Below are 57,671 nucleotides of genomic sequence, written 5' to 3'. Positions count from 1 at the left end.
TAGGGAGTGTAGCCACACTCCCGGCAAAATCCCTGACCCGGCGCACCTGCCGGGCCGGGGATTTTCTCTTTGGGGAAGCCCCAAACCCCTTGTATCCAGCAAATTTACAATTCATCTATTCCAAGATACACCATGTCATAGTATAATAAAGCCAACGATAATATCCATTTGAGGTGATAAGTGTGAAAATATTAGTTAGTGCTTGTATTATGGGAGTGGATTGTAAATACAATGGAAAAAATAACAAAAATCTGGCAGCTATCAACTACTTAAAAGATAAAGAAATTATTTGCATTTGTCCAGAGCAATTAGCAGGTATGACTACTCCCAGACCTTGTACAGAGATTGTGAATGGTGTAGTAACAGACGAAAATGGAAATGATGTCGATTTGGAATATAAACGAGCAGTATCAATGGCATTATCCAAAATTCAACATGAAGATATTGAGTTAGCTATACTACAATCCAGAAGTCCTACCTGCGGAGTAAATCAAATATATGATGGTAGCTTTACCGGAAAGTTGATTTCTGGAATGGGATTGTTTGCAAAGGCATTAAAAGAACGAGGCATCAAAGTTATTGATGTTGAAGAAGTAGAAAGCTTTAATTTGTTAGACTGTCCCCAGCTTCAATCAATCTAACCCAAACTTTCAAAATTGAATATCAGCCACTTATTATCGGCCCACCCAGCAGGAAATCTTTCAAAGGTTTCCTGCTTTTCTTATGCTATTTTTCAGAAAGGATGTGAACCCCAAATGTCTTACAGTTCCTACGACCACGACGATTTAGAACCGGCCAGCACTATGCGGATCGAGCGCCGGATTTACTTTGAAAGCGGCAAGGCCGATCTTTCCGAAATGGTAAAGCTGCCCCTTGCGGAGCTTCTTTCCCTGCGGGCGGAAAGCGCCGCCGCAGAACAGGAAGTGTTTGACCGCCTGAAAGAACAGGCCACCGCATGGGAGGAACAGGCCGGAAGAACCCTGTTTCTGGACAAAGCTCTTGAATATGCCCGGACGCTTCCCGTCACCCACACCGCAAACCAGTGGGAGGCCCCGGACGAATACCGCCATATCCGCAGCAACATGGTTTACCAGATGGATTACTCCATTTCCGAGAACACCCGGTATGACAGCGCCGCCCCAAAATCCGTTCCCTACTCGTGGACGCTCCGCTGGAGCCTACGCACTAACGCGCCGGGCAGCTACCGGCAGGCCAAGATCGCCGGACAGGATCGGAAAGTCTTTTCCAGCCGGGAAGAACTGGACAAGTACCTGAATGGCCGGATTAAAGCCCATGAACATTACTTTACCGAAATTTCCCCGGCCATCCCCAAGGAATACGCCGACTATTTCAAGGTCAACGGCTGCCTGCTCCCCGGCTACACCATTGAGGGAGAGGAACCGGCAAAAGCCGCAGAGCTTCCCGCGCAGGAAGAAACCGCGCAGCCGCAGCAGACCGCAGCCACCCCGGAAAGGAGGGAACCCGTGAACGAAGTATTTTCTATTTTTCTTGATAACCGCGCCGAGGCGCAGACCGGCGGGCCGCATGGCTACTGGCTTTCCCTGCCGACTTCCGCTGAACAGGTACAGGAAGCCCTAAAGGAAATTCACATCACCGCCGACAACCAGCAGGACTTGTTCATTGGCGGCTTTTCCGCCCCGGAGGAAAAACCGCTGGAACTGCCGGAGGATTTAATCAAGGCCGCCAGCGTGGACGAACTGAACTTCCTTGCCGTCCAGCTTCAAAGGCTGGACGCCGTGGAGCTTGCGGAGCTGAACGCCGCCATGCAGTCCCCGGCGAAAATGCAGACCATCGGGCAGCTTTTGGACTACGCTGAAAACACCGATTGTTTTGTCTTAATCAACGCCAAGGACAACCGCAGTCTGGGGGAATATTACCTGAATGATTCCGGGCTGTTTGTTGTTCCCGACCCGTGGAAACCGGCCATTGACACCGACCGGCTGGGAAGTTTTATCGCCAACGAGGAACAGGGAACCTTTACCGATTACGGCTATATCCTGCGAACCAGCGACGAATGGCAGCGTGTCCATGAGGGCCAGCCAGTGCCGGGACAATACCGGGTGATGGCCTATCCTGCGCCGGAAATTCTGCGGGATGAAAGCAAGGTGCAGCCGGAGGCGGCAGCCCCCGCAAAGGCCCCGCAGCCTGTCACCCCCATTCTCTTAAACGGCCAGAACAGCGCCGAGCGCATGAAAGAGATCACCGACCGGCTGGAAACCGGCATACAGGAGCTTTTCGAGAGTGAACGCTACAAAGCCTATCTCACCACCATGTCCAAGTTCCACAGTTACAGCTTCAACAACACCCTCCTGATCGCCATGCAGGGCGGACAGCTTGTGGCGGGCTACAACAAGTGGCGGGACGATTTTCACCGCAATGTGAGGAAAGGCGAAAAGGCCATCAAGATACTGGCCCCAGCCCCGTTCAAGGCAAAAAAGGAAGTGCAAAAACTGGACGCACAGGGCAGGCCGGTGATGGGAAAGGACGGAAAGCCTGTTACCGAAGTAAAGGAAATACAGGTTCCGGCCTTTAAGATCGTTTCCGTCTTTGATGTGAGCCAGACCGAGGGGGAACCGCTGCCCTCTATCGGCGTGGAAGAACTGACCGGCAGCGTGGAACGCTACGGGGAATTTTTCAAGGCGCTGGAACAGACCTCCCCGGTTCCCATTGGTTTTGAGGACATTCCGGGCGGTTCCCACGGCTACTACCACCTGACGGAAAAGCGGATCGCCATTCAGGAGGGCATGAGCGAATTACAGACCCTAAAGACGGCTATCCACGAGATTGCCCATTCCAAGCTCCACGCCATCGACCCGGAAGCCCCGGCCATAGAGCAGGCCGACCGCCCCGACAGCCGCACCCGCGAGGTGCAGGCCGAAAGCGTGGCCTATGCCGTCTGCCAGCACTACGGGCTGGACACCTCCGACTATTCCTTTGGCTATGTGGCCGGTTGGAGTTCCGGCAAGGACTTGAAAGAGCTGAAAGCCTCCCTTGAAACCATCCGGGCCACCGCCCATGAACTGATTACCACCATTGACGGCCACCTTGCCCAGCTTCAGAAAGAACGGCAGGCCCAGCAGGAACAGCCGCAGGCCGCGCCGCTGGAACAGGCCGCCGAGCAGCCAGACCCGGACAGCGTATTTTCCAAGCTGCCCCCGGAGCAACAGCAGGAAATGACCGACAGCGTAAAAGCCATGCTGCAAACCCTCATTGAAGCGGATTTGAAATCTACCGGCGAAGTGTCGCAGGGAACCAAGGAGGCGGCGCAGGCGCAGGGCTTTACCATTGCCGGGGATGGAACGCTGGAACAGGCAGAAGCCCCGCAGGAGGCCGCCTACCGTCTAAAAAACGGCGATTACCTGTATATCCAGACATCGGGAACCGGCTATGATTACACGCTGTACGGCCCCGACTACAAGGAACTGGACGGAGGCCAGCTTGACAATCCCGGCCTGTCCCTTGCGGAAGCCGGAAAAGAAATCCTTGCCATCCATGAGCTACCGGCTGGGGCAATGGAACCCCTGACCGGCGACAGGATGGATGATTTTCTGGAAGCAACCGAACAGGCCAACGCCATTCCCCAGCCGCAGGCATGGAATGGGATCGACGGCCTTTTGAATGGAAAGCCGTTCATGCCGGAGGCGTCCCCGGCTGACCGGGCCGCCGCCCTGATCGAGCTGGCAGAGAAAAACGCCCCGCGTCTGGGCAGCGAGGAACGGCAGTTGATCGTGGCCTATGCCGAGGCCGTGGGCGATAACGACAAGGTGATCGGGCTTATCAACCGCCTGTGTGAACAGGGCTATGAGCTGCAAAAGGGCCAGATGGATTCCTTTGTGAAAAGCGAGATCGAAAGTGAGATTGCCGTCGCCAACGCCCAGCGGCAGATCGCACAGAATCCGGCAGCGGAGCCGGTTGTCACGATCCTTTGGAGTGAAAGCCCCCATCTGAAAGACGGCCAGCAAATGCCGCTGCATGAGGCCGAGGCCGTTTTCAAGGAGCTGGACAGCGCCAGACGCCACGAACGAGAGCAGCCGGGCTATACGGGCCATTGGTACGACAAGACCAAGTTCCGCATTGATTTTACCATGCAGGGCCAGCCGGACAGCTACGAGGGACGGCAGGACTTTGGCGACGGGAACGGTTCCCTGATCCAGCATATCCGGGGCTATCACGAATACTACGCGCAGGATGAAAGTTGGAAAAACCATGTGCTGCACCATGAGGGGCCGGAGGCATGGGAGGCGGACAAGGCCCAGCGGGATATGCTGCTGCATGAGTTTGTCCCGTATATGGAGCTGCACTGCAATCTGGCAGCTATGGAGCAGGAGGCCCGGCGTCCCCTGCGATCCGGGGAAACCCTGACGCCGGAACAGACCGCTTATTTCAACGCGGTTTTGGACTATGTAAAGGAGTGCCGCCCGCTTCTCAATCAGGGACAGTACCACTTGCCGGAGCCGCCGCAGCTTGCCGATTTCGACCAGAGCTTGCAGGACTACAAAAAACAGATCGAGGCAGAGCTGGAACAGGAGGCCGCCGCTGCTGGGCTGACGGTGGAGGAATATGTTGCCTCTGATTATGAAGCACCAGCGCAGCCCAACTTTTCCATCTACCAAGTGCCACCCGGCCCGGAGGGGCGCGACTTCCGCTACCGTTCCTATGAGGACTTGCAGGCGGACGGGCTTTCGGTGGACAGGAAAAATTACCAGCTTGTCTACACCGCACCGCTGGACAAGGACACCACACTGGACGAGATTTACCGCCGCTTCAACATAGAACATCCCGCCGATTACAAGGGACATTCCCTCTCTACGGGGGATATTGTGCTGTTCCAGCAGGATGGGAAACAGACCGCCTATTATGTGGACGAGGGGGCCGACTACCGGCAGGTGCCGGAGTTCTTCGCCCAGCCGGAAAAACAGCTCACGCCGGACGAGTGCATGACCGGCGAACAAATCCAGACGCCAAGGGGCCGTTTCTATCTGACCGACAGGAGCCGGGAACAGATGGAGGCCGCCGGGTATGGATTCCACCACCAGTCGGAGGACGGCAGGTATCTGATTATGGCAAACGGCACAAGGGCCTTTGCCATCCCCGCCCAGCCAGAAAGCCATATCAAGACGGCGGAAATGTCCACCGAGCAGAATTACAACATGATCGACGGCATGATGAACAACGCCCCGTCTATGGGGGAACTGGAAGCAAGGGCAAAAGCCGGGGAACAGATTTCCCTTTTGGATGTGGCCGAGGCAGCCAAGGCGGAGGCCAAAAAGCCCAAGCAGACCCGAAAGACGACGCAGAAACAAAAGAAACCGTCCATCCGGGCGCAGCTTGCCGCCGCCAAGGAGGAACAGAAAAAGAAGCCCCCGGCGCGGGAAAAATCAAAAGAAATGGAGGTATGAGGAATGTATTTCACCGTGGAAGAAGAAAACCTGTTCTGTCTGTACCACAATGCCGACCGCCGCAGGACGGCGGCAAATCTCCGGGCAGCACTGCCGGACATGGACAAGGAAATGGCGGTGCTTGCCTGCCAGACCGCCGATAAGCTGGACACCATGAGCGACGCCGACTTTGCGGCGCAGCGGTTCCACTTCACAGACGAATAAGTAAAACGCCGGACGCGGAGGTGTCAAAGCCTCTGCGTCCGGCATTTTTATATGGTCTTAAATGCTGAAATCATATCGCGAATATTTTGAAATCTTTTGGTTTTATCTGGGTTCAATCCTTTCTCAACAAAAGCTCGTAAATTCTGATTCGTAATTTTTTCTGTATTGGTTTTACCTGTCATTACAAAATAAATAACTCTGGTGAGCGCATAAGTTTCGTGAACTATGCCATAAGTGTTAAACCCCTCGACAACCAGTGCAGGATCATTAAAATAGCCCTTGAACTCCGTATTAACCGTTGTTAGCGTACTATCAGGAATTTTTACAAGTCCAAAATCCGAAAGTTTCACTACAAGGGTATCATCGTACTCTTTTATCAAAATATTTTTAGGACTTATATCACGATGTAGATGTCCTTTTGAATGAAGATAATCAAAGGCGCGCAATATTTGTTGGGCGATTCCTTTTCGTTGTATAATTGTTAAGGTGGAGTTATGAGCAGCGATATATCCGTCCAGCGTATAATCCATATATTCCATAATATACTCATTTTTATCTGGGTTGTAGCAGTAAACTTCAAGTATGTATGGAGAAGATAGACCATTCATTACATCAAATTCTCTTTTGAACCGGGCGACTTCTTTATCTGTAAGTTCCTTTTTTGCACGCTTCAAAATAAAAGGCCGATTATAAAAAGTGTCCTTATACTTATAAACATTAGCGTAAGAACCACTTCCGATTAGTTTCAGATCAAATGTAAAATCTTGTTGCTTATGTGAAATGGTTATGCTACTAAGAGGTAGAAAAATAGGAAGCGTATAATATAATTCGACCTTTGCCATATTGGGTGGCAATGAACTTCCACCGCTTGAACTAAGAAAATCTCGACAGCGTGTGAGTAAATCTAAATAGTATGGGTCTATTTGAAAGGCTAAAGGAGTTTCCTTTAGTGAACTTACTAAGCCGAATATCATTTCAATTCTCTTAATTAAATCTCTACTCGGTTCTGCCCAAAAGTGCGCTTCATGTTCCCCGGTTGGTAGTCTTTCGTTCATTGTTCTAAAAAGCCCAACCAGATCATGATGTAGGGTCATAAGAATTTCCCGCAGTTTTTGATTTCTAAAGGATTTATATAAATCGGAGTATTCCGCATTTATTTGACTACATGATAATAACTCTCTGTACTGTGATTCAATATAGTTTTCAATATTCATATAAGTTCCACCGTTTCCCGCTTTATTTTACTGTATTATATCATGCTATTATGTAATCGGCAATTATCCAAAACGCCGGGCGCGGAGGTGTCAAAGCCTCTGCGTCCGGCGCTTCTTTTTTTGTCCATTTTCCCGCATTTAGACCCCCGTTTTGAGGGGAACAGGATAACTTTATCCACCTGCCTGCCGACCATGCGGAAAAACCCTTGATTTCCGTGGACTTTTACCGCCCTAAATGCGTAGACAGGAGGTATCTTTTCCGCTGGCGTTCCGCCTCTTTCTTCCGGCGCACCTGCACCGCGCAATCCGGGCAGTATTTAGCCCGGTTGGAGTTGGGCGTAAACGCCGCCCCGCAGACGGCGCAGCGTTTGATCTCGTCCCGGCTTTTGGTGATCTCGGCACACAGGGCCGCGTCCAGCGGCAGGACGGCCACCTTGAACCACCGGCACAGCAGCGAATAGGAAATACTCTGCACACAGACACATTCCTCCCCATCGTCCAGCAGGAGGCAGTTTCCGTTACAGTAGTTGCAGCACTCATGGGTGAGCCTGCGGGCCTTGCGGTATTGGGGGTAACTCATTCTCGGTATGTTCATCGTTCCTGCGTATGCTCCTTTCCCGGCGCTGTCCGCAAAATGCTGTCTACATTCTGTTTGACAATGCCGTATTCTTTCAATTTCTGTTTCGCTTCGCTGTACTGTGCGGACAGCCGTTCCCGTTCTGCGTCCAGCTTTTTATACTCGGTTTTGAGGGCGTACAGGTTGGGGAGCTTTGTGACCCCGGCCTCTTTGAGCGCCTTTGCCGCCGCCTCATACAAAATCAGTTGGCTTTCATGCTGCCGCCGGAACGCGGCCTTGTCTTTGGCATTTCGCAGTTCCAGCGCCACAGGCCGGAGCTGCTTGTAGGCGGAGAGGTTTTTTATCAGCAGCGCCATATCCCCAAGGCGGCGTTCTGCGTCTTTCAAGGCGGAGGCTGCCGCGTCGTTTGCCGCGCCGATCTCGGCCAGCCTGCTTTCCAAGCCCTCGTAGCTGTTGATCTGGTGTTCTGTGATGAAGTTTAAGGAATTGGCGGCCTGCTTCAAGTTGTGCAGCTTCGCCCACCGCGCATATCCCGCCGACTGCTGGGCTTTGATACTGTCCTCCAAGGCGATCCGCAGGGAGATTTCCCCGGCGCTTCTTCTGCGCGGCCCCCGGTCGATGGCAATGCCCTTGATCCGCTGGGTGATCCGTTCATCGGTGTAATCCTCCCCCAAGGTCTTGCAGCGGGTGAAGCGTTCCTGTCCGGGACGGAGGCCGTCTGCCAGCGCGCGGAATGAAATAAACTTGCCCTGTTTGACTTCATAGCCCTGCGCCTCCATGAGCCGCAAAAAGCCGTCAAAGTCTTTGGCCTGCGGAATGGCCGCGTCGATGGCAATTTTCAGTTTTGCTTTCCAGCTCTTGCCCTTTTTCTGTGCGTCCCACTCGGCGTAGGTCTTGCCCTTGTCCTTGCCGGGCTTTACCACAGACAGGCCATGTTCCTTGCACAGCCGGTCACTGGTGCGCCGGATAAAGGCGTAGCTCTGGCGGTTGGAAATGTACTTGCGCTGGTTCGCCATATCCACGGCGCAGAAAATGATGTGGTTATGCAGATGGCCCTTGTCGATGTGGGTGGTAATCACATAGGGGTATTTGCCTTGCAGCACTTCATCGGCAAGCTGCCGCCCGATCTCATGGGCCTGCTCCGCCGTGGTTTCCCCCGGTTCAAAGGCTTGTATCAGGTGGTGGGCCAGATTGTTGCCCTTTTGGTACGCCTGATCCAACAGCATTTGAAATTCAATATCCGCCGTTTCATAGGAACAGCCATAGGAAGAAACGAACAGCTTTTCATCGGTCTTGTCCGGGTTCTCGATGTAGTCCAGCGCCTTTTTCAGCGTTGCCTTGATAGGATGGATCTTTGTAACTGCCATATCTGTGCCAGCGCCCCCTTGATGTCCTCCAAGTCCTGCGCGTACACAGTCCCGGTACTGTTGATACGCCTTGCAATCTGGTTGATGTTGACGCCGATCTTTTGCAGCTCTGCGGTCTGCGCCCGGACAGGGCCGGTGTCGATATGGACGATATAGCCGTCAATCAGCATTTTCCGGGCGTAGGCAGAAAAGTTCTTTGTGCCAAGCTGGGCCATCTTCTGCTGGATCAGCGCCCGTTCCTCCGGCGTCACCGGGACGCGCAACACAAACTTCCGTTTTCGGTTTGCCACTTTCTCACCTCCATTCATTCAGGGGTTTGGGGATTTCCCCAAGATACAAACGGGAAGCCGTTTGCCGGGAGTGTGGCTACACTCCCTATGCTTGCTGTCTTTGTTCTTCTTCCCCTAAAAAGCGTTCTGTCCCCAAGGAAATACCCGCAAAATCCCGGTTTTTCCGAAAACCGCACAAAAAAAGAGAGGGCGCAGCTTGCGTCCTCCCAAAAACAAAACAGAGGGTTGTCATGCACCCTCCGTTTCGTCATTCTTCTGTTGAATTTGAATGGCCCCGTCAATCGCGCCCTCGATGATCGGCAGAAATTCTTCCGGGCAGAGTTTCAGCTTGTGGCTGACCCGCTGCCGCTGTGCGCTTTCCTCCCGCATGATCTCCGGGTTAAAATACTGTTCCACGGGAAGCCCGCAGATTTTGATAAGCTGTATGATAACCGGCAGGCTGGGAATCGTGCCGTCATTTTCGATGTTGGCAAGATAGCGCCAGTCGATATTGACCTGTTCCGCCAGCGTCTTACGCGATAACTGCTTGACTTTCCGAGCCTCTTTTACATCCGCGCCGAAAGTTTCAAAGCCGGGACAATCTTTGATATTTGCCATATAGCACCACCCATTTACATTGTATATTTCATATTTTCTCAATGGAATGTTACTATATGCAGGAAGATTAAACTTTATAATTCATATTTTCTGCCTTGTACGGAAAAGCAGGCTATCCTATAATAAAGAAAAAGCACTTTTTTGAAAAAATCCGTCCGCTGTAACATTTCGCGGACATTTGCCTGTTATACTATCTGCAAAAAGCAAAGGAAGTGAGAATATGAAGCAGATTTTAATTGTCGAGGACGACAGTTTTTTGAATAAGATGTTGGCCTATAACCTGACCGCAGACGGCTACGGCGTGACTTCTGCCCTAAACGCCAGAACCGCAGCCGACGCCATCCGCCAGCGGGAATTTGATTTAGTGCTGCTGGACATTAACCTGCCGGACGGGAACGGTTTTGAGCTGTGCAAACTGATAAAGCCCCAGCACCCGGACACCATTGTAATCTTCCTGACCGCCAACGATCAGGAGAGCGACCAGATACGGGGCTATGAGGTGGGCGCGGTGGACTACATCACAAAGCCCTTTGTGATCGGGGCCTTGCAGCGGAAAATCAAAGCCATGTTCGCCATGCTGGAACACCACAAACCGGCCAAGGACATTTACGACGATGGGCGGCTGTTTCTGGACTTCTCGGAGCAGACAGCTTCCTTAAACGGCAAGCCCCTGACCCTATCCCCGATGGAGTACAAAATGCTGAACCTGTTCCACAAAAATCCCCGGCAAGTGTTGACCCGTGGGCAGCTTTTGGAAAAGCTGTGGGATATAGACGAGAGGTTTGTGGACGAACACACCCTGACAACCTCCATCAGCCGGATTCGCAGCAAGATCGAAGCCGACGGCGGCGCGCCCTACATCAAGACCGTTTACGGCATGGGCTATCAATGGACGGGAGGCGAGGCAAAATGAAGTTTCAAAATCTCTCGGTAAAGCGGCTGTTTGGCCGGGTGGCACTGGGGCTTGCCCTCTCCATGTCCGGGATCACCATAGCCCTTTTTCTTGTGACAAAACAGATTGCGGTGCTGCTGACGGGCGGGGCGCTGCTGCTGTGCGCCCTTGTGGGAATTTTTGTACTGACGCAGGCGTTTGGAAAGCGGCTGTCGCAGTTTACCGCTGACCTGTGCCAGACTTTAGACCACATGATCGCAGGGAATGAAGCGCCACAACGCCCAGAGGACAGCGAAACCCAGCTTGCCAGAATCGGACACCGGCTGGCAAGGCTTTACCAGATCATGCAGGAGAACCGCCGCCGGGTGGACGAGGAATGGCAGGAGTTACAGACCCTTGTATCGGATATTTCCCATCAGGTAAAGACGCCGGTAAGCAATCTAAAAATGGCGACGGACACCCTGCTGGAAAAGCCCATGACCGAGGCGGAGCGCACCGACTTTATCCGGGGAATCCGCAGCCAGACGGATAAACTGGACTTTCTCTTTCAGGCCCTTGTGAAAACTTCCCGGCTGGAAACGGGCGTGATCCAGTTGGACAAGAAACCGGGCCGCCTTTTTGATACTGTGGCGCAGGCCATGAGTGGGATCGTGTATGCAGCGGAGAAAAAGGAAATCGCCGTGTCTGTGGACTGCCCGGAGGATTTGACCGTTTCCCATGACAGCAAGTGGACATCCGAAGCCCTCTTTAACCTGCTGGACAATGCGGTAAAGTACACCCCGGCAGGCGGGAAAATCGCTGTGTCGGTGGTACTGTGGGAAATGTATGTGGAGATCAAAGTGACCGACACCGGCAAGGGCATTTCCGAAAGCAATCAAGCCGCTATCTTCCGGCGCTTCTATCGTGAGGAAGAAGTACACGAACAGCAGGGCGTGGGCATTGGCCTGTATCTGGCCCGCGAGATCGTAACGCGACAGGGCGGCTATATCAAGGTGATTTCGGAGCCGGGCAAGGGTTCGGAATTTTCCATTATGCTGCCTACAAAATAGAACGCGGCGGACGGCCATTTCCGGCTGCCCGCCGTAAATTTTTTTGAAATGTCCGAGCGCTGTAACATTTCACTCCGATTTTCAATGAAATTTTTTGGCCGCTGTAACATTTCGCGGACATTTGGGTTTTACAATAGCCTTATCAAATATGGAGGTGATACAACTATGACATGGCCTTTTGAGAACGATACAAGTGCCATTACAAAAAAGTTGGCAAAACGAAACTTAAAAGCAGATAAAAGTAGAAACATCCTCATTATCATTACGATTGCCTTAGCTACCTGCTTGATAATGACAACGACCTTGTATTTTTTTGCTTCGCAGCGAAAATCATTAAATGATGCGGCTGGGCGTTATCAAGCAATTATCAATGAAGTCGATAATGATACCATTACGAAATTAGTAAATGACGATAGGGTTCAAGTGGGTGTAAGTCATTTATTGGGTTTAGTATCTTATGGGGACTACAAATTAACCGTTCGTTCAATGGATGAAACACTAATGAAATTAGCAAAATATCCTGATTTAGAGGGAGAATTGCCCAAATCTACAAATGAAATTGCTATCACAAAGGCGTTTCTTGATAGAGCTGGATTGTCCAAATCCATAGGCGATACTATATCGTTAAATCTGGGAGATGGAGAAAAAGATTATACCTTATGTGGTATTTTGCCTGTCGAAAATTCAAATTATTCCGTATTCGTGTCGCAGTCCTATATTGAAAACAAGATCAGCGAACCGGCATACTCCGCTTATATCCGTTTGAATGAATCTGATGGTTGGTCTAAGGCTGCTATACAAGCTGAATTATCAACATTGTGCAGAGAATTGGAAATACAGCCGGAGCAAATGCAGTTTTCAACATATTATTTTTCTCTCATTGAACAGAGAAGCAGTCAATATATCACTGTAATAGCATTTATCAGTCTTATTATCGCTTTGGCTTGTACCCTTGTTATTTACAGTCTGTTCTATGTGTCCATAGCCAGAAAAACAAAAGAATATGGAAAACTGCGGACAATAGGGGCAACTGGAAAACAGATGAAAAGAATCGTTTTTAGAGAGGGATTTCATCTTTCCAGAATTGGTATTCCGATTGGAATATTAGCCGGTGCAATAGTGGGATATGTCCTTGTCCCGCAAGGCTGGAACACTTTAATGGTATTTGTAATTGCCGCTGTCACAGCTCTGTTTGTGTATCTATGTGTTATGATTGCTGTAATTAAGCCAGCCCAAATTGCTGCTCATGTTACGCCTATTGAAGCAGTCCGTTATATGGCGGGCAATAATAATGTAATGTCCAACAGTACAAAAGTGTTACATCGTTCTCTATCCGCGAAAAATTTAGCGTTCCTTAATTTTGCGAGGAACAGAAAGAAAACCGCTTTAACGATCCTGTCGTTAGGGGTATGTGGAATTTTGCTGATGGCAAGCTCTGCATATTTTAATTCCATTGATCCCTTAGCGATGGCGCGTAGGAGTTTTCCTTACGGAGAAATTCGCCTTGAATTAGGCGATTACGGGCCGCAGGCACATAACAGCGAACAATATTCAGAACTCCAAAAATCGAATCTGCTTACAGAAGATTTTAGAGAATCCATTTTGGACATAGATGGTGTGGAAGAAATAAAAGAATACCAAGGCACCGTTTTGAATGTTCGTATGCCAACGGGAGATATTGAACCGATTGTTTCAGACGCATATACGCCAAGCTCTCAAAAATTGCTTGAACAATATTTGATTGATGGTACAGCGGATTTGCAGGAACTACTTAATAATAATGGTATTATTATTGAAAATGGCCCACAGTGGAAAGAAACTTTTGGGTGGGATGCCGCGATTGGGGACGAACTTCTGATTGAAGTTAGCGGACAAACATTGGAAGTAAAAGTAATGGGAATTGTGGACGCTAATATCCCGTATGGCGGATATGATACGCTATTTATTCCTTTAGAAATGCTGTCAAAGATCGTTCCTATTGAAAACCTCAATTATCAATTTATTGTAGATACAGACGATAGTAAATGGGCAGCCGCAAAAGATGAAATCCAAAAGATAATTCCACCGACTTCCAGCCTCTATGTTAGTACCTTGAATGATTGGGTAGAGGCATACAACGAAAAACTATTGAACTACCGTATGCCAGTCTACATTTTTGTCATGTTTATCGGGGTTTTTGGCATTATCAATCTGCTAAACACACTGATAACAAACATCTTGACCCGGAAGCGAGAACTGGGTGTTTTGCAAGCGGTTGGTTTGAGCAGTAAACAGCTTTCAAAAATGTTATTGATAGAGGGACTGTTCTATACATTAGGGGTGCTGCTTCTTTCTATATCATGCGGAACCCTTATCGGGTATCTTCTCTGCACCGTCTTTAGTGCAATGAGTATTTTTGGAAAAGTAAGCTATCATTTTCCGACAGTTGAAATGTTCAGTTATTTTATACTGATGCTTGCCGTCCAAATGCTTTTCTCGTATTTGGCAATTCGGCAGATAAAAAAACAATCTCTGGTAGATCAAATACGGGAATTGTCATAAGAATTTTTGAAATGTCCGAGCATTGTAACATTTCACCCCGATTTTCAATAAAATTTTTTGGCCACTGTAACATTTCGCGGACATTTGGGTTTTACAATGACCTTATCAACAAAAGTGAGGAGGCGACGCAATGGAACTGACCCCGACCTTGATTTTGAATCTGGCGCTGCTGATCGTCCCGCCCGTTGCCCTTGTGCTGGTGTTCCGGCAATGGCTGGCCCGGCACATCCGCTGGACGGTTGCCTTGACTGCTCTCTGTGATGTTCCCCTGTTTTGGGATGAGCTGTTCTACTATGAGAGCTTCGGCCTGTTCGCTGTGCTGATTCTGGTGCAGTTGGCAGCCACCGGCGCAGCAGCGTTCCACATTTACAACAAACAAAGAAAGGATTGAATTTTATGAGCATTTTACAGACTATCGACCTGAAAAAGTATTACGGTACAGAGCCGAACATCACCCGCGCCCTTGACGGCGTGAACTTCTCCGTGGAGGACGGCGAGTTTGTGGCTGTTGTGGGAACCTCCGGCAGCGGCAAGTCCACCCTGCTTCATATGATGGGCGGGCTGGACACTCCTACTTCCGGCAATGTGATTGTCCGGGACAAAGAGCTGTCGAAAATGAACGACGAACAGCTCACCATCTTCCGCCGCCGCAACATCGGCTTTATCTTCCAGAACTATAACCTTGTTCCCATCCTGAATGTGTATGAGAACATCGTCCTGCCGGTGGAGCTGGACGGGGATACGGTGGATCAGAAGTTTTTGGACGAAATCGTTCGCCTGTTGGGGCTGGAAGATAAACTGAAAAATATGCCGAACAATCTTTCCGGCGGACAGCAACAGCGTGTGGCGATTGCCCGCGCCTTGATTACCAAACCGGCTATCGTGCTGGCCGACGAGCCGACCGGCAACCTTGACAGCAAGACCAGCGCCGAGGTGCTGGGGCTTATCAAGCGTACCAGTGCGGAGTTCCGGCAAACTGTTGTGATGATTACCCACAACAACGACATTGCCCGCCTTGCAGATCGGATTGTCCGCATTGAGGACGGCAAGATTGTGGAGTAAGGAGGTGGCAGGCTATGACATGGCCTTTTGAAAATGATACCAGCGCCATTACAAAGAAGCTGGCAAAGAAAAGTTTGCAAAGCGAGAAACGCCGGAATCTGATGGTGGTGATAGCCGTTGCGCTAGCGGCGTTTCTAATCTGCTTTACGGGAATTGTGTCTACTTCCCTGACACAAATGCAGCGCAATCAGGTTGTCGATACTTATGAGGCGGTCTGGCTGGGCGTGGAGGAAAACGACATTGAAACCCTGAAAGGAGTGCCGGAATTTGAACGCGTAGGCGGCTACTATATGCTGGGTGAGGAACTTTCAGAACAAGGCTATCATGCGTCCTATGTGTATTGCGACGCGCAAATGATGGAGATTGCCAAGGCGCAAATGAATCTGTTAGAGGGCCGGGTTCCTGAAAAAGCAAATGAAGTTGTCGTAAGCGAATACTTTCTTTCCACCTATGGAAACAATGCCAAAATTGGGGACACTGTGACCTTAGACACCGAGAGCTTTCATGGTAATTATGTTGTTACCGGCATTATGGACAGCGTAAATGAGAAAGAAGCAAATACCTGCGCCATCATTCTTTCCAAAGCCGCCCTGACAGAATGGGCTGGGTTTGATCCGGCTGGGTATCGTGCCTATGCCCATTTCAAAAACAGCGACCAGTTGGACGAAGAACTGATGACCTCTTATTGTAGGGAGATTGCGGAGGAATATCAGCTTCCTACCCCCAGCATGAACAACAGGTATTTCACTTATGCCTCTAAACAACCCTTTGACGACTTTACCTTGATGGCAGGTGTGATTGCCCTTGTTCTGATCGGCGGCTACATTGTGATCCAGAGTATCTTCCGTATCTCCATCAATGACAAAATCAGGAGTTACGGGCAGCTTCGGACGATTGGCGCGACCCCAAAGCAAATCAAGCGGATTGTAAAGAACGAGGGACGCAAACTCGGCAGTATCGGAATTTTGATTGGTACAGTGCTGGGTGTATGCGGCGGTTTTCTCCTGTTTTCCAAGGGCTTTAACGCTGTTTCCTATGTGACAACGGTTATTTTGACTCTCATAAGCAGTTGGATCATGGTATCTATTTCCATCCGTAAGCCGGTGAAGATTGCGGCAGGGATTTCCCCGATTGAAGCCGTCCGTTTTACCCCCGCGCAAAAGGACATCCGCAGCCGGAAAAAGAATATCAAACTCAATCCTGTTTCAATGGGAATTGCGAATTTTAAGCGTGACCGAAAAAAGACAATTAGTATAGTTGCCTCTTTGAGTATCGGCGGAATTTTGCTGATGGTGGTATCTTCCATTGTTTTAGTACGCTCACCAGAACAAATTGCAAGACTATATTTTCCAGACAGTGATTACAAAATCTATCTCCAAGATCTATCGGAAGAAATGCTTGTAAAAGGTAATCCGCTGAATGAGGAACTAAAACAGGAAGTTTTATCTATTGATGGTGTTACGGATATAATCGTAGCCAGACAATCTCTCTATGCCAGCATTAAAACAGATGTTAACCAAAATTCGGGAATATGTGATACGCTGACCGGCCAGAATTATGCTATGATTGAAGCTGCATTGACAGCGGGAACCATGCCGACAGATTCTCATAGTATTGTAATTCACGACAAGATTGTAGCTCATTTTGAAGATATGGGCGTCGGTTCCACCGTTGAATTTTCTTCTGTGGATGGTAAGAAGTCCATTCCTGTTACAATATCGGGAGTGTTTTCCACTTCAAAAATGCCTGTGATTTACGGACATGGACGCGCTCATACAGATGGCTCAGTTTTCTTTGCTCCAAAAGATTTATTCCGCGAACTGCACCCGGAAATTACTACCTTTGATTACTCATGGAGCATTGTAAGCGATCCGAAAAAAGACGAAACTGTAAAAGCTGAACTGAAAAATATTGTAGCCGAACATAGTAACCTTGCTTTAGACGAAATAGATACAGCGATTGCGGCTGAAAAATCACAAAATTCTGTGGCGTTTGGTAGTATGCAGGTTCTTTCATGGCTGGTATTCCTCTTTGGTGTTATCAACCTGATTAACACGACCCTCTCTAATCAAATGTCCAGAAAACAGGAAAACAGTGTTTTGCGTTCCATTGGCCTGACCCAAAAGCAGCTATGCAAAATGAATATCTGCGAGGGTCTATGCTATGCGTTCTTTGCAACATTGGCAATCCTGATTGTCGGACTTCCTATTTCTGTTGTTGTAAGCAGAGAAATGGGCAGCGCTACCCTGCACGGGAAAGTAGTGCCATATCAATTCCCGGTTTTGGAAATGGGTCTGTTCATTCTGGTGTTGTTTGGAATGGAGCTGATCTTGTCTGTATGGACAATCCGCAGACAGAAAAAACAATCCCTGATCGAACAAATGCGGGCGATGGAATAGCCGTATGGGATTGGCGGGGCGGCGTATGCTGCCCCGCTTTTTTCGCCATTTCTCAAAAAAATTTTTGAAATGTCCGAGCGTTGTAACAATTCAGCCTGTTTTTCTGTCGAAATCAAAGGCACCTCGGACATTTGTGTAACATTTGTAGTTTATGCTTGTGGTAAATCAATATTGGGGGTGAGGACACATGAAAAAGATACTGCTGATCGACGACAGCGACACCTATACATGGTGTCTGCAAAAATACTTACAGCACCGGGGCTACCCGGTGAAAACGGCTTGTACGCTGAAAGAAGCGCGGGCCGCCATCCAAGAGGAAATGCCGCTGGTGGTCTACTGTGATCTCGACCTGCCGGACGGTTCCGGCATGGACTTTCTGGACGAGGTGCGGGCCGCAGACAAGGAGCTGCCTTTTATTCTGGCGTCCTGCCATGACAGGGACGACTACGAACAAGAGGCTATGCGCCGGGGCGCGACGCTGTGCATGGACAAAATGAAAGGGCTATTGCTGCAAGATAAGCTGGTGGAATATGCCTACCGGCAGTTATCCGGCGAAAAGGCCCCGACTTTTCACAAGCTGCTCTTTGTCCATGCGGAAGATACCAGCGCCGAAGTGCTGCGGGCGGCTATGCTGCAAAAGGGCTTTGACTTGATTCTGGTTCCCTCGATTGGGGAGGCCAAGCGCCGGATTTTTGAGGATAAGGAAATAGACCTGATCTTGTGCGATCTGGAACTGCCGGACGGCACAGCAATGGAGCTGTTTCATACGCTGCGGCGGGTGGCGGGGATGTTCCAAATGAAGAATCCCCCTGTCCGGCTTCTGCCGTTCTTTATCCTCACCGAGAACAACGACCTTGCCACGGAATATGAATACCGGCATGAGGGCGTGAACGACTATATCACCGCCCCGGTCAATATCCCGGAGCTGATCCGGCGGGTTCTGTTCTTTGTGGAATGAAACGAGCCTACATATTCAAACATCTGCCTCCACAGCGGGGAAAAGAAAAAAACCGCTGACGGGCAGAGGATTTCGTGCGCTTTCCTGTACCACTGACGATACGGCGGTTTTGAGTAGATCAAGGCCGCCGTTTCTTTTTGCTTCGACGACCCCTGCACCGTGTTCTGGCATGGCGGCTTTAGGAGGGAGCCGCCATGCAACGAAAACCGCTTCGACAAATTCTGACAGGGGTTAGCCTGTCAAAAAAAGCCGTCCCCCGGCAGTGGGGACAAGCGGCTGCGTGTATGTACTATACCATGTAGGAAAAGAACATATTGCTTTTTGTTTCGCCCTGTGGGTCTTTGACCTGCCGGGCGAATTTTGTTGTTTCCTGCGGTCTGTTTCCCGGCGCAAAAAGAAATTTCAAAAAAGTAAAAAAAGGAGGCGTTTAGCGGGCAGCCAGAGAGATTCCATTCGCTCTATTGGCGGAAAGGGAGAGAACCACCACATCCCCCATAGAAAGGGGGTGAGAAGATGGAAGCGATCCCCCGCAAATACGGTGAATGGGGCCAGTTTGACCGCTACTGCAAGCTGGTTCTGTACCATGAGGCGATAGATTATCTGCGGGAAATGAAGTGCCGCCGTGACCGTGAAGTGTCGCTGGACGCTGTTTCCCCGGCTGATTGGGACAAGCTCTCGACCGTAGATCGGTATTCCTGCGACAGCTTTATATTCAGTTCGCATGGTTATGACCTACATATCGACAACGAGCTTGTGGCCGAAGCGTTTGCCAGCCTGCCAAAAGACGAGCAGAGTATTTTGATTCTCCGCTTTGTTCTGGATTTGACTGACGAAGAAATTGGCCGCCTGATGGGAATGTCCCGCAGCGCAGTACAGCGCCACAGGACAAGCACCCTGAAAGACCTGCGTATAAAATTGATGGCGTTCATGCCGGAGGGAGGTTAAACGCGGATGAAACAATCCAGTTACAAGGGCAAAAGCCCTCTGCCTGATTTTGTGATCGACGCGGCCTGCGCCGGTAACGCCGAAGCCGTGGAGCGTGTCTTGCAGCATTACGACGGCTATATCAATAAGCTGTGTACCCGGACGCTCTATGACGGCAGCGGCCAGCCTCATATCTGCATTGACGAGTATATGAAGCGCCGATTGCAAATCAAGCTGATCCATTCCATCGTTAGTCCCATTGGCGACTGACGGTTAAGGCCCCGGCCATAGACAGGCGGCTTTCCCTTTCCCCGCCTGCCTGTTTTCCCGGCGGCCCCTTTGCTCCTTGACAAATACGCCCGCAGGATAATGGCGGCGCGTCATAGGGCAGACGGATACATTCTGTCTGCGCCGAGCCGGGCGGCAGGTGCGCCAAGAGGCTTTCCCTCATTGGGATAAGCGGAGCGATTTTACCGGGCTGTAAAGCAGGTGTGGCAGCCTGCGGGCGACGACGCGCAGACAGGACAATGATACGCCCTTGTCGTCGTAGTCCGAGCGTTTGAAGCGTCGCAGGCAACGAGCAGGGCCGCGTGAGAACCACGCGGGGGTGAGATTCCCGTGGAGCTGTGCCAGCAGCCGTCCGTTATTTTCTGCCCACTTTCGCAAAAAACAACCTTTGTTTTGAAAAGAAAGGGGGCCATGTTATGAGTAATAACGATGTGCCTATTTGGGAAAAATACACGCTCACCATTGAGGAAGCGTCCAAATATTTTCGGATCGGGGAAAACAAACTGCGTCGGCTTGCCGAGGAAAACCCCACCGCTGGCTGGGTGATCCTGAACGGCAACCGCATCCAGATCAAGCGGAAGCAGTTTGAAAAAATCATTGATTCCCTTGACACAATATAGTGAAAAAGGGCCTTGCGCGTGTTATAATAGGTTATAAGCGTGTCAAGGCTCTTTCCGTCATGGAAAGGAGCATGACGAAATGCCAAGAAAAGAACGAGATGAAAAAAGACGAGACAACAAAGGCCGCCTTTTGAAGTCTGGAGAGAGCCAGCGATCAGATGGAAGATACGCTTACAAATACATTGACACCTTTGGAGAACCCCAGTTTGTTTACTCATGGAAGTTAGTACCCACCGACAAAGTACCTGCCGGGAAGCGGCCCTGTCTTTCCCTGCGCGAGAAGATCAAGCAGATACAGAAAGACCTTGACGACGGGATAGACACCATCGGCAAGAAAATGACCGTGTGCCAGCTTTATGAAAAGTACACCCGGCAGCGCGGGAATGTGCGGAAAGGAACCCAAAAGAGCCGCCAGCAGTTGATGAAACTTCTGTCCGAAGATAAGCTGGGCGCGGCCAGCATTGACAGCGTGAAGCTGTCCGACGCGAAAGAATGGGCCTTGCGTATGCAGGAAAAAGGCGTTGCCTACAACACCATCTGCAACAGCAAGCGTTCCTTAAAGGCCATCTTTTATATGGCCGTACAGGACGACTGCCTCCGCAAGAATCCCTTTGACTTCCAAATCAATGAGGTTATCAACGACGATACCGTACCAAAGGTGCCGCTTACCCCTACACAGGAAAACGAGCTTTTGGACTTCATGCAGAACGATTCCGTCTATGCCAAGTATTATGACGAGGTGGTGATCCTGCTGGAAACCGGGCTTCGTATTTCCGAACTCTGCGGCCTGACGCCCGCCGACCTGAATTTTGAAAAACGCTTTGTAAATGTAGACCACCAGCTTTTGAGAAGCACCGAGGATGGCTACTATATCGAAGCGCCAAAAACAGAAAGCGGATTCCGTCAAGTGCCCATGAGCGCAGCCGCCTATGAAGCGTTTGAGCGCGTGTTGAAGAAGCGCAGGGACGGCAGGTGCATTGAGGTTGACGGTTATAAGGACTTCCTGTTCCTGAACCGGGACGGCCTGCCCAAAACCGCCGTCAACTATGACGCCATGTTCAAGTGCCTTGCCAAGAAGTTCAACAAGTGCCACAAGGAACCGCTGCCCGATGTGATGACACCGCACACCATGCGGCATACATTCTGTACCAGAATGGCAAACGCGGGCATGAACCCCAAGGCATTGCAGTACATCATGGGACACGCCAACATTGTAATGACGCTGAACTATTACGCCCACGCTACTTTCCATTCCGCACAGGAGGAAATGGAACGGCTGCAAGCCAAGGCAAAAACCACCGCAGAGGCCAAGCCGGAGCCTGCGGCGGAAAGCGCCGAGGAAACCAAGGCGGCATAAGTAGTACGCAGAATTTACTACTGCTTTTACTACTTTTGAGAGCGAAAACATAAGGGGTAATAAAAAGATTTGTGAGGTTCTTCCGATATGAAAAGTGTCGGAAAAGCCCGGAATAACGGGCTATACCGGCATATAAGAACATCTAAAGAGATAATTAGAAATCTATTAAATGATTCTGTACCAAACAAATAAAAAGTAACAGGAGGTAACTCAGATGATCAAAAAGTTAGTGTCGCATCTGGGCGAGTATAAACGCGCCGCAGTCCTGACACCGCTCTTTGCCGCTCTGGAAGCCGTGATGGATGTGCTTTTGCCCACCATCATGGCCTTTATCATCGATCAGGGCATTGAAAAGGGCGATATGAACGCCATCCTCAAGTACGGCCTGCTCACCTTTCTGGTGGCTGTGGTCGCGCTGGCGCTGGGCGTTCTGGCCGGCAAATACGCCGCCGAGGCATCCACCGGCTTTGCCGGAAATCTGCGCGATGCTATGTATGAGAACATCCAGCATTATTCTTTTTCCAACATTGATAAATTCTCCACCGCAGGCCTTGTCACCCGCATGACCACCGACGTGACCAACGTACAGAACGCATTCCAGATGATCGAGCGCATGTGCGTGCGCGCCCCGGTGCATCTGGTGTTCGCCCTGTTCATGGCCTTGATGATCGGCGGCCCGCTGTCACTGATCTTCGTGGTGGCTGTGGTCTTTCTGGTGGCGGTGCTGGCAGGCATCATGGTGCCCACCTTCCACATCTTTGACCGGGTGTTCAAAAACTACGATGCCCTGAACGCTTCCGTGCAGGAAAACGTCTCCGCCATCCGCGTAGTGAAGAGCTTCGTGCGCGAGGGCTTTGAAAACGAGAAGTACACCAAAGCCTGCCAGAGCCTGTACGACCAGTTTGTGAACGCTGAGAGCCGCCTGAGCTTCAATAACCCTGCCATGCTCACCGCCGTTTACGGCTGCAACATCGCCCTGAGCTGGCTGGGTGCCAAGTACGTTCTGCATGGCGCCATCACCACCGGCCAGCTGAACGCTCTGTTCGGCTACATCATGAACATCCTCATGGCCCTGATGATGCTGAGCATGGCCTTTGTCATGATCTCCATGTCTGCCGCTTCCGCAAAGCGTATTGTGGAAGTGCTGGACGAGACCACCGACCTGCCCCCCGCAAAGCAGCCGGTGCAGCAGGTGAAGGACGGCGGCATCGAGTTCGAGCATGTCACCTTCAAGTATAAGCACGGCAGCGGCCAGCCGGTGCTGAATGATATCACCTTCAGCATCAAGCCCGGTGAGACCTTAGGTATCATCGGCGGCACTGGCAGCGCAAAATCCAGCCTTGTGCAGCTGATTCCCCGCCTGTATGATGCCGAGACCGGCACCGTGAAGGTGGGCGGCGTGGATGTGCGCGACTACAACCTCGACGTACTGCGTCGCGAGGTGTCCATGGTGCTGCAGAAGAACGTGCTGTTCAGCGGCACCATTCTCGATAACCTGCGCTGGGGCGACGAGAACGCCAGCGAGGAAGAGTGCATCCGTGTGGCAAAGCTTGCCTGCGCGGATGAGTTCATCGAGCGCTTCCCGGACAAATACAATACATGGATCGAGCAGGGCGGCTCCAATGTGTCCGGCGGCCAGAAGCAGCGCCTGACCATCGCCCGCGCCCTGCTGCGCAAGCCCAAGGTTCTGATTTTGGACGACTCCACCAGCGCCGTGGATACCGCTACCGATGCCAAGATCCGCAAGGCATTCCGGGAGGAGATTCCCGGCACCACCAAGATCATCATTGCACAGCGCATTTCCTCGGTGCAGGACGCTGACCGCATCCTTGTGCTGGATAACGGTAAGATCGATGGTCTGGGCACCCACGAAGAGCTGCTCAAGACCAACGCCATCTATCAGGAAGTTTACAACAGCCAGACCCAGGGCGGCGGCGACTTTGACAAACAGGGAGGTGAACAGTAATGGCTCAGGCAAAAGAAGTTCGCGGCCCCGGCCCCCGCATGGGCGGCCCCCGGCCCAAAGTGGAAAACCCGGGCAAGCTGCTGAAGCGCATCATGGATGAGGTATTCCGGCACTATCTGCCCCATTGCATCCTTGTACTTGTCTGCATCGTGGTCAGCGCGCTGGCAAACGTACAGGCCAGTCTGTTCTTAAAGACCCTGATGGACGATTACATCGTACCCATGACCCAGCAGCAGGACCCCGATTTTGCCCCGCTGGCAGCAGCTCTGCTGCGGGTAGGCATCATCTACGTCATTGGCATTCTGGCCGCATGGCTCAACGCCCGCATCATGGTCAACGTGACGCAGGGCACCCTGCGCAACCTGCGCACCCAGCTGTTCACCCACATGGAGAGCCTGCCCATCAAGTATTTTGACCAGCATCCCCACGGCGACATCATGTCCGTGTACACCAACGACGTGGATACCCTGCGCCAGATGCTCAGCCAGAGCATCCCGCAGCTGGTGTCCAGCGCCATTACCATTGTTTCGGTGTTCTTCAGCATGTGCATGCTCAGCTGGCAGCTGACGGTCGTCACCATGCTGATGGTGGCGCTGATGATGTTCTGCTCCAAAAAGATCACCCAGCAGTCCGGCAAATACTTCATCCAGCAGCAGCGGGATCTGGGCAAGTTGAACGGCTACATCGAAGAGATGATGGAGGGCCAGAAGGTCGTCAAGGTGTTCACCCACGAACAGAAGGCGCTGGCCGGCTTCCGCCAGCTGAACGACCAGCTGAAGGACAGCGCCAACAAAGCCAACAGCTTTGCCAACATCATGATGCCCGTCAACGCCCAGCTGGGCAACATCAGCTATGCCGTCTGCGCGCTGGCAGGCGCAGCCATGGCCGTGAGCGGCATGGGCGGCACGACCCTTGGCACGGTGGTGGCTTTCCTGAGCCTGAACAAGGGCTTCAACATGCCCATCAGTCAGGTGTCCATGCAGGCCAACAGCATCATCATGGCTCTGGCCGGTGCCGAGCGTATCTTCAAGATGATGGACGAAGAGAGCGAGACCGACGAGGGCTATGTCACGCTGGTCAACGCCAAGTATGACCGCAACGACCAGCTGGTGGAGACGGACGAGCGCACCGGCATCTGGGCATGGAAGCACCCGCACCACGACGGCACTACCACCTACCACAAGCTGGAAGGCAACATCACCTTTACCGATGTAGACTTTGGCTATGTGCCGGAAAAAACCGTCCTGCACGATATCAACCTGTATGGCCGTCCGGGCCAGAAGATCGCCTTTGTCGGCTCTACCGGTGCCGGTAAGACCACCATCACCAACCTCATCAACCGGTTCTACGACATTCAGGACGGCAAGATCCGCTACGACGGCATCAACATCCACAAGATCAAAAAGGCCGATCTGCGCCGTTCTCTGGGCATCGTGCTGCAGGACACCCACCTGTTCACCGGCACGGTGATGGAGAACATCCGCTATGGCCGGCTGGAGGCTACCGATGAAGAGTGCATCGCCGCTGCCCGCCTTGCCAACGCAGATGGCTTCATCAAGCGTCTGCCGGAGGGCTACAACACCATGCTCACCGGCGATGGTGCCAACCTCTCGCAGGGCCAGCGCCAGCTGCTGGCCATCGCCCGTGCGGCCGTGGCAGATCCCCCGGTGCTGATCCTGGACGAGGCCACCTCCTCCATCGATACCCGCACCGAAGCGCTGGTGCAGCGCGGCATGGACGGCTTGATGTACGGCCGCACCAGCTTTGTCATTGCGCACCGCCTGTCCACCGTCCGCAATGCAGACTGCATCGTGGTGCTGGAGCAGGGCCGCATCATCGAGCGCGGCAGCCACGACGAGCTGATCGCTAAAAAAGGCAAGTATTACCAGCTGTACACCGGCAACCTTGCCGAAAACTAAGCGTTTTTCTACCTCCTCAATGAAAAAGCGACAGCGTGCATCAAATTGCGCGCTGCCGCTTTTTGTGTTATACTGGCTCTGCGGCCCTTCTCCAATCCCCCTGTCGCGGAAAGGAGGTGGTAAACATGCCTAGCTTTATCGCGTTTTTTCAGACTGTCGCAGCAGAGGTAGTAGCCTACTATTTATGCAAGTGGCTTGACAGCCTGTTCTTCAAGGGCAGCAAGCACTAATGAAAAGAAGCACCCCGGTACTGGTTCTACCGGGGTGCTTCGATTTTTTACGTGGTAAACACGTTCGGCCTTATCGCGTTGCCTACCCTTATTATACGCACTTTCATGCAAAAGTCAAGAGGTTTCTGATTCATTTTTCTACTATGTTACGTCAGAATTTTTTATACTTTACAAGGCTTTGCCGTTGGTTTATACTGAAAGCTGAATGATTCTATCAAATTGAGGAGTTTTGCATCGTGGTTTCGGAGAGCACACTCACCTTGGATATCCTGCCGCTTTCGGCAGACACAGCCCGGCTGGTGCGGGTGTACGGCACAGAGCCGTGTATCGCGCTGCCCGGCACACTGCCAGCACCGGAGGGCGGCAGCTTTGCTGTTACCGAACTGGGCGACTACTGCTTTTCCGAAAAGCCGCGCAGCCTGCCTGCGGCAGACAAGACCTGCCGCTACGAGGCGGCCCCGGACGGCACGGCGCGGCTGATTCGGGCCTTTGGGCAGACGGTAGGCGGCACCTGCCGCCGGTACGACTTCGACTTTGACGCGCCCGCTGCCGGTTCGGATGCAGACGACCTGCACCCGGTGTGTGGGAACTTTCTCGAAGAGCTGACCCTGCCGGACAGCTTACAGGTCGTCGGCAGCTGCGCATTCTACAACTGCCGCAAGCTTCGTCTGCTCACCGTGGGCACGGGCAGCCTGACCATGGGCAGCGATGTGTTTTTGAACTGCTTCGCGCTGGAGACCATCCGGGTGCAGGCAGGCCCTGAAGAACCTACCGGCCTGTTTGCCCTTGTGAACAACATCACCGAAACGGTGCGGGCTGAGTTTTGCCCTGCCGGTGCCGCCGCGCCGCTGGCGGCGCTCTGGTATCCCGCCTACTGGGAGGATATCGAGGAAACCCCCGCCCACATTCTTCTGCACACCTTTTCCGGCCAAGGATATCATTACCGGCAGTGTTTTTTAGAGAACAAATTCCTCCCCGCAGAATACGACGCGATCTTCCCGCAGGGCCACGATGCCGACGATGCCAATGTGATGGCAATGCTCTGCTTTGACCGGCTGCGGTATCCGTGGCAGCTGACCGAAGCCGCCGCCGGGCACTACCGGGCATTTCTGGCAGCCAACACCGACCGGGTGCTGGCCCGCCTGCTGAAGGCACAGGACAATGATGCCGTGCGTGCACTCATTGCGCTGGATGTGCTGGACAAAGACGGCTTTGCCGAAGCTTCAGCCCTTGCCGCCAAGGCCGGGAACGCCGCTGCCGCCGCTCTGCTGGCGGATGCGGAGCACAAAAAGTATGCTCCTCAGCCCAAAAAACAGCGGTACGATTTTGATTTTTAAACAGCAGAAAACTCCTTCCGTCGCACTTCGTGCGCCAGCTCCCTCTAAGAGGAAGCCTTTGGCAGTAAGGGTAAGCTTCCTGTTTCGCCAGAGGCCCCATCCCTGAGGGGGCTGGCATCGCGCAGCGATGACTGGGGGAGTTTGCAGCGAGGCTGAGAGGGTTCCAAGTGAGGTGACACTTTTGCCCCAAACGATCCAAAAAGAAAAATTTTTTGACCCGCGCAAGCCGTTCCAGTCCCAGCGGCCGGAGACCCACGAGGAGTGGCAGGCACGCATGGGCGGCGAGGTGCTGGCGGTGGTGCGCAGCGGGCTGTATCTGGACTTCCGCTTTCTGGATATGGCGCTCAGTGCCTTGTCCCCCGCCCCGGACGAGCGCTGCCGGGTGCTGGCTACGGACGGTCAGGTCCTGTTTTATCAGCCCAGCCACCTGCTGCGGCTCTATCAGGACAATCCAAAATATCTCAACCGGTTGTATCTGCACACCATATTCCACTGCGTATTCCGACATTTGTGGCTGAAAGGCCGCCGGGAGCCGCAGCTGTGGAGCCTTGCCTGTGATATCGCAGTGGAAAACGTTATCGACAGCCTGAACCGCACCAGCGTCAAGCGCCCGCTGACCTATGTGCGCCAGAACGCCTACCAGCAGATCACCGCCGAGGAAACCGTGGTGGCAGCCGCGCCGGTGTATCGGTGGCTCACCCGGCAGACACCCGGTGTGCTGCGCCAGCTGGAGCGGGAGTTCGTGACCGACGACCACCGTCTGTGGCCGAAGGATGCGCCTGACCAGCCCCAGCAGATGCCCACGCCGCTGCCCCAGAAAACGTGGCAGAAGATCGGGGAGCGGATGCAGACAGAGCTGGACCTGCGGGATAAGGAAGCCGGGGACGGTGCCGATGCCCTGAAGCAGCAGGTAAAAGCCGCCAACCGCAGCCGCCGCAGCTACCGGGATTTTCTGCGCCGGTTCTGCGTGCTGCGGGAGGAAGTAAAGCTGGACCCGGACGAGTTCGACCTGAACTTCTACACCTACGGCCTTTCGGTGTACGGAAACCTGCCCCTCATCGAACCTCTGGAAAGCCGGGAGAGCAAAAAGATCGAGGAGCTGGCCCTTGTCATCGACACCAGCTACTCCACCTCCGGTGAACTGGTGCGGGCGTTCCTTGCGGAGACCTACACTCTGCTGAAAGGACAGGAGAACTTTTTCCACCGGATGAACCTGCACCTGATCCAGGCCGATAACGCCATCCGGCAGGATATCCTGATCCACAATGAGGACGAGCTGATCCACGCCATGAACCACTTTGAGCTGCGGGGCGGCGGCGGAACGGATTTCCGCCCGGCCTTTGAATACGTGAACCAGCTGTGCGCCGAGAAGAAGTTCTCGAACCTGCGGGGCCTTTTGTACTTCACCGACGGCATGGGCACCTACCCCGCCAAGCGCCCGGCCTACGACACCGCTTTTCTGTTTCTGGGGGAGCGGTTCGACGATGCCAATGTACCGCCGTGGGCCATGAAGGTGGTTCTGGATGAAGAAGAATTTACCGGTGCAGCAGCCCGCCCGCAAAGCACCCTTGCCGACGCGCTGGCCGAAGAGGACGACCTGTACCGTGACCTGAACAATTCGTGAGGGAATTTGCTATGAATATCAAACGAGCCAAAGAAGAAATTGAACACACCGTAAAAGCCTACCTTGCCAAGGATGCTCTGGGCGAATACGCCATCCCGGCCATCCGGCAGCGTCCCATTCTGCTCATGGGGCCTCCGGGCATTGGCAAGACGCAGGTGATGGAGCAGGTAGCCCGGGAGTGCGGCGTGGCTCTGGTGGCCTACACCATCACCCACCACACCCGCCAGAGCGCCGTGGGCCTGCCCTTCATCCGCCAGCGCAACTACGGCGGCAAAGATGTCTCCGTGACCGAATACACCATGAGCGAGATCATTGCCAGCATCTACGCCAAGATGGAGGCCACCGGCCTCTCCGAGGGCATTCTGTTCATCGACGAGATCAACTGTGTGTCGGAAACGCTGGCCCCCACCATGCTGCAATTTTTGCAATGCAAGACCTTTGGCAATCAGGCCGTGCCTGCGGGCTGGGTGATCGTGGCGGCAGGCAACCCACCGGAATATAACAAATCTGTGCGCGACTTTGATATCGTTACGCTGGACCGCGTGCGCCGCATGGACATTGAGCCGGACCTGCCCGTGTGGAAGGACTATGCCCGCGCTGCCCACATCCACAGCGCCATTTTGAGCTATCTGGAGCTGCACCCGCAGAACTTCTACCAGATCAACGCCGATGTGGACGGCACCCAGTTCGTGACCGCCCGCGGCTGGGAGGATCTTTCCAATCTGCTGGATACCTACGAAACACTGGGTCTGCAGGCCGATGAAGACCTGATCCGCGAGTACATCCAGCACCCGAAGATCGCAGAGGACTTCTCCGCCTACCTCGACCTTTACTATAAGTACCGCGACGACTACGGCGTAGAGGAGATCTTGGCCGGACAGGCAAAGCCCGCCGTGTTCGCACGGCTGCTGCAGGCCCCCTTCGACGAGCGGCTTTCGCTGGTCAGCCTGATCCTTGCAGGCCTCGGCACCCGGTTCACGGCCTCCCGTCAGGCAGATGCAGTAGCCGACAGCTGCTATGCCTTTCTGCGGGAGACCAAAAAAGCCCTTGCCACCGTTCCGGAGGATATCCCGGACGGCTCGGCAGAAATGTTCCACCAGCAGATCATGGATTACGACACCGAAACACAGCAAAAGCGTGCCGCCGGGCTGCTGAGCAAAGATGCTCTGACCACTCGTCTGCAGGTCCTGGCCGTGCTGCGCGGCTGGGAGGGCGAACTGCGCCGTGCCAACGCCGCCGGCACACAGGAAGCCTTCGACCTGCTGCGCGGGCAGTTCCAGTCCCTTGCCGATGAGCGCGAAAAGGCCCAGCAGACCGCCAGCGCCGCGCTGGAAGCCGCTTTCGACTTTATGGAACAGGCCTTTGCCGAAAGCCAGGAAATGGTGGTGTTCGTCACCGAGCTGACGGTGAACCCGGTGTCCCACGCCTTCCTCACCGAGAACGGCTGCGAACGCTACTTCCAGTACAACAAAGACCTGCTGCTGGACCACCGCAAAGCTGCCCTGCAGCAGGAGCTGGCGGCAGAGCAGCGCCGTCATGGCGGTGTGTGAGCCATGCTGGAAAATATTCTGTTCAGCATGAACAGCACCATGCCGCTGTTCTTTATCATGCTGCTGGGCTATGTGCTGCACCGCACCGGTTTTCTGAGCGATGCGTTCGTGGCCGGGGCCAACAAGTTCGTGTTTTATGTGGCACTGCCGGTGCAGCTGTTCCGCGACCTTGGCAAAAACGATGTCCGCGCCACCTTCGATGGTCGGTATGTGCTGTTCTGCTTTGCGGTCACACTGGCGTGCATCCTTGTGATCTGGGCGCTGGCAAAGCTGTTTTTAAAGGGCACCGGCCTTGTGGGCGAGTTCGTTCAGGTGTGTTACCGCTCGTCGGCTGCCATCCTCGGCTCGGCTTTTCTGCAGAGCATCTACGGCGATGCCAGCATGTCCAGCCTGATGATCCTTGGCAGTGTGCCGCTGTATAACATCATGGCAGTGGTCATTTTGATGCTGGAAGCGCCCACTGCGCAGGCTCAGACCGGCAATATGGCTGAAAAGCTCAAAAAGAGTGTGAAAGGCATCCTGACGAACCCCATCCTTCTGGGCATTGCAGCGGGCTTTGCGTGGAGCATGCTGCACATTTCCATGCCTGCCATGCTGGATAAGGCTCTTTCCAATGTGGCCGGTCTGACCAGCCCTCTGGCCCTGCTTGCCATTGGTGCAGGCTTCAAGGGCCAAAAAGCTCTGGGATACCTCAAGCCTACCGCTGTGGCTACTGTGGTCAAGCTGATGGTGCTGCCTGCGCTGTTCCTGCCGCTGGCTGTGCGCTTTGGCTTTACCGACGAAAAGCTGGTGGCCCTGCTGGTGATGCTGGGCAGCATCACCACCCCGGCGTGCTACGTTATGGCAAAGCAGATGGGCCACGAAGGTGTGCTTACCGGCAGCGTGTGCGTTACCACCACCCTGTTCAGCGCATTCAGCCTGACCTTCTGGCTGTTCGTGCTGCGGAGCCTCGGATATATTTTATAACATCTTTTGCATAGCACAACAGCGGACGGCCTGCAGGCTGTCCGCTGTTTGCTTTTCAGATGTTGCTTGGGGAATCAGGCCGCACCGAAGGGATGCAGCTTCTGCCCTTTATTCTGTCATTTCCAGTTCAGAGATCCATTCCCGCACGCGGTCCGGGCGGTTTGTGACGATGGCATCCGGCTGCAGGGGCCAAAGGTCTTTCACGGCCTGTTCCCCGTCCACCGTCCAGTATGCCGCCTTGATGCCCAGATCATGCAGCTTCTGCACCATGCTGGGCTGCTGGTAAGCGGTGTGATATTCGCAGCTCACCCAGTCCGGCTTGAAGTCCAGCGTCTGCACATACTTTACCGGGTCCCGCTGTTCCAGCAGGCGCTGGGCTACCTCTACCAGACTCTTGCCCGGAAAGTTCGCCTGCAGCATACTGATCTGATTGCCCATCCAGCGCAGGGCCCAGCTGCAGTTTTCGTCATCCACATTTTCCACCGACAGCGGCGGCAGCTGTGGAAAATCATCCTCTTCCAGCCCGTTCTGCAGGCCAAGCATTTCCCATGTGCTAGTGGGCAGCGCCATGGTCTCCACCGCACCGTAGACCAGCACGCCCACCTTCAGCTCCGGCATCAGCTGCTTTGCCTGCCGCAGCAGGTCGTGGTTGAACGAGATCACCACCAGCCGGTCGGTAATGTTTGCTGCACGCACCTCCTCGATCACGCGGGGGACAAAATCCGGGTCGTCATCGATGGTGGCCTTCATTTCCAGCTGAACGATGGTACCTTCCATTTCCCTGCACAGAGCCAGTGCCTCCTGCAGGGTAGCGATCCTCTCGTTCCGATAGTTCACATCCTTCCAGCTACCAAAGTCCAGCGCCTTCAGCTCGCCCTCGGTCATGTCATAGATCTGGCCACGCATATCGGTGTGCCAGTCAATGACAAAATCGTGGTGGATTACCAGCTTTTTATCGCTGGTCTGCTGTACGTCCATTTCCACGCCGTCCGCGCCGATCTCCATCGCCTTGCGGAACGCAGAAAGGGTATTTTCCGGCGCAAGATAGGACGCGCCGCGGTGTGCAATGATCTCAGGTGTCATAAATTCCAATTCTTTCTCACAAATTTATTTTTTCGCAAATTTCAGGCAAGGTCGGTGCCGTTTGAAGCAATGACCTTTTTGTACCAGTAGAAGCTGTCCTTGCGGCTGCGGGCCAGTGTGCCGTTGCCGTCGTTGTCCTTATCCACATAGATAAAGCCGTAGCGCTTTTTCATCTCACCGGTGGATGCGCTCACAAGGTCGATAGGGCCCCATGTGGTGTAGCCCATCAGCGGCAGGCCGTCCTCGTTGACGGCCTTTTCCATCTGCTCGATGTGGGCGCGCAGATAATCGATGCGGTAGCTGTCGTGGATGGAGCCGTCCGCTTCCACGGTATCCACCGCGCCAAGGCCGTTCTCCACAATGAACATGGGCTTTTCGTACCGGTCGTAGATGGTGTTCAGGGTCACGCGCAGGCCCACCGGGTCGATGGCCCAGCCCCACTCGCTGGCCTTGAGGTACGGGTTCTTCACAGCTTCCAGTACCGCATTGCCGTCGGCCTTTTCTTCTGCCAGGATCTCCTGATCCGTGGTGATGCAGCGGCTGGAATAGTAGCTGAAGGAGACAAAATCCACGGTGCCTTCTTTCAGAACCTGCTCATCGCCCGGCTCGGTGTGTAGGGTGATGCCGACCTTCTCCATCCGCTTTTTTGCCCACACCGGGTAGGCTCCCCGGGCCTGCACATCGGTAAAGAAGTAGTTGTCGCGGTCCGCTTCCTGCGCGGCACGGATATCCTCCGGTGCACAGGTGCGCGGGTAATACTGGCCTGCCGCCAGCATACAGCCCACCATGGCACCGGGCATCTTTTCATGGGCCAGCTTGACCGCCTTTGCGCTGGCCACCAGCTCATGATGTGCCGCCTGATACTCCACCTGCTGCACATTCTCGCCCGGATAGAACACCAGCCCCGCGCCGGTAAAGGGCAGATGCAGCAGCATGTTGATCTCGTTGAAGGTGAGCCAGTATTTCACCTTCCCCTTGTAGCGGTCAAACAGCACTTCACAGTAGTGCACATAGGCATCCACCATGCGGCGGTCTTTCCAGCCGCCATACTTTTTTATGAGGGCAATGGGGGTATCGAAGTGGCAGATGGTCACAAGCGGTTCAATGCCGTATTTGTGGCACTCATCAAACACATCCTCATAGAACTTCAAGCCCTCTTCATTGGGCTGGGCATCGTCGCCGTTCGGCAGGATGCGGGTCCATGCGATGGACAGCCGGAAGCACTTAAAACCCATCTCGGCAAAGAGGGCGATGTCCTCTTTATAATGGTGATACAGGTCAATGGCTTCATGGCTGGGATAATAGTGCTTGTCGTCGCACTCCAGCATTTCCAGCCGACCCAGCGCCACCGGGAAGCGGTCCGGGCCAAACGGGGTCACATCCACGGTGGCAAGGCCCTTGCCGCCTGCCTGCCATGCGCCCTCGCACTGGTTGGCAGCGGTGGCACCGCCCCACAGAAAATCTTTGGGAAAACTGCCCATATGTAAACCCTCCCTATTTTAATTTGTTGATTATAAGATACCGCACAATCGCCGGAATGTCCATGCCTACATTTTACAAAAAGGTGCTTCATTGTTGTGAAAGTACGACTTTTATCGTCAAATCGCCGAATTTTGATTCTATTTTTCGTACATTTTTCACGAGAAAAATGCAAAAACGGCCTGATTTTCCTTTCATTCTGTTTCTTTCAAACTGTCCGCAGACATGGTACAATAATCAGGTAAGATACACCGCCGCTTTTTCGGCATTGGAAAATGGAGTGTTTGATTATGACTGAGTTCAAGCCCATTAAAGAAGGCAAGGTTCGTGAGATCTATGATAACGGTGACAGCCTCATCATGGTTGCTACCGACCGCATTTCCGCGTTTGATGTCATCCTGAAAAACAAGGTCACCAAAAAGGGCACCGTTCTGACCCAGATGAGCAAGTTCTGGTTCGATTACACCCGCGATCTGCTGCCCAACCATATGCTGAGCGTGGACGTGAAGGATATGCCGGAGTTCTTCCAGCAGCCCCAGTTCGACGGCAACAGCATGATGTGCCGTAAGCTGACCATGCTGCCCATCGAGTGCATCGTGCGCGGCTACATCACCGGCAGCGGCTGGGCCAGCTACCAGAAGACCGGCAAGGTGTGCGGCATCCAGCTGCCGGAAGGCCTGAAGGAGTCCGACAAGCTGCCCGAGCCTATCTACACTCCCTCCACCAAGGCCGAGATCGGCGACCACGACGAGAACATCTCCTACGAAAAGAGCATCGAGGTGCTGGAAAAGCAGTTCCCCGGCCACGGCGAGGAGTACGCCACCAAGCTGCGCGACTACACCATTGCCCTGTATAAGAAATGTGCTGAGTATGCGCTCTCCCGCGGCATCATCATTGCCGACACCAAGTTTGAGTTTGGTCTGGATGAGAACGGCAACGTGGTGCTGGGCGACGAGATGCTCACCCCGGATTCCTCCCGCTTCTGGCCGCTGGAGGGCTACGAGCCGGGCCACAGCCAGCCCTCTTTTGATAAGCAGTTCGTTCGCGACTGGCTCAAGGCCAACCCCGACAGCAACTACGACCTGCCGCAGGACGTGATTGACAAGACCATTGCCAAGTATCTGGAGGCTTACGAGCTGCTCACTGGCAAAAAGCTGTAAATTTTACGATAAAACGAATCCCGGCAGATGCTTGACAGCTCTGCCGGGATTCGCTATAATGTCTATAGAAAGGGCACTGCGACAAGCGGTTGGCCCCAGTTCAAGGTTTACAGTTTTTGAGAACCGTCACCGTGCCGGGTGGCGGTTCTTACTTTTTCACGCGAATGGTGAATGTCAATCCAAACAAGTGGAATGTCAAAGTAATTGGCATGTACTCACCTCCTTTCGGAAGTGAGGGCCGAACCGCCTGCCGTTGTTTGCAGTGCCCCGCCGCCTTTCAGCAGCAGAGATAGCATAACACAGTTTTCGGCTGATTTCAACAAAAAAATGCTTCCGTGCGTCGCACGGAAGCATTTTTTGTTTCACTCGCTCAGCTCCGCGCTTTCCTCGGAAAAAGCTTCGGACTCTGCCGTTTCTTCGTTTTCTTCGTCCAGCAGGTGCTGCACCTCGGTCTGCTTTGCCATCTGCTCTGCTGTCCAGTCCAGCTGTGCGATGCCTTCCAGTTCCAGCGTGTACTGCTCCACATTCTGCAGGCTGCCGGAGGCAAGACTCTGGCCCGGGTCGTTCTCCGGCGACCATGTAATGCGCAGCTCATCCGGCTGTGCGCTGCACTGCTGCACGGCATCGGTCACGCTGCGGCAGTCCTGCGCAAAGGCCTGTACGCTGTCATAGCCGCCAAACAGCTCCACAGTCAGGCTCAGATAGCCGTTTCCGGCATTCACATCCCGCAGCGTTTTCGCCTCACTGCTGTACAGGTAGGCGTTTCCGCTGATATGCTTCACACGGATATCCGGGGCTGTTTGTTTGATCTTGTCATAGGCTTCTGTCGTATATTCCTGCCCCAGCTTCATGCTTGCCTGATTCCGCTCCGGGCCGAGTTCATCCCACACCACCGGCAGCAGCGACAGACAGAAGCATCCGCCCATGAGCACAAGGCAGATCAGCACCGACCAGAAATCGTATTTCCAGCGGCCCGGGCGGGCGGCAAAAAAGAGCACCTCGCCGCCCAGCAGGATCAGCCCTGCCGCCGGGGCGATCTTGAGCATCAGCTTCCAGTCAACGCCCGGCACAAAATAGGCAAGCAGAAAGAAGATGCCCGCTGCGATCAGGCATACGCCCAGCGTAAAGCTGCCCACCCGGCGCAGCGGCTGCGGTTTTGCAGGCTGCGGTGCTTCACCGGTCAGCGGCGCATCATTTCTCGTCTCGTCCATCGTCGGCATCCTCCGTCTCATCGTCCGGGGTCACGGGCTTGCCCAGCAGAGCCGAGAGTTTGGGCATGGCAAAGCCCCTTGCTTCCGGCTCTGCCTGCGCATCCTGTGCAGTATACTCGGTAAAATCTGCATCTTCGGCATCGTTCTGCGGCTTCTGCTTTCTGCCCTTGGGGCCGCGTACCAGCCACGCACCGCAGATGATCAAGGCCACGCAGATCACCACCTCCGGCAGCTGATCCATCATCAGGTAGAGTGCACGGAAAAAGGGTCTGCTCTGGCCCCAGCGCCACACGATATCCCCCAGCGTGTTCATAAGGATGTTCTGGTAGGCCACCAGCGCGCCCAGCGCGATCAGGCCCCAGCCCAGCAGCTTGTGGCTGTCCAGCATGAACTGTTCCATGCGCTGGTCGTGCCAGTTGATGTGCACCAGATAATCGTCCTGCGGGGCGGTGCCTGCGCCGATCTGCGCCCGGAGATTGAAGGTGTCAAAGAAGCTGTACATCCACACAATGGGCATGGCTACATACAAAACTTCCAGCAGAGTGCCCGCACCAAAGGCCACGCAGAACATGGTAATGAGTGAAAGGCCGCGCTTCATGTAGCCCTGATACATCTGGCCTGCGCCCGGGCAAAAGGCGAAGAGGAAGGTCAGGATTCCGTTTTTCATCATAATCGATCTCCTTATTTCGTTTGATCTGCAAGTGGCGAATTTTTGTATTTTTCTGCTGCAGGGCCGCCGGCTCCGAACAGCAGGTCATTGAGTGCTTTTGCCAGCGAAGCCTGCTGCTTCGGCTTGTCATCGTCCATTGGCTTTCCCAGTATTTCCGGCTGGGCGGACGGGCGGTCATCTTCCACCGGCTTGCCCAGCTGCAAAACTTCTTCGGTCTGGCTCTGGCTGGTCTCCGGTGTCCATGTGTGCAGCTCCTGCCGGAAATTCAGCAGCTGGTCTATGGTGCCGGAGCGCCACATGGTAAAGGCCAGCACCGCCGCCACACCGGCCACTGCGGCACGGCCCCATGTGTTCTGCATCAGCCGCACCCAGATGGCGGCCATCACAGCCTTGTGCGCGGAGTGCGGCGGCGTTTCCAGCGCATCTGCCGTCAGCAGGACCGTGTAACGATCCATGCATTTATCGCAGTAGGATAAATGCTCGGCGGTTTCCAGCCGGCCCAGCTCATCCAGCCCGCCTGCCTGCAGGGCCTGCAGGCCTTCGTCGGTCAGGCAGCCGTTTTTGTCAAACAGTTCCATGTACGCACTCCTTTCCATCGTTTTCACGCTGTAGTATCTGCTGTGCCAGCATCTTTTTTGCCCGGTAGATCTGTGCTTCCACCGTCTTGGGCGGGCGGCCGCACAGCTGTGCCGCCTCGGCCATGGTGTGCTGTTCCAGCAGCACCAGACGGCAAGGCGTTCTGTAGGGCTCCCGCAGGTCCAGGATCATGGCGGTGAGCTCTTCCTCGCCCAGAGCATCCAGCACCTGCTGTTCCGGCTGGGTGCCGGGCGGCGCACCTTCCAGCGCCAGCACATCGTCGCCGGGAATGTTCACCCTGCGCACCCATGCGCTGCGCAGATAGTCCTTTGCCTTGTTGGCAGCGATGCGTGCCAGCCACTGTTTTTCAAACCCGGACGGGCAGCGGTCAATGGCCCGCCATGCCGCCAGAAAGGTCTCCTGCGTCAGGTCCTGCGCATCGCCGGCATCCGGCACCAGCTGGTGGCAGACCGTATACACGAGCGACTGGTATTTTTGCACCATCGCGCTGAATTCCAAGGTCGTCAACGGCCTGCCCACCTCCTTTCAGTTTCGTCCCGGTCCGACGAAGTGCAGCCCCTGCGCTGCCCTTCTGCACATTCATACGAAACAGCTGTTCAAAATCCTGCAAAAACTTTTATTTTTATGATACAATAGAAGTAGTATAGCACAAAAGGAGGCATTCGGCCATGGCTGTCAGTACCCGTCAGGCACTTTTGCAGGCACTTTCCGCTGCCGGGGGCAGCTACGTTTCCGGCCAGCAGCTGGCCGAGACCCTCGGCGTGAGCCGCGCTGCCGTGCACAAGGCCGCTGCGGCCCTCACGGCCCAAGGGTACGCGCTGGAAGCTGCGCCCCGCCGGGGCTACCGGCTGGCAGGCGGCGACCCGTTCTGCACCGAAGCCATCGGGGACTACCCTGCACCCATCTATTTATATGACACGCTGGAAAGCTCCAACCGCACGGCAAAGCTGCTGGCGCTGGATGGTGCACCCCATGGCACGCTGGTGCTCACCGCCCACCAGAGCGCCGGACGCGGCAGGCTGGGCCGGAGATTTGAAAGCCCGGCAGGCAAGGGCGTTTACTGCTCGGTGCTGCTGCGCCCGGAAATGCCCGCCGCCAATGCCCAGACCGCTACCATCAGCGCCGCGGTGGCGGTCTGCCGTGCCGTGAAAAAGCTCTGCGGGCTGGAGCTTGCCGTCAAGTGGGTCAACGACCTGTACTATCAGGGCAGAAAGGTCTGCGGCATCCTGACCGAAGCGGGGACCGACCTCGAGAGCGGACAGCTGGAATGGCTGGTGGTGGGCATCGGGCTGAACCTTACCTCCACCGCCGCCGACTGGCCGGAGGAGCTGGCCCGCAGAGCCGGAAGCCTGTACCCCGGCGGGCCTGCCCCGGTGAGCCGGGCCGCACTGGCCGGGGCCATTGCCCGGGAGCTGCTGGCCCTGTGCCCCGGCTTTGACTGTCTGGATGAGTACCGCGCCCGGTGCTTTGTGCCCGGCCACTGGGTGACGGTGTGTGCCGAGACCGAGACCTACGCCGCAAAGGCCCTTGCCATCGACGAGGAAGGGCGGCTGGTCATCCAGCGGGAGAACGGCCGACAGGAGGCTCTGCGCTGCGGCGAGGTGACCACACGGCCTGCACGGACCGAATAAGACGCAAAAAAGCACCCTTTCCTGCCCGGAAAGAGTGCTTTTTATGTTCTGTACTTATGTATCCAGATCCACGGCTTCCAGCACCGTGATGTCCTCTTTTTCAAAGGCGGTGCGGATCATCCCGGCAAGGCCGGGCATTTCGGCCTTGTTCTCGATGCACAGGGTGATGATGCCATTCAGGCTGGAGGCTTCCACACCCATGGAGCCGCCATCCGGCGGGACCCAGACGTTGAAGTCTTTGGTGTACTTCTGAAGCTCCTGCGTGGCCGGCAGCAGCGGATTGCCCAGATAGCTGAGCCAGAAATCCGCCGGGACACCGCTGATGTACTCACCCATCTGGAACACCCTCTGCTTGATGCGCAGGGGCGCTTTCTGCTGGTCTACCTTGTACACCCAGCTCATTTGCTGGACCATCTGGCGCAGCTTTGCCTCCGGCTGCAGGGTGCGGAGCACCTCGGCATCCATCTCCGGCACGATGTCCGCAAGGCGGGTGTCCTCGTTCAGCTTCACGCCGCTCTGGAAGGAGCACACGCAGTTGTAAAGGGCATCCGGCACGCCCGCTTCCCTGCGGGTATCTGCCGAGTAGGAATACTGGATCTCGTCTTTGCCCAGATAGTTGCGCAGCGCAAGGTTCAGCAGACCGGCCAGCGCTGTAAAGGGCTTGACGCCGTTCTCCACTGCCCGGTCCACAAGGCTCTGCTTGGTCAGCCGCACCCGGGTGCGGCGCATCCTGCCCTCCCATGTCTGCACCACATCCCTCTGCATCGTGCTCTCAGTAGCTGTAGGGGATGGGTATTTTTCCATCATGGCCTCGATGTCATAGGCCGGGCTGCACACGATGGGCGTGTTTGCAAACGCCGTGCCATAGCGCAGGTTGCAATACTGTTCCAGAATGCGGGTGAGGAAGGGCGACACCCCGTGGCCGTCCATAAGGAAATGATACCAGTCAAAATAGACGGTGTCCCCCTCACAGCTCACGCTGAAAAGATAGCCGTTCGTTTTCTCCGGGATATCACGCTGTGCACTGCCCTGATACACAAGACAGGGGTTCGGGTTCGGCTCCAGAAAAAAGCTCCGCTTTTCCTGCACCAGCTGTACCCGATAGTACGGTGCGGCCGAAAGCGCCGCCTCCAGTGCACGCTGCAAAAGAGCGGGTTCCACCGCATCCTGCAGCGCAAACTGGTACCGACACAGGATCTTCTCCCGACGGAAGAAGTACATCGTTCCCTGAAAGATGTACTCCGTCGAGCGCTGCGACTCATTCATGAACTGTTACCCCGCGTTTGCCGCCAGATAATCCACCAGATCCCCTATGGTCACAAAGTTGCGCAGCTCCTTTTCAGGGATGCGCAGGCCGAAGGTCTCCTCGAGGTCTGCCACAATGGTCAGGATTTCCATTGAGGACAGATCCAGATCGTCCATCAGGACGCTGTTCTCATTCACATCTTCGGGAGAGACCTCGGCAACATCCTCCAGGATGGCCAGGATCTGGGAAATGATCTCTGCTCGTTCCATAGAAATTTTCTTCCTTTCCGTGACGGATAATAGGCACAATCTCCTATGCCTTTCCATAATAATACCCTGATTCTCTCCTGTGCGCAAGGGTTCCGGCAACAAAGCTTTGTTTTTTGTCGGAACTCCTGTTTTCAGTCTGCCGGTCTGCCGGCCCATTTATGCATCCGGGCATTCGATCGCATCCGTATCACTGGCGCAGCAGCTTGCCTGCACCGTTGCGCGGCAGCGGCTCGGTGCTGAACTCCACTGCGCTCATGCGCTTGTACAGCGGCAGGGTGCGGTTTGCCTCGGTGATAAAGTCCCGCACCTGCTGCTGTTTGTCCTCGTCGCAATAGACCACCACGCCGATCTTCTTGCCCATTTCTTTTACAACACATTCTTTCACGGCTTCGCACTTGCCCACGATGCCTTCCAGCTCTTCGGGGCTGATGTTCTCGCCGCTGTCCAGAATGATGAGGTTCTTCTTGCGGCCGGTCAGGAAATAGTAGCCGTCCTCGTCCTTGCGGGCCAGATCGCCAGTGTGGAACCAGCCGTCCGCGTCAATGACCTCGGCGGTGGCCTCCGGGTCCTTGTAGTAGCCCAGCATGATGCTGTCGCCGCGCATGCACAGCTCGCCGTCCTCGGCGATCTTGTAGTCCAGATAATCGTTGCCCTGACCCACAGCGCCGATGTGCTTTGCGTCCTGTGCGTAGTTGATGATACCGTCGCCGCAGGTCTCGGTGCTGCCGTAGGTCTGCACCACGAACATGCCGTGTTCCGCCATATCCAGCATCACCTGCGGGTCGAACATGGCAGAGGAGCAGATGGGCACCCACAGCTCCCCCAGACGATCCTTGCGGCCGCGCATCACATCGTGGTGGAGCGAGTTCATAATGACCGGCACCACCGCCATGGCCTGACTGGGCATCCGCTTTACCTCTTTATAGAAGTTGCGGATGTCACTGCTGACGTTCAGCGCCCAGCCTGCGTGGGCCCAGGAGAACAGGCAGATGAAAGCGCCCAGATGGAACATGGGCAGCACGGTGTACTGGCTCATGACGAGGTCCGGTTCGTGCTTATACGCCATCATGTGCTCACCGATCTGGGTATGGGCACGCATCACCGAGAAGAAATTCTTCTCGCTCAGCATCACGCCCTTGCTGCGGCCCGTGGTACCGGAGGTGAACATCAGGACCATCAGGGCTTCGTGGTCGATGCAGCGGGTCAGCTGCGCAGGCTCATAGCTCCGGAAGCCATCCATGGGGCGGAGGATATCGCCGTAGGCAGCCTTGAGCTGGTCGTTGAAGCCGTAGTCGTCGCCGTCGGTCAGGATGGCGTCCGGCTCCACAAGGCCCAGCTCGTAGCTCAGCTCGTCCCAGCTCTTGCGCTGGTTCAGCAGCACCAGCACCGCACCGGCCGCCACCACGCCAAAGGTGTTCACGGCATACTCGTAGCTGTTCTTGGTGAGCAGGCAGATCTTTTTGCCCTTGATCTCCGGGATGGTGGACTGGAAGTAATTCACCGCCTTGCGGATATCCTGCACATAATCCTTATAGAGGATGGTGGTCACGGCATCATTTGCGGTGTCGTAGAAGCGGAAGGCCACATTATCCTTGAAGCGGTCTTCCATGTTGATGGTGATAAGGTCGTAGACATTATCCAGCACTCTGATCTTACGCATTGTTCTGTTTCCTCCTGTGTTCAGCGCAGCAGTTTTCCCATGGCGTTGCGGGGCAGCGGCTGTGCGCTGAACTCCGTCACCATGCGCTTGTACAGCGGCAGGCCGCGGTTGACCCCAGTGACGAACTCCTTCACCGCATCCTGCTTTGCAGGGTCACAGTAGATGAGGGCACAGATCTTTTTGTCCTTTTCCTTCACGATGCACTCCTGAATGTCCGCACAGGGCACCAGCAGCTTTTCCAGCTCCTCGGGGTTCACGTTCTCGCCGCTGTCCAGAATGATCACGTTCTTCTTGCGGCCGGTCAGGTACATGTAGCCGTCCTCTTCCACCCGGGCAATGTCGCCAGTGTGGAACCAGCCGTCTGCATCGATGACTTCTGCAGTGCCTTCCGGGTCCTTGTAGTAGCCCAGCATGATGGGGTCGCCCCGCATGCACAGCTCGCCGTCGTCCAGCTTGTATTCACAGCTGAGGTCCACATGGCCCACGCTGGTCAGGTACTTTGCCTCCTGTGAGGAGTTCCATGCACCGTCGCCGCAGGTCTCGGTCAGGCCGTACATCTGGGCCACAAAGAAGCCCTTCTCCATCATATCACTCAGAATCTTGGGGTCGAACATGGCAGCGCCGCAGGTCAGCACGCACAGGCCGTTCAGACGGTCACGGCGGCCCTTCATCACATCGCTGTAGATGCTCTTCAGCAGCACCGGCACCACCGCCATCACCTCGCTGTGCATGGCGCCCAGATCACGGTAGAAATACTTCAGGTTGTTGCACAGGTTGATGGAGTGGCCGGTGATGCTCCACGAAACAAGGCTGGTCATGGCGGAGATGTGGAACATGGGCAGGGCGGACAGGGACGAGAACTCGTCGGTGTTCCAGCCCGTATACTTCTTCACATCGTCAAAGGGGTCCAGAAAGGCCGGCATTGCGCTGAACAGGTTCTTCTGGCTCAGCATAACGCCCTTGCTGCGGCCGGTGGTGCCGGAGGTGAACATGATAAAGGCCAGAGCAGAGAGGTCCTCCACCTCGGTCACGTCCTCGGCAGGCTCATAGGCAGCAAAGACATCCATGGGCTTCAGGATGCTGCCGTAGGTCTCAGCGAGGGCAGGCTCCCGCTCCGCGAACTCGCCATCCTGCAGAATGCACACCGGCTCGGTGAGGCCCAGCTCATAGGAGATAGCATCCCAGTCCTTGCCAAGGTTCAGCGGCACAGCCACGGCTCCGGCAATGACCGTGCCGTACATGCAGATGACATACTGGTAGCTGTTGCGGGCCAGGATCGCCACACGCTTGCCGCGCACATCGCCATACTCTGCACGCAGGAACGCCACGAACCGGCGCAGATCCTGGGCATACTGTGCGTAGTGCACCTCGGCCACGCCCTGCTTTTCTTCATCATACCAGCGCAGAGCCACACGGTCTGCAATGTTGGTTTCCATATTGCAAAGTGACTGATACAGCGATGTAATCATTTTTTTCCTCCATTTTTATCATCCGATCCGGCGCTCCTGTGTAGGCCAACACAGATCCTTCCAGTCATTTCCAGCTGTGCCCAGTATACAATAAGTCCTGTGTCAATGCAAGAGTTTCGCAACATTTAATTCCAAACATTGACAATAAAATCTTGCATATCATGCCGTTTTCAGATGTAAATTCTGCCTTTCGTTGCGAAGCCACCCTGCCTGTGCTATGCTTTTATTGCAGGCTGCAATGTGTCCCCGCCCGCTGGACCGCAATTCAAAATTGACAGTCTGTGCAAAAAGCATTATACTGGGTTCATATCCATACAAAATTTTATCTTTTTCATTCAAAATCTACGCATTGTGCGGCGTCCGGCTCTGATGGAATGTCCCGCGCAAGGAAGGAACCTCCATGGAAGGAACCAAGCCCCGCACCGCCAGCTCCATCGGCATGTTCGACATGCTCAAGGGTGCCGGTATGCTGACCATCGTTTTTGCGCATACCGCCGAGCTTTATCCCATGCAGGCGGTCAGCGGCCTGTCCCTGACCGCGTTTTTCCCGTTCATCTACCGCGAAGCGCTGATGGCCGCCTTTTTTATTGCCAGCGGCTACGGCTTCCGCAAGCGCTCTATCCACAAGTGCATCCACCAGCAGCTCAAAAGCCTGCTCAAACCCTATGCTTACACGGCACTGTTCACCTGCGTGCTGCACTTTATCATCCATTATAAGACGTTCCAGTACCTGCCCGGCACCATCGGCGAGTCTATCAAGGTCACCGGCGGCTTTCTGCTGGGCCTGCCCCACACGGCCAAGTATTTCGGGCAGGAGTTCTTCTCCTGCGGGCCGATGTGGTATCTGCTGGCGCTGATGGTAGGCTGGGTGCTGCTGGATGTGATCCTGAACATCTTCCCGGAGCGCTATGTTCCATGGGCTGTGGCAGGCTGCGTCCTGCTGGGCTGGGGCGCGAGCCTTGTGTGGGAGCTGCCCTTCTGCCTGATCCAGGGTGCCGTGGTGGTGCCCTACCTCTATATCGGCTTCCTTGCCAAAAAGAAGCATCTGCTGGACGAGCCCCTGCCGCCCAAGGTCTTTGCCGGGCTGCTGGCCGCCACAGCACTCATTGCCGTAGGCGCTCTTGCTACCCGCACCACCGACTGCATCTCGCTGGCCGAGTGGTCACTGGGGCCGCTGAGCATCTTTCTGGACGGTGCTGCAGGCCTGCTTTTCATCCGGCTGTTCATGCGGCTCAGCCGCGGCCATGGCCCCATCGTGCACTTTCTGGAAGCGGTGGGCCGCCGTTCGCTGAACATTTTCTGCGTACATACCGTGGAGATCATCGCTATTCCGTGGTATCTGATGGTAGCAAAGTTCTCTGCGCAGCCGGTGCTGGGCATGTGGCTGCAATATGCCATCTCTCTGGGCTCTATCTGGCTGGTGTGTGAGCTGCTGCGTGTACGCCGCGCACTCATCATCCGATTTTTCCCTGCACAGCGCAGAACGCCCGCCGTGCACTATACCTCCCGGCACTGACATGTTTTTCCGGCTGCTGCGGTGCAGCCATCATAAAAGTAAGAGGAGAATCCGGTTATGAACAACGATGCCCCCGAGACCCTTGCTGCGGCCCGCAGCCGCGCTGCTGACTTGGAACAGCAGCTCAAGCTCTCTGACGAAGGTGTATCCCGGCTGGCACAGCGGTGTCTGGAGCTGGAACAACAGGTGCTGAACTATCAGGCCGCACTGGCAAGGCACGGCAGCGACAACGAGCCTGCCGCCCTGACCCTGCCGCAGCTGTTCTACGATTCCGGCTCCGGCTATTCCCCGCGGGAATGCCTGACCGTTGCCGAGGATGCCTACGACGAACTGACCCACGAGGTCTCTGCGGTGTTCACCCTGCCCACGGATGCCCGTGCGCTGCGGCTGGACCCCGGTGAGCTGGCCTGCTGCGTGACTGACCTGAGCATCTCGGACGAGCGGCTGGAATGCCGCGCCATGAACGGCATCCGGCTGCAGGAAGACTGCCTGCTGTTTTTGGATGTGGACCCCAACCTGACCGTGTGCAGCACCGTGCCCTTTGCGGCCGGGATGAAGTTTGCCGTGACCTATCATTACTATCCGCTGGGCCGCTTCCAGCACGAGCAGCCCGGCAAGGCCCTGCTCAGCGCGTTGAATACCATCAAGCTGCAGGCTGAGGCCGAAAAGAACGATGTTCTGGAACAGCTGCAGGCCGCCCTTGCCGAGAATACCCGGCTGAACAATCAGCTGACGGAACTGCAGAGCAGCCGTGCTGCTTATGAAGATTCGCTGGAAAACCTGTACGAGAGCAGCAGCTGGCGGCTTACCGCACCGCTGCGTGCTTTGCGCCGCCTGCTGCGCGGCTGAATCGGATCGCTAAAGGAGTTGTCAACATGTACAGCAGTTACAGCACCCTGCAGCGTAAGCAGCTGACGAAGCAGGTTTATACCGATACCCAGAGCACCTATCTGCTGGTGTATGCACCGGGCCGTCATCAGGCGCTGGAGCACGCACTGGAAAACCAGCTGCACCGCAAGTTCCGGCTGGTGACGGAGCTGGCCCCCGCCCTGACCGACTCGGTGGAGGGCGTGCTGCTGGTCAGCGAAGATCTGGAGTGCACCTCCACCGCCCTGACCTATTTTGCCGCCGCCCTGCGCACCGGTGCCGATTTTGTGGTGTGTGATGCCGCCTTTGGCTTCGATGGCTCCACCGCCCTTTATCTGAGCACCCAGCACATCCCGTGCAGCCGCTGCGCCATGGTATCGCGGAAGCTTCTGGACCGGGTGCGCGCCGCTGCGCGCGGCAGGGACAGCGTGACCGAGCTGCTGCGCCTTGCCACCGCCATGGCGGAAAACTGCCACCGCATCCCGCAGTCTTTGCTGCACTTCCGGCGGGAGCTGTGTGCCGACGATGTGTTCTCTGCAGACGGAAAGCGTGCTTTGATCCTGAGCCACGAGCTGACCATGACCGGTGCGCCCATCGTGCTGACAAGTGCCGTGCCGGTGCTGCGCAGCATGGGCTTTGAAGTGGTGGTGCTTGGCCCTGCGGACGACGGCTCGCTGCCGCTGTTTCTGGATGCCGGTGCCGCCGTAGTGACCCGCAGCGACTGCGTGATGAACTCGTCGCTGTGGGGCCTTGCCACCAGTGCCGATTTTGTGCTGGCCAACACCGTGGTAGAGGCTGCCGCCGTGAGCACCCTGAACGGCTCCTTCGTGCCGGTGCTGTGGTGGCTGCACGATGCCTTTGCAGGCTACCCATTCATTGCGCACAAGATTCCCAAAACACTGGGCTCCAATGTGCATGTGTGCGCCGTAGGCTCCCACGCCACTGCCGCCATGCACTCGGTGCGGCCGGACTTCAGCATTGAACAGCTGATCTACGGTCTGCCGGACTATGCGCAGGAAAGCTTCCCGCCCTACGATATCAGCTATGCCGGCGGCAGGCCGCTGTTCGTGACCGTAGGTTCCTTTGAGCCGCGCAAGGGTCAGGATATTTTCTGCAACGCCATCCGCCTGCTAAAGCCCGAGGTGCGCCAGAAGGCTGCTTTCCTGTTCGTGGGCAAGGCGGCGGACAAGAGCCTGAAGAACGCCGTGGATGCACTGGTGGAGGACTACCCGGACACCGTTTTCTACCGCAAGCGTCTGGAACGGCCCGAGATCAAATCCCTGATGGATCAGTGCACCTGCGTGGTATGCGCTTCCCGCGATGATCCCATGCCAACCTTCGTCACCGAGGGCCTGATCTTCGGCAAGCCCTCCATCGTGTCGGAGCACACCGGCACCGCCGGGCTGATCACCGAGGGCGTGGACGGCTTTGTGTACAAAGACGACGACCCGGATCAGCTGGCAAAGGTGCTGGAGTATGCTATCCTGCATCCGGAACAGCTGGCCGCCATGAAAGCTGACTGCCGGAAAATGTACGAGAAATATTATTCCAACGAAGCCTATGTTGCCACCCTGACACGGCTGGTGAACGAATCAACAGACTAAAAACAAGATAAAGGCAAGGGTCGATGCGTACATCTGCCCTTGCCTTTTTATCATTCCATCAAAATTGCACAAGAAAATTCCAGTTCCGTTCACAAAGACACAGGCCGCGTGTGTTATACTTTTATCAAATCATTCCGCCTGAAAGGAGCCTGTTCTCTCTATGAGCCAACCCGCCTCTGCCGCACCTTCCCGCAAAAAGACAGTGATCTCGCTGCTGGTGCTCGCCGCACTTACCGGCATCATCGTGCTGCTGTTCAAGGACAACTGGGTCGAGATCACCGAAGCGCTTTCGCAGCTGTCCGCATGGCAGGTGCTGGTGGTGCTGGCCATCGGCCTCAGCTATCCGCTGCTGGAGGGGTGCGTGGCGTGGGTCATCGTGCGCAGCCGCATCCCGGGCTTCAGGCTCTGGCAGGGCATCGATACCGCGTGGTGCGGCACCTTTGGCAATGTGGTCACGCTGGGCGCAGGTGCAGTGCCGGTGCAGACATGGTATCTGCACCGCTGCGGCCTGCCGGTTGGCCCGGGCGTGGGCCTGATGACCCTGCAGTACGTGTTCCACAAAACCACCGTGCTGCTGTATGCCACGGTGATGCTGCTGTTTCAGCACAGATGGCTTGCCGCCAACACCACCGGTGTGATGAATTATCTGCCCATGGCATACGCTGTAGTGGCGGCCATCATTGTGGTGCTGGTGCTGGTGTGCGTATCGCCGCTGGTGCAGAACCTTGCCCGCTGGCTGATGCGTCTGCTGCCCAAAACGGAAAAATGGCAGCAGCGCCGCGCCGACTGGCAGCAGCAGCTGGATGTTCTGGGCGAGGAGAGCCGCCGTCTGCTGGCGGATAAGCCCCGCTGCGCTGAAATTCTGGCATTGCAGGCGGTCAAGCTGTTCGGGCTGTTCTGCCTGCCCTACCTGTGCATCCGGTTCATGGGGCTTTCCCCTCTGAGCTTTTTGCAGGTGCAGCTGCTCACCAGCTTGATGCTGTTTTTGTCCAACGCCCTGCCCAATGTGGCCGGCATGGGCTCCATCGAGACGGCATTCCTGCTGGTGTTCGGCAGCTTTCTGGAGCGCGGCGAGGTGATGAGCGTGATGATGCTCTACCGCATCGCCAGCTATTATGTGGTGTTCGCCGCCAGCGCCGTGGGCTTCTTCTTTGCCCAGCGGCATCTGGGCCAAATGGGAGCGGAGCCGCCAAAGGAGGCATGACTCTTATGAAGGAAAAAGGCATTCTGTCCCGGTTCGGCATTGTCATTTTAGTGCTGCTTGCACTGGTGCTGATCTTTCCTTCCGCAAAGATCGATCTTGCATCCAGCATCGAGGCCAGCACACAGGCCAGTGTCCGGGTGGAGCACATTCAGAACTTTGCCCGCTCCGCAGAGATGGATGTTCAGCTGCTTTCTGCCGACGAACCTGCCTATCAGCAGATCGCAAACGTGCTTTCCGGCCTTACCTGTGTCAAGCGGTTCAACCAGCAGTATTCCTCCTACAGCCACGAATACCCGGTGGATTCCGTCACTGTGAGCTACTACGATGATGCCGAGAACAATAACCTCCTGTTCACCGTCTACTCCGATGGCACCGCCATCGTGAACAGCCAGTTCGTAAAGGTCAAAGCGCCCAAAGGCGGAGCGGAGGAAGTGTACCGGGAGCTGGCGGAGATCGTGAAGTAAACCCTCTCAGGCATCGCTGAGCGATGCCAGCTCCCCCGAAAGGGGGAGCTTCTTTGCATCTGGCTTAAACGTTTTTCTTCAAACCAAAAGTAGTATCTTTCCGTACTTGCGCATGAAGCTCGCCCTTCGGGAGAGCTGCCGCCGCAGGCGGCTGAGAGGGTCGTTTCCCTTATAAAAACAAAAAACGGGGCACGCAGGTGGTCAAGCTGCATGTCCCGTTTTTGTTTTTCTTTTGCACACGGTGCGGTACCAATCACACCGAATGCCGCGCATCGAGCCGTGGGAGCAAACTAAAACCACAGCTCACTTGAAAAAGAGAATGGAATGGAGGAATTGGCGTTTGCGCAGCAATGAAAGCCCCAGTGGGGCTTTTAAGCCACAAAGCGGTCTTGCGTAAGCAAGATGGAGTGGCCTCGCCACGACAAACTTGGGGATCACCTGACACAGCTCCTCAGCTCTGCCATGGCGGATCCGGTTTTCGCAGAAGCCCTTGCAGAAGCATCTGCTTTTCTGGTGCAACGTGGTTAGATCTGTCTAACCTCGTTGCGAGAACAGAATACCATAGCCGGTTAGTCTTGTCAACCCTTATTTTGCGATTTTTTTCGCAAAAGAGGTGCACCGCCGGGATTTCGGCGCTTTTTCTACATTCTGCCCAAAGAAATCCCCTTGCTTTGGAAGAAAACCCACTTGTTATCTATTGCTTTTTAAAGTGGTTCTTGCTATTATAGTAACGCAAGATTTTGTGGGCAGGTTTTCATTTTTGTCTACACCTTGTAGTTGGGGCTGCCGCAGTCGGCAGTTCAAGACCGTTTTGCCCCCAGAAAGCCGCCATACAGAGCGGTTTTTCAAAGGCTCATTAGTTAGAAAACGCTAACTGCGTAATGGAGCAAGGAGGTTCCAATGATCAATTTTGAACAGTGGGAAGGCTTTGAGGGCCGCATCTGGAAAGAAGAAGTCAATGTGCGCGACTTCATCCAGAAGAACTACACCCCGTATGACGGCGACGAAAGCTTTCTGGCCGGCCCCACCGAGGCGACCGACAAGCTGTGGAGTGCCCTGCAGAAGCTGCAGAAGGCCGAGCGCGCCAAGGGCGGCGTGCTGGATATGGAGACCGAAGTGGTCAGCAGCCTGACTGCTTACGGCCCCGGCTATATCGACGAAAGCCTGAAGGATCTGGAGCAGATCGTGGGTCTGCAGACCGACAAGCCCCTCAAGCGCGCCTTCATGCCCTACGGCGGCATCAAGATGGCAGAGCAGGCCTGCACCACCTACGGCTACCAGCCCAGCGCCGAGCTGCACAAGATCTTTACCGATTATACCCGCACCCACAATCAGGCTGTGTTTGATGCCTACACCCCTGAGATGAAGGCGGCCCGCCATACCCACATCATCACCGGCCTGCCGGACACTTACGGCCGCGGCCGCATCGTGGGCGACTACCGCCGCGTGGCCCTGTACGGCATCGATGCACTGATCAAGTTCAAGCAGGAGGACTTCGCCAACTGCGGCGACGGCACCATGACCGATGACGTCATTCGCCTGCGCGAGGAGATCGCACGCCAGATCAGCGCCCTGAAGGGCATGAAGAAGATGGCCGAGGCCTACGGCTATGATATCTCTCAGCCCGCAAAGAACGCCAAGGAGGCCTGCCAGTGGCTGTACTTCGGCTATCTGGCCGCCATCAAGACCCAGAACGGCGCCGCCATGAGCGTGGGCCGCATCTCCACCTTCCTGGATATCTATATCCAGCGCGATCTGGACAACGGCACCCTGACCGAGACCCAGGCTCAGGAGCTGATCGACCACATGGTCATGAAGTTCCGCATGGTCAAGTTTGCCCGCATCCCCAGCTACAACCAGCTGTTCTCCGGCGACCCCGTGTGGGCAACGCTGGAAGTGGGCGGCATCGGCATGGATGGCCGCAGCATGGTCACCAAGAACTGCTACCGCTTCCTGCACACGCTGGAAAACATGGGCCCCGCACCGGAGCCGAACCTGACCGTTCTGTACTCCTCCGCCCTGCCGGAGAGCTTCAAGAAATATGCCGCCAAGGTGTCCATCGATACCAGCTCTGTCCAGTACGAGAACGACGACGTGATGAAGCCCGTGTGGGGCGATGATTACTCCATCTGCTGCTGCGTGTCTGCCACCCAGACCGGCAAGGAGATGCAGTTCTTCGGTGCCCGCGCCAACCTTGCCAAGTGCCTGCTGTACGCCATCAACGGCGGTGTGGACGAGAAGAGCCACGAGCAGTGCGGCCCCAACTATGCCCCCATCACCAGCGAGTACCTGAACTACGACGAGGTGCTGCCCAAGTATGTCCAGATGCTGGACTGGCTGGCTGGCCTGTACGTCAATGTGCTGAACCTGATCCAGTATATGCACGACAAATACTACTATGAGGAAGCCGAGATGGCCCTCATCGACACCGACGTGCGCCGCACCTTTGCCACCGGCATTGCAGGCTTCTCCCACGTCATCGACTCCCTGAGCGCCATCAAGTACGCCAAGGTGAAGGTAGTGCGTGACGAGAGCGGCCTTGCCACCGGCTTTGAGACCGAAGGCGACTTCCCCAAGTACGGCAACGATGATGACCGCGCCGACGAGATCGGCGTGTGGCTGCTGCGCACCTTCCTGGAGATGATCAAGAAGCGCCACACCTACCGCAACTCTGAGGCTACCACTTCTATCCTGACCATCACCTCCAACGTGGTGTACGGCAAGTACACCGGCGCTCTGCCCGATGGCCGTGCCGCATTCACCCCGTTTGCTCCCGGTGCAAACCCCAGCTACGGCGCAGAGCAGAACGGCCTGCTGGCTTCCCTGAACTCGGTGGCAAAGCTGCCCTACCACTGGGCACTGGACGGCATCTCCAACACCCAGACCATCAACCCGGACGCTCTGGGCCACAGCGAAGGCGAGCGGGTGGAGAATCTGGTACAGGTCATGGACGGCTACTTCGATCAGGGCGCACACCACCTGAATGTGAACGTCTTTGGCAAGGAGAAGCTGCTGGATGCCATGGAGCACCCCGAGAAGGAGGAGTACGCCAACTTCACCATCCGCGTCTCCGGCTACGCCGTCAAGTTCATCGACCTGACCCGCGAGCAGCAGATGGACGTTATCTCCCGCACCTGCCATGCAGCCCTGTAACCCCATCGGCTATGTCCACTCGCTGGAATCCTTCGGCTCTGTGGACGGCCCCGGTGTGCGCTTTGTGGTGTTTTTGCAGGGGTGTGCCCTGCGGTGCAAATACTGCCACAACCCGGAAACATGGGCTGCGGAGGGCGGCGAGGAATGGACGGTGGAAAAGCTGTTCCAGCGGGTCTACCGCTACCGCAACTACTGGGGCAAAAAGGGCGGCATCACGGTCAGCGGCGGTGAACCGCTGCGCCAGATGGAGTTCCTGACGGCATTCTTCGAGCTGGCCCGCTCCAAAGGCGTGCACACGGCTCTGGATACCGCCGGGCAGCCCTTCCGGCCCGATGACCCGGATTATCTGGCCGGTTTCGACCGGCTGATGAAGTCCACCAGTCTGGTCATTCTCGACCTGAAGGAGATCGACCCGGAACGCCACCGGCAGCTCACTGGCAAAGACAATGCCAACATCCTTGCGATGGCGCGGCATATTTCTGACCTCGGCATCCCGCTGTGGATCCGGCATGTGCTGGTGCCCGGCCTGACCGACGACGAGGAGGGCCTGCGCAGGACCGCAGACTTTATCCGCAGCCTGAAAACGGTGCAGCGGGTGGAGGTACTGCCCTACCACACGCTGGGCCTGTTCAAGTGGCAGAAGCTGGGCATCCCCTATCCGCTGCCGGACGCCGTGCCGCCCACCGCGGAGCAGGTGAAGCGTGCAGAAGAACTGCTGGAAGTGAGCAGGTATCCCGGCTAAGCTCCTGATTTGAAAAACGACCGTTTCCGGTGTGCAGAATGCGCCGGGAGCGGTCGTTTTTTCTTGACTTCCCTTCTGTACACCGTTATAATGAAAAAAGTAAAAAAGGAGAAACAGCCATGCAGATTTTCAATACGCTGACCCGCCAGAAAGAAGAATTCGTGCCGCAGGTGCCCGGTGAATACCGCATCTATGTCTGCGGCCCTACCGTTTATAACTATATCCACATCGGCAACGCCCGCCCGCTGATCGTGTTCGATACCCTGCGCCGCTACCTTGAGTACCGCGGCAACAAGGTGTTCTATGTTTCCAACATCACCGATATCGACGATAAGCTCATTAAGAAGGGACAGGAAGAGGGCACCTCCATGAAGGAGGTCGCTCAGCGCTTTGAGGCCGAGTACCTCAAGGATGCCGCCGGCCTCAACTGCAAAAAGCCCACCGTCCAGCCCCGGGCTACCGAGCACATCCAGCAGATCCTGGATATCGTGAAGGATCTGATCGACTCCGGCCACGCTTATGTTGCCAAGAACGGCGATGTGTACTTCCGGGTGAAGAGCGATCCCGAGTACGGCAAGCTGAGCCACCTGAAGCTGGACGATCTGGAGAGCGGCAACCGTGAGCTGCGCAGCCAGATGGACGACGACCTGAAGGAGGACCCCGCAGACTTTGCCGTGTGGAAGGCCGCAAAGCCCGGTGAACCTGCATGGGAGAGCCCCTACGGCATGGGCCGTCCGGGCTGGCATATCGAGTGCAGTGCCATGAGCCGCACCCATCTGGGCAAGACCATTGATCTGCACTGCGGCGGTCAGGATCTGATCTTCCCCCACCACGAGAATGAGATCGCACAGAGCGAGTGCGCCAACGGCTGCACCTTTGCCCGCTACTGGATGCACAACGGCTTCATCAACGTGGACAATCAGAAGATGTCCAAGAGCCTGCACAACTTCTTCACCGTGCGGGACGTGGCGGATGTCTACGGCTACGAACCCATCCGCTATTTCATGCTGACCGCAGGCTACCGGATGCCCCTGAACTACACCGTGGACCTCATCGAGAGCTGCAAAAACAGCCTGGAGCGCCTGTACACCTGCCGCGAAAATCTGGATTTTGCCCTGACCAAGGATGCCTTTGGCACCGACGAGACTCTGAAGGAAAAGGCTGCCGAGGCCCGCACCAAGTTCTGCACTGCCATGGACGATGACCTGAACACCCCGGATGCACTGGCTGCCGTGTTCGATCTGGTCAAGGAGATCAACACGCTGTCGGCTGTTTCCTCCAAGGATGCTCTGCAGACCGCCGCCGCTGCGTTCGACGAGATCACCGGCGTACTGGGCCTGCTGTACAACCGCAAAAAGGACGAGGTGCCCGCCGAGGTGACCGAGCTGGTAGAGAAGCGTGCCGCCGCCAAGAAGGCCAAGGACTGGGCCACTGCCGATGCCATCCGTGCACAGCTGACCGAACTGGGCTGGGCGGTCAAGGATACCGCACAGGGCCCGCAGCTGAGCAAGCTCTAAATTAAAGTAAAGCTATTCGCGGCATGTTGCGGATGGCTTTACTTTTTTGCACGCATTTGCCATAATAAGGAAGAAGATCAGCTTTGCGGAGGGAACAGCAATGAAGGTCATGGTTTTTGACGTAGGAGGCACCGAGATCAAATATTCGGTCATGGACGAGCAGATGAACCGTTTCGATGCCGGTTCCGTGCCCACGCCGCAGGATACGCAGGAGCATTTTCTCGACACAATATACGCTCTGTATGCACCGCATAAGGATGAAGTGGACGGTATCGCCATGGCGCTGCCCGGCTTTGTGGATGCCAACACCGGCTATGTCTCCAACGGCGGGGCACTTCTGTACAACACCGGCACGCAGGTGGGGCAGCTGGTGCGCGAAAGATGCGGCTGCCGTGTCACGCTGGAAAACGACGGCAAGGCTGCAGCCATTGCAGAGCTGCGGGCCGGTGCCTTGCAGGGCTGCTGCAATGCGGCAGTGTTTATCATCGGCACCGGCGTGGGCGGCGGCATCATTGCCAATGGCCAGCTGGTGCGCGGCGTGCACTTTACCGCCGGAGAGTACAGCTTTGTGAACACCAACGCCGACGAGTGGGAGAATACCGAAAAAACCATGGCCTGCCAGTGCAGCACCAAATACCTGCTCAAGTGGTACCGTGCCCGTAAGGGCCTGCCCGCCGATGCCCCCATGAACGGTAAACTCTTTTTTGATGCCGCCAATGCCGCCGAGCCGGAAGCGCTGGAAGTGCTGGAACGGTTCTGCAAGATGGTGGCCGTGCAGATCTACAACCTGACCGTATTGCTGGATGTGGAAAAGGTAGCCATCGGCGGCGGCATCAGCAAGCAGCCGCTGCTGCTGGACGATCTGCGCCGGGTATATGCCGGGCTGTTTGCTTCCCGTGGGGAATCACCTTACATGATCGGTCTGCCCCGCTGCGAGATCGTGCCATGCCATTTCAGCAGCGAAGCCAATCAGGTGGGAGCATTGTATACCTATCTGCAGGCGGAAAGCAAAACCATTTAATGGCTTCCGCTTCGCTCTAGCCATATTCAGCGGAACAATTATTTTTACAAAGCAAACTCCGGCAGACTGCGGTCTGCCGGAGTTTGCTTTGTCACAGGATAGGGCCGTATTGGAAAACGGCATCCTCCCTTAGATTTACTTATTGGTCAGCCGGTTGAAGTGCGGCTTTTCGTCTTCTTCCTTCTTCGGTTCCGGCTTTTCCGCCGGGGTCAGGCGCACCTCGGTCACGCGGCGCTTGGCCGTGCGGGTAACGACACCGTCGTACTCGCCCAGCGTGAACCGGTCGCCCACCTTGGGCAGATGGCAGGTTTTTTCCTGCACCAAACCGTTCACCGTATTGGAATCGATATCTTCATCCTCCGGCAGGCCCAGCCTCTCATACAGGTCGTCCACACCGGCACTGCCCAGTACGATCCAGCTGCCGTCCGACTGCCTGCGGAAGTCCTCGGTCGCTTCGTCGTGCTCGTCCCAGATCTCGCCTACCAGCTCTTCCAGAATATCTTCCAGCGTGATGATGCCCTCGGTACCGCCGTACTCGTCCACCACCACCGCCATGTGATGGTGCTGCTCGCGCAGGGTGCGCAGCAGCTGGGAGATCTGGGTGGAGCCGGTGGTATAAAGGGTGGGCTTCACAAGGTCTTCCAGCGTGGTATCCTTGCGCAGACGGCCAAGGTAAAAGTCCTTTTCATGTACCACACCGATGATGTTGTCAATGGTGCCGTGGTAGACGGGCAGACGGGAATATCCCGATTCCGCAAAGGTATCGGCCACCTCATCCAGCGAGAGATCGTCCTCCACCGCGATCACATCCACGCGGGGCGTGAGGATCTCCTCCACCTCCACATCGTCGAACTCAATGGCGCTGCGGATGAGCTGGCTTTCCCGGTCGGTCAGCTCGCCGTCGTTCTCGGCCTCGCTGACCATGGTCATCAGCTCACCCTCAGTGATGGTGTCCTCCTCGGTGCTGCGGATGAAATGCCTCAGCAGGCGCTTCCACTGGCTGAACAGCCAGGTCAGCGGGGTGAACAGGATCATGAGCAGGTTCAAAAAGGGCGAAACCGCCGTGGCAACCGTCTCCGGCATCTCCTTTGCAAGGCTCTTGGGGGTCACCTCGCCAAAGATCAGAACCACAATGGTCAGCACGAAGGTGGACACCGTCGCGCCCCGCTCCGGGTCCAGCAGGCGGGTGAACAGCACTGTGCCAATGGATGCTGCGGCAATGTTGACGATATTGTTGCCGATGAGGATGGTGGAGAGCAGCTTGTCGTACTTTTCCGACATAGCCAGCACGCGGGCTGCTGCCGAATCGCCGTCCTCGGCGCGGCTTTTCAGGCGGATCTGGTTCAGGGAAGAAAATGCGGTCTCAGAGGCGGAGAAAAAGGCGGAAAATGCCACCAGAATGATCAGTGCCGCCAAAAGCGTAATACTGCCATCGTCCATAAAAAGGGAAATCACACTCAACTTTCTGTTTTTATTTGAACCCTCTCAGGCATCGCTGCGCGATGCCAGCTCCCCCGAAGGGGGGAGCTTTTTTCTGTGCGCCCACAGCCTGCCCCTTCCACGCAGAAGGTGCTGCTGCCCGGGATATCGCACACTGGCGCAACGCGCCTGAGAGAGTTTTGGGATAAATGTTTTCACATACAAAAATGTGCTCCCCATCGTTGCTGTTCCGCGATGAAAAGCACATCAATGTTATTTGTAATCATACCATATTCTGTACGGTGGTGCAAGCTTTCTTGCCGCAAAGTCCGTACAGA

Annotated in this window: 47 protein-coding genes; 31 read left to right on the top strand and 16 right to left on the bottom strand. The window is 55.3% G+C overall.

Features of this window, described 5'->3' with window-relative positions; translation table 11 throughout:
• Positions 1-182: 182 nt before the first annotated feature.
• The 3 genes from ACGHP1_RS02120 to ACGHP1_RS02110 all read left to right on the top strand — a co-directional run bounded on the left by ACGHP1_RS02120 (position 183) and on the right by ACGHP1_RS02110 (position 5,624).
• A complete protein-coding gene (locus ACGHP1_RS02120; RefSeq protein ID WP_390507470.1) occupies positions 183-641 on the top strand; it encodes a DUF523 domain-containing protein in 459 nt (152 codons plus the stop codon).
• Positions 642-755: 114 nt separating this feature from the next.
• Complete coding sequence (locus ACGHP1_RS02115) at positions 756-5,420, top strand: LPD25 domain-containing protein (RefSeq protein WP_390507468.1); 4,665 nt, start codon at positions 756-758, stop codon at positions 5,418-5,420.
• A 3-nt stretch (positions 5,421-5,423) separates the two neighbouring features.
• Complete coding sequence (locus ACGHP1_RS02110; RefSeq protein ID WP_390507466.1) at positions 5,424-5,624, top strand: transposon-transfer assisting family protein; 201 nt, start codon at positions 5,424-5,426, stop codon at positions 5,622-5,624.
• A 47-nt stretch (positions 5,625-5,671) separates the two neighbouring features.
• Here ACGHP1_RS02110 and ACGHP1_RS02105 read toward each other — a convergent pair whose 3' ends face one another.
• From ACGHP1_RS02105 to ACGHP1_RS02085, 5 genes are all read right to left on the bottom strand, one after another.
• Positions 5,672-6,838 (bottom strand): protein kinase family protein, encoded by a 1,167-nt coding sequence (locus ACGHP1_RS02105; RefSeq protein ID WP_006060485.1) that lies wholly within the window; start codon positions 6,836-6,838, stop codon positions 5,672-5,674.
• Between the two features lie 223 nt (positions 6,839-7,061).
• Positions 7,062-7,433 (bottom strand): cysteine-rich VLP domain-containing protein, encoded by a 372-nt coding sequence (locus ACGHP1_RS02100; protein ID WP_006060486.1) that lies wholly within the window; start codon positions 7,431-7,433, stop codon positions 7,062-7,064.
• Positions 7,430-8,782, bottom strand: coding sequence for a relaxase/mobilization nuclease domain-containing protein (locus tag ACGHP1_RS02095; RefSeq protein WP_390507463.1), 1,353 nt, complete (start codon positions 8,780-8,782; stop codon positions 7,430-7,432). Before ACGHP1_RS02095 ends, ACGHP1_RS02100 begins: the two co-directional genes overlap by 4 nt.
• On the bottom strand, positions 8,743-9,072 hold the full coding sequence (locus ACGHP1_RS02090; protein ID WP_390507461.1) for a plasmid mobilization protein: 330 nt from the start codon (positions 9,070-9,072) through the stop codon (positions 8,743-8,745). Before ACGHP1_RS02090 ends, ACGHP1_RS02095 begins: the two co-directional genes overlap by 40 nt.
• Before the next feature lie 228 nt (positions 9,073-9,300).
• A complete protein-coding gene (locus tag ACGHP1_RS02085; RefSeq protein ID WP_256275925.1) occupies positions 9,301-9,669 on the bottom strand; it encodes a helix-turn-helix domain-containing protein in 369 nt (122 codons plus the stop codon).
• Between the two features lie 220 nt (positions 9,670-9,889).
• Here ACGHP1_RS02085 and ACGHP1_RS02080 point away from each other — a divergent pair, with 220 nt between their 5' ends.
• The 17 genes from ACGHP1_RS02080 to ACGHP1_RS02000 all read left to right on the top strand — a co-directional run bounded on the left by ACGHP1_RS02080 (position 9,890) and on the right by ACGHP1_RS02000 (position 31,351).
• The gene (locus tag ACGHP1_RS02080) at positions 9,890-10,582 is read left to right on the top strand and encodes a response regulator transcription factor (protein ID WP_390507459.1); all 693 of its coding nucleotides are present in this window, start codon (positions 9,890-9,892) and stop codon (positions 10,580-10,582) included.
• Positions 10,579-11,610, top strand: a complete 1,032-nt coding sequence (locus tag ACGHP1_RS02075; RefSeq protein ID WP_390507457.1) for a sensor histidine kinase — start codon at positions 10,579-10,581, stop codon at positions 11,608-11,610. Before ACGHP1_RS02080 ends, ACGHP1_RS02075 begins: the two co-directional genes overlap by 4 nt.
• A gap of 165 nt (positions 11,611-11,775) precedes the next feature.
• Positions 11,776-14,151, top strand: a complete 2,376-nt coding sequence (locus ACGHP1_RS02070; protein WP_390507455.1) for an ABC transporter permease — start codon at positions 11,776-11,778, stop codon at positions 14,149-14,151.
• Between the two features lie 130 nt (positions 14,152-14,281).
• Entirely contained in the window at positions 14,282-14,542 is a 261-nt protein-coding gene (locus ACGHP1_RS02065) for a hypothetical protein (protein WP_256191571.1), read from the top strand.
• A gap of 5 nt (positions 14,543-14,547) precedes the next feature.
• Positions 14,548-15,213, top strand: coding sequence for an ABC transporter ATP-binding protein (locus ACGHP1_RS02060; RefSeq protein WP_117440201.1), 666 nt, complete (start codon positions 14,548-14,550; stop codon positions 15,211-15,213).
• Positions 15,214-15,227: 14 nt separating this feature from the next.
• Positions 15,228-17,612 carry an ABC transporter permease gene (locus tag ACGHP1_RS02055; RefSeq protein WP_390507452.1) on the top strand — a complete coding sequence of 795 codons (2,385 nt, stop codon included), beginning with the start codon at positions 15,228-15,230 and terminating at the stop codon, positions 17,610-17,612.
• Positions 17,613-17,799: 187 nt separating this feature from the next.
• Positions 17,800-18,570: a response regulator gene (locus ACGHP1_RS02050; RefSeq protein WP_390507450.1), complete on the top strand. Its 771-nt coding sequence runs from the start codon at positions 17,800-17,802 to the stop codon at positions 18,568-18,570.
• Between the two features lie 513 nt (positions 18,571-19,083).
• Positions 19,084-19,515 carry a sigma-70 family RNA polymerase sigma factor gene (locus ACGHP1_RS02045; RefSeq protein WP_008689644.1) on the top strand — a complete coding sequence of 144 codons (432 nt, stop codon included), beginning with the start codon at positions 19,084-19,086 and terminating at the stop codon, positions 19,513-19,515.
• A 6-nt stretch (positions 19,516-19,521) separates the two neighbouring features.
• On the top strand, positions 19,522-19,764 hold the full coding sequence (locus ACGHP1_RS02040; protein WP_004611627.1) for a helix-turn-helix domain-containing protein: 243 nt from the start codon (positions 19,522-19,524) through the stop codon (positions 19,762-19,764).
• 434 nt (positions 19,765-20,198) lie between these two features.
• Positions 20,199-20,402, top strand: a complete 204-nt coding sequence (locus ACGHP1_RS02035) for an excisionase (protein ID WP_009296579.1) — start codon at positions 20,199-20,201, stop codon at positions 20,400-20,402.
• A gap of 79 nt (positions 20,403-20,481) precedes the next feature.
• Positions 20,482-21,759, top strand: a complete 1,278-nt coding sequence (locus tag ACGHP1_RS02030) for a tyrosine-type recombinase/integrase (protein ID WP_390507447.1) — start codon at positions 20,482-20,484, stop codon at positions 21,757-21,759.
• A gap of 214 nt (positions 21,760-21,973) precedes the next feature.
• A complete protein-coding gene (locus ACGHP1_RS02025) occupies positions 21,974-23,725 on the top strand; it encodes an ABC transporter ATP-binding protein (RefSeq protein WP_390507445.1) in 1,752 nt (583 codons plus the stop codon).
• The gene (locus ACGHP1_RS02020) at positions 23,725-25,644 is read left to right on the top strand and encodes an ABC transporter ATP-binding protein (protein WP_390507443.1); all 1,920 of its coding nucleotides are present in this window, start codon (positions 23,725-23,727) and stop codon (positions 25,642-25,644) included. Before ACGHP1_RS02025 ends, ACGHP1_RS02020 begins: the two co-directional genes overlap by 1 nt.
• A 466-nt stretch (positions 25,645-26,110) precedes the next feature.
• The gene (locus ACGHP1_RS02015) at positions 26,111-27,211 is read left to right on the top strand and encodes a leucine-rich repeat protein (protein WP_390507441.1); all 1,101 of its coding nucleotides are present in this window, start codon (positions 26,111-26,113) and stop codon (positions 27,209-27,211) included.
• 172 nt (positions 27,212-27,383) lie between these two features.
• Entirely contained in the window at positions 27,384-28,835 is a 1,452-nt protein-coding gene (locus tag ACGHP1_RS02010) for a VWA-like domain-containing protein (protein ID WP_337679872.1), read from the top strand.
• A gap of 11 nt (positions 28,836-28,846) precedes the next feature.
• A complete protein-coding gene (locus ACGHP1_RS02005) occupies positions 28,847-30,385 on the top strand; it encodes an ATP-binding protein (protein WP_291014231.1) in 1,539 nt (512 codons plus the stop codon).
• 3 nt (positions 30,386-30,388) lie between these two features.
• Positions 30,389-31,351 (top strand): AEC family transporter, encoded by a 963-nt coding sequence (locus ACGHP1_RS02000; protein ID WP_097777411.1) that lies wholly within the window; start codon positions 30,389-30,391, stop codon positions 31,349-31,351.
• Positions 31,352-31,459: 108 nt separating this feature from the next.
• Here ACGHP1_RS02000 and ACGHP1_RS01995 read toward each other — a convergent pair whose 3' ends face one another.
• Positions 31,460-32,434, bottom strand: a complete 975-nt coding sequence (locus ACGHP1_RS01995; protein ID WP_294648494.1) for a glycerophosphodiester phosphodiesterase family protein — start codon at positions 32,432-32,434, stop codon at positions 31,460-31,462.
• Positions 32,435-32,475: 41 nt separating this feature from the next.
• Positions 32,476-33,915, bottom strand: coding sequence for a 6-phospho-beta-glucosidase (locus tag ACGHP1_RS01990; RefSeq protein WP_390507438.1), 1,440 nt, complete (start codon positions 33,913-33,915; stop codon positions 32,476-32,478).
• 288 nt (positions 33,916-34,203) lie between these two features.
• Between ACGHP1_RS01990 and ACGHP1_RS01985 the strand changes: the two genes are divergently transcribed.
• On the top strand, positions 34,204-35,073 hold the full coding sequence (locus ACGHP1_RS01985) for a phosphoribosylaminoimidazolesuccinocarboxamide synthase (RefSeq protein WP_044953963.1): 870 nt from the start codon (positions 34,204-34,206) through the stop codon (positions 35,071-35,073).
• Positions 35,074-35,435: 362 nt separating this feature from the next.
• Here ACGHP1_RS01985 and ACGHP1_RS01980 read toward each other — a convergent pair whose 3' ends face one another.
• From ACGHP1_RS01980 to ACGHP1_RS01965, 4 genes are read right to left on the bottom strand one after another with little or no spacing between them, the layout of a single operon-like run.
• A complete protein-coding gene (locus ACGHP1_RS01980; protein WP_390507436.1) occupies positions 35,436-36,284 on the bottom strand; it encodes a hypothetical protein in 849 nt (282 codons plus the stop codon).
• The gene (locus ACGHP1_RS01975) at positions 36,265-36,954 is read right to left on the bottom strand and encodes a hypothetical protein (protein WP_390507434.1); all 690 of its coding nucleotides are present in this window, start codon (positions 36,952-36,954) and stop codon (positions 36,265-36,267) included. The genes ACGHP1_RS01980 and ACGHP1_RS01975 overlap by 20 nt, the downstream gene beginning before the upstream one ends.
• An 11-nt stretch (positions 36,955-36,965) precedes the next feature.
• Positions 36,966-37,532 (bottom strand): hypothetical protein, encoded by a 567-nt coding sequence (locus tag ACGHP1_RS01970; protein ID WP_390507432.1) that lies wholly within the window; start codon positions 37,530-37,532, stop codon positions 36,966-36,968.
• Positions 37,519-38,058: an RNA polymerase sigma factor gene (locus tag ACGHP1_RS01965; protein WP_223388239.1), complete on the bottom strand. Its 540-nt coding sequence runs from the start codon at positions 38,056-38,058 to the stop codon at positions 37,519-37,521. The genes ACGHP1_RS01970 and ACGHP1_RS01965 overlap by 14 nt, the downstream gene beginning before the upstream one ends.
• 161 nt (positions 38,059-38,219) lie before the next feature.
• Here ACGHP1_RS01965 and ACGHP1_RS01960 point away from each other — a divergent pair, with 161 nt between their 5' ends.
• Positions 38,220-39,182, top strand: coding sequence for a biotin--[acetyl-CoA-carboxylase] ligase (locus ACGHP1_RS01960; RefSeq protein ID WP_390507430.1), 963 nt, complete (start codon positions 38,220-38,222; stop codon positions 39,180-39,182).
• 54 nt (positions 39,183-39,236) lie between these two features.
• Here the strand turns inward: ACGHP1_RS01960 and ACGHP1_RS01955 are convergent, their stop codons facing one another.
• The 4 genes from ACGHP1_RS01955 to ACGHP1_RS01940 form a co-directional block, all read right to left on the bottom strand.
• Positions 39,237-40,448 carry a hypothetical protein gene (locus tag ACGHP1_RS01955; RefSeq protein WP_390507428.1) on the bottom strand — a complete coding sequence of 404 codons (1,212 nt, stop codon included), beginning with the start codon at positions 40,446-40,448 and terminating at the stop codon, positions 39,237-39,239.
• A gap of 6 nt (positions 40,449-40,454) precedes the next feature.
• Complete coding sequence (locus ACGHP1_RS01950; protein WP_044953961.1) at positions 40,455-40,697, bottom strand: acyl carrier protein; 243 nt, start codon at positions 40,695-40,697, stop codon at positions 40,455-40,457.
• 187 nt (positions 40,698-40,884) lie between these two features.
• Positions 40,885-42,357, bottom strand: coding sequence for a class I adenylate-forming enzyme family protein (locus ACGHP1_RS01945; protein ID WP_097777404.1), 1,473 nt, complete (start codon positions 42,355-42,357; stop codon positions 40,885-40,887).
• A gap of 20 nt (positions 42,358-42,377) precedes the next feature.
• Positions 42,378-43,826: a class I adenylate-forming enzyme family protein gene (locus ACGHP1_RS01940; protein ID WP_291015899.1), complete on the bottom strand. Its 1,449-nt coding sequence runs from the start codon at positions 43,824-43,826 to the stop codon at positions 42,378-42,380.
• A 400-nt stretch (positions 43,827-44,226) separates the two neighbouring features.
• On the opposite strand from ACGHP1_RS01940, the gene ACGHP1_RS01935 reads away from it, so the two are divergent.
• From ACGHP1_RS01935 to ACGHP1_RS01895, 9 genes are all read left to right on the top strand, one after another.
• Positions 44,227-45,342 carry an acyltransferase gene (locus ACGHP1_RS01935; RefSeq protein WP_097781330.1) on the top strand — a complete coding sequence of 372 codons (1,116 nt, stop codon included), beginning with the start codon at positions 44,227-44,229 and terminating at the stop codon, positions 45,340-45,342.
• Positions 45,343-45,399: 57 nt separating this feature from the next.
• The gene (locus ACGHP1_RS01930) at positions 45,400-46,191 is read left to right on the top strand and encodes a hypothetical protein (RefSeq protein WP_390507425.1); all 792 of its coding nucleotides are present in this window, start codon (positions 45,400-45,402) and stop codon (positions 46,189-46,191) included.
• Positions 46,192-46,217: 26 nt separating this feature from the next.
• Positions 46,218-47,813, top strand: coding sequence for a glycosyltransferase family 4 protein (locus tag ACGHP1_RS01925; protein WP_005943943.1), 1,596 nt, complete (start codon positions 46,218-46,220; stop codon positions 47,811-47,813).
• Between the two features lie 160 nt (positions 47,814-47,973).
• Positions 47,974-49,017: a YbhN family protein gene (locus ACGHP1_RS01920; RefSeq protein ID WP_390507423.1), complete on the top strand. Its 1,044-nt coding sequence runs from the start codon at positions 47,974-47,976 to the stop codon at positions 49,015-49,017.
• A gap of 5 nt (positions 49,018-49,022) precedes the next feature.
• A complete protein-coding gene (locus ACGHP1_RS01915; protein ID WP_390507421.1) occupies positions 49,023-49,481 on the top strand; it encodes a hypothetical protein in 459 nt (152 codons plus the stop codon).
• 900 nt (positions 49,482-50,381) lie between these two features.
• On the top strand, positions 50,382-52,634 hold the full coding sequence (gene pflB / locus ACGHP1_RS01910) for a formate C-acetyltransferase (RefSeq protein WP_390507419.1): 2,253 nt from the start codon (positions 50,382-50,384) through the stop codon (positions 52,632-52,634).
• On the top strand, positions 52,621-53,376 hold the full coding sequence (gene pflA / locus ACGHP1_RS01905; RefSeq protein WP_291019470.1) for a pyruvate formate-lyase-activating protein: 756 nt from the start codon (positions 52,621-52,623) through the stop codon (positions 53,374-53,376). The genes pflB and pflA overlap by 14 nt, the downstream gene beginning before the upstream one ends.
• 119 nt (positions 53,377-53,495) lie before the next feature.
• The gene (gene cysS / locus ACGHP1_RS01900; RefSeq protein ID WP_097774303.1) at positions 53,496-54,893 is read left to right on the top strand and encodes a cysteine--tRNA ligase; all 1,398 of its coding nucleotides are present in this window, start codon (positions 53,496-53,498) and stop codon (positions 54,891-54,893) included.
• 100 nt (positions 54,894-54,993) lie between these two features.
• Positions 54,994-55,914 (top strand): ROK family protein, encoded by a 921-nt coding sequence (locus ACGHP1_RS01895; RefSeq protein WP_044953953.1) that lies wholly within the window; start codon positions 54,994-54,996, stop codon positions 55,912-55,914.
• Positions 55,915-56,049: 135 nt separating this feature from the next.
• Here the strand turns inward: ACGHP1_RS01895 and ACGHP1_RS01890 are convergent, their stop codons facing one another.
• Complete coding sequence (locus tag ACGHP1_RS01890; protein ID WP_223388252.1) at positions 56,050-57,354, bottom strand: HlyC/CorC family transporter; 1,305 nt, start codon at positions 57,352-57,354, stop codon at positions 56,050-56,052.
• Positions 57,355-57,671 lie beyond the last annotated feature (317 nt).

The sequence above is a fragment of the Faecalibacterium sp. i21-0019-B1 genome (genome assembly GCF_042852915.1).
In the GTDB taxonomy this organism is placed as follows: domain Bacteria; phylum Bacillota; class Clostridia; order Oscillospirales; family Ruminococcaceae; genus Faecalibacterium; species Faecalibacterium taiwanense.
This window is presented reverse-complemented; position numbering and strand designations above follow the sequence as displayed.

What these genes read in the sequence shown, in the direction of transcription:
- ACGHP1_RS02115 (WP_390507468.1), top strand. Translation starts at nt 756, where the DNA reads ATGTCTTACAGTTCCTACGACCACGACGATTTAGAACCGGCCAGCACT.
- ACGHP1_RS02110 (WP_390507466.1), top strand. Translation starts at nt 5,424, where the DNA reads ATGTATTTCACCGTGGAAGAAGAAAACCTGTTCTGTCTGTACCACAAT.
- ACGHP1_RS02105 (WP_006060485.1), bottom strand. Translation starts at nt 6,838, where the DNA reads ATGAATATTGAAAACTATATTGAATCACAGTACAGAGAGTTATTATCA.
- ACGHP1_RS02100 (WP_006060486.1), bottom strand. Translation starts at nt 7,433, where the DNA reads ATGAACATACCGAGAATGAGTTACCCCCAATACCGCAAGGCCCGCAGG.
- ACGHP1_RS02095 (WP_390507463.1), bottom strand. Translation starts at nt 8,782, where the DNA reads ATGGCAGTTACAAAGATCCATCCTATCAAGGCAACGCTGAAAAAGGCG.
- ACGHP1_RS02085 (WP_256275925.1), bottom strand. Translation starts at nt 9,669, where the DNA reads ATGGCAAATATCAAAGATTGTCCCGGCTTTGAAACTTTCGGCGCGGAT.
- ACGHP1_RS02080 (WP_390507459.1), top strand. Translation starts at nt 9,890, where the DNA reads ATGAAGCAGATTTTAATTGTCGAGGACGACAGTTTTTTGAATAAGATG.
- ACGHP1_RS02075 (WP_390507457.1), top strand. Translation starts at nt 10,579, where the DNA reads ATGAAGTTTCAAAATCTCTCGGTAAAGCGGCTGTTTGGCCGGGTGGCA.
- ACGHP1_RS02070 (WP_390507455.1), top strand. Translation starts at nt 11,776, where the DNA reads ATGACATGGCCTTTTGAGAACGATACAAGTGCCATTACAAAAAAGTTG.
- ACGHP1_RS02065 (WP_256191571.1), top strand. Translation starts at nt 14,282, where the DNA reads ATGGAACTGACCCCGACCTTGATTTTGAATCTGGCGCTGCTGATCGTC.
- ACGHP1_RS02060 (WP_117440201.1), top strand. Translation starts at nt 14,548, where the DNA reads ATGAGCATTTTACAGACTATCGACCTGAAAAAGTATTACGGTACAGAG.
- ACGHP1_RS02055 (WP_390507452.1), top strand. Translation starts at nt 15,228, where the DNA reads ATGACATGGCCTTTTGAAAATGATACCAGCGCCATTACAAAGAAGCTG.
- ACGHP1_RS02050 (WP_390507450.1), top strand. Translation starts at nt 17,800, where the DNA reads ATGAAAAAGATACTGCTGATCGACGACAGCGACACCTATACATGGTGT.
- ACGHP1_RS02045 (WP_008689644.1), top strand. Translation starts at nt 19,084, where the DNA reads ATGGAAGCGATCCCCCGCAAATACGGTGAATGGGGCCAGTTTGACCGC.
- ACGHP1_RS02040 (WP_004611627.1), top strand. Translation starts at nt 19,522, where the DNA reads ATGAAACAATCCAGTTACAAGGGCAAAAGCCCTCTGCCTGATTTTGTG.
- ACGHP1_RS02035 (WP_009296579.1), top strand. Translation starts at nt 20,199, where the DNA reads ATGAGTAATAACGATGTGCCTATTTGGGAAAAATACACGCTCACCATT.
- ACGHP1_RS02030 (WP_390507447.1), top strand. Translation starts at nt 20,482, where the DNA reads ATGCCAAGAAAAGAACGAGATGAAAAAAGACGAGACAACAAAGGCCGC.
- ACGHP1_RS02025 (WP_390507445.1), top strand. Translation starts at nt 21,974, where the DNA reads ATGATCAAAAAGTTAGTGTCGCATCTGGGCGAGTATAAACGCGCCGCA.
- ACGHP1_RS02020 (WP_390507443.1), top strand. Translation starts at nt 23,725, where the DNA reads ATGGCTCAGGCAAAAGAAGTTCGCGGCCCCGGCCCCCGCATGGGCGGC.
- ACGHP1_RS02005 (WP_291014231.1), top strand. Translation starts at nt 28,847, where the DNA reads ATGAATATCAAACGAGCCAAAGAAGAAATTGAACACACCGTAAAAGCC.
- ACGHP1_RS02000 (WP_097777411.1), top strand. Translation starts at nt 30,389, where the DNA reads ATGCTGGAAAATATTCTGTTCAGCATGAACAGCACCATGCCGCTGTTC.
- ACGHP1_RS01995 (WP_294648494.1), bottom strand. Translation starts at nt 32,434, where the DNA reads ATGACACCTGAGATCATTGCACACCGCGGCGCGTCCTATCTTGCGCCG.
- ACGHP1_RS01990 (WP_390507438.1), bottom strand. Translation starts at nt 33,915, where the DNA reads ATGGGCAGTTTTCCCAAAGATTTTCTGTGGGGCGGTGCCACCGCTGCC.
- ACGHP1_RS01985 (WP_044953963.1), top strand. Translation starts at nt 34,204, where the DNA reads ATGACTGAGTTCAAGCCCATTAAAGAAGGCAAGGTTCGTGAGATCTAT.
- ACGHP1_RS01980 (WP_390507436.1), bottom strand. Translation starts at nt 36,284, where the DNA reads ATGGACGAGACGAGAAATGATGCGCCGCTGACCGGTGAAGCACCGCAG.
- ACGHP1_RS01975 (WP_390507434.1), bottom strand. Translation starts at nt 36,954, where the DNA reads ATGATGAAAAACGGAATCCTGACCTTCCTCTTCGCCTTTTGCCCGGGC.
- ACGHP1_RS01970 (WP_390507432.1), bottom strand. Translation starts at nt 37,532, where the DNA reads ATGGAACTGTTTGACAAAAACGGCTGCCTGACCGACGAAGGCCTGCAG.
- ACGHP1_RS01960 (WP_390507430.1), top strand. Translation starts at nt 38,220, where the DNA reads ATGGCTGTCAGTACCCGTCAGGCACTTTTGCAGGCACTTTCCGCTGCC.
- ACGHP1_RS01955 (WP_390507428.1), bottom strand. Translation starts at nt 40,448, where the DNA reads ATGAATGAGTCGCAGCGCTCGACGGAGTACATCTTTCAGGGAACGATG.
- ACGHP1_RS01950 (WP_044953961.1), bottom strand. Translation starts at nt 40,697, where the DNA reads ATGGAACGAGCAGAGATCATTTCCCAGATCCTGGCCATCCTGGAGGAT.
- ACGHP1_RS01945 (WP_097777404.1), bottom strand. Translation starts at nt 42,357, where the DNA reads ATGCGTAAGATCAGAGTGCTGGATAATGTCTACGACCTTATCACCATC.
- ACGHP1_RS01940 (WP_291015899.1), bottom strand. Translation starts at nt 43,826, where the DNA reads ATGATTACATCGCTGTATCAGTCACTTTGCAATATGGAAACCAACATT.
- ACGHP1_RS01935 (WP_097781330.1), top strand. Translation starts at nt 44,227, where the DNA reads ATGGAAGGAACCAAGCCCCGCACCGCCAGCTCCATCGGCATGTTCGAC.
- ACGHP1_RS01930 (WP_390507425.1), top strand. Translation starts at nt 45,400, where the DNA reads ATGAACAACGATGCCCCCGAGACCCTTGCTGCGGCCCGCAGCCGCGCT.
- ACGHP1_RS01925 (WP_005943943.1), top strand. Translation starts at nt 46,218, where the DNA reads ATGTACAGCAGTTACAGCACCCTGCAGCGTAAGCAGCTGACGAAGCAG.
- ACGHP1_RS01920 (WP_390507423.1), top strand. Translation starts at nt 47,974, where the DNA reads ATGAGCCAACCCGCCTCTGCCGCACCTTCCCGCAAAAAGACAGTGATC.
- ACGHP1_RS01915 (WP_390507421.1), top strand. Translation starts at nt 49,023, where the DNA reads ATGAAGGAAAAAGGCATTCTGTCCCGGTTCGGCATTGTCATTTTAGTG.
- pflB (WP_390507419.1), top strand. Translation starts at nt 50,382, where the DNA reads ATGATCAATTTTGAACAGTGGGAAGGCTTTGAGGGCCGCATCTGGAAA.
- pflA (WP_291019470.1), top strand. Translation starts at nt 52,621, where the DNA reads ATGCAGCCCTGTAACCCCATCGGCTATGTCCACTCGCTGGAATCCTTC.
- cysS (WP_097774303.1), top strand. Translation starts at nt 53,496, where the DNA reads ATGCAGATTTTCAATACGCTGACCCGCCAGAAAGAAGAATTCGTGCCG.
- ACGHP1_RS01895 (WP_044953953.1), top strand. Translation starts at nt 54,994, where the DNA reads ATGAAGGTCATGGTTTTTGACGTAGGAGGCACCGAGATCAAATATTCG.
- ACGHP1_RS01890 (WP_223388252.1), bottom strand. Translation starts at nt 57,354, where the DNA reads ATGGACGATGGCAGTATTACGCTTTTGGCGGCACTGATCATTCTGGTG.